A 51,152-nucleotide genomic window follows, 5' to 3' on the forward strand; every position below is an offset into this window, starting at 1 on the left:
GCACCGGGTCGCCGCGCCCGCCGTCGCCGCGCCCGCCGGCCGGCCGCGATCAGTCCACCGACGCGATGGGCGCGGTGGCGAGCGCGGACGGCGGCGGGCCCGCGGCGAGGGGGCTGCGGCCGGCCTGCCCGACCTCGCACTCGCCGGAGGCGACCACGCTGACCCGAATCGTCACCACCTGACCGGCACCGCCGGAGGGCCCGAGATTCCGGCCGTTGCAGGACACGTCGACCGCGCCCGCGTTGCCCATCCTGATGTTCAGCGCCCCCGGCGCCGTGAGAGTGCGGCTGTCGCCGGAGCGCAGGAGCTGCGCGAGCAGCACGTGGCGGTCGTCGTCACGCACCTCCAGCCAGCTCTGCGCGTCGCGCGCCGCCACCACGACGTTCACCCCCGACGGGGGGGAGGTAGTGGGAGCGGGGACGGGCGCGCTGCTCGGCGCCGCGGTCGGTGCCGGCGCGGTCGGCGGGGGCGCCGCGGCGTCGCCCTGCCGGGTGGACCCGGATGAGCCGGCCGACCCCGAGCCCGGCACCAGCAGGGCGATGACCGCGATCAGGCACACCGCGGCCAGCGACACGATCATCGCGGTGCCCCAGCGGAACCCGCCGCGCCGGCGCCGGGTTCCGCCTCGCAACGGGTCGAACTCGCCGGGCGGGGCGCCGAGCACCGGCCCGGTCAACGCCTCGTGCGAGGCGTCGTAGGCGGCGAGCACGGGGCCGGGGTCGAGGCCGAGGCTGGTGGCGATGCTGCGCAGGTGGCCGCGGGCGTAGACCGTGCCGCCGCAACGGGAGTAGTCGTCCCGTTCGATCTGGTCGATCAGGCTTGCCCGCACCCGAGTGCGCTCACTGACCTCGTCGATCGTCAGGTTGCGCTCGCGACGGGCCGCGGCGAGCAGCGAGCCGGCGCTGGCCGGCTGCGGATCGTCCACGGATTGCATGAGCGACCTCCGCAAGCGTGAATTTCTGCCTACCGTGGAGGCACCGGCTCAGTTTACGGTCCGTCACCCGGCCTCGAAAGCGCAGACCCGGCCACCGGCACTTCCTAGCCGCTACGCAGGGTCGTCAGCAGGCCTTCGAGTTCGTCGGGCATGACCAGCACGTCGCGCGCCTTGGAACCCTCACTGGCTCCGACGATGCCCCGGCTCTCCATCAGGTCCATCAGCCGGCCCGCCTTGGCGAACCCGACGCGCAGCTTGCGTTGCAGCATGGACGTGGAGCCGAACTGGGTGCTCACCACAAGCTCGACGGCCTGCAGGAACAGCGCCAGATCGTCGCCGATCTCCTCGTCTATCTCCTTCTTCGCCTCGCCGCCCCCGTCGAACACATCCTCCCGGAATGCCGGCGGCGCCTGTTCCTTGGTGTGGTCGACGATCGCGGCGATCTCGTCCTCGGAGACGAATGCCCCCTGGATACGCGCCGGTTTGCCCGCGCCCATGGGAAGAAACAGCGCATCGCCCAGTCCGACGAGCTTCTCCGCCCCGGCCTGGTCGAGAATCGTGCGGCTGTCGGCGAGCGACGCGGTGGCGAACGCGAGCCGGGACGGAACGTTGGCCTTGATCAGACCGGTCACCACGTCCACCGACGGGCGCTGGGTGGCGAGCACGAGGTGGATGCCGACCGCGCGGGCCATGGCGGTGATCCGGCAGATGGCGTCCTCGACGTCGCGCGGGGCGACCATCATCAGGTCGGCGAGCTCGTCGACGATCGTCAGGATGTACGGGTACGGCGTGTACACCCGTTCGGAGCCGGGCGGGGCGACGATCTCCCCGTTGCGGACCTTGCGGTTGAAGTCGTCGACGTGACGCACCCCGCAGGCGGCGAGATCCTCGTAACGGTTCTCCATCTCCTTGACAACCCACTGCAGCGCGTCGGCCGCCTTCTTCGGGTTCGTGATGATCGGCGTGATCAGGTGCGGGATGCCCTGGTAGTTCGTGAGCTCGACCCGCTTGGGGTCGACGAGGACCATGCGCACCTGGTCCGGCGTCGCCCGCGCCAGCACCGAGGTGATGAGCGTGTTGATGCACGTCGACTTCCCGGCGCCGGTGGCCCCGGCGATGAGGATGTGCGGCATCTTCGCCAGGTTCGCCAGCACGTAGCCGCCCTCGATGTCCTTGCCGAGGCCGACGACCAGCGGGTGGGCGTTGGCGAGCGCCTCACCGCTGCGCAGTACGTCGCCGAGCGACACCAGTTCCCGGTCGGTGTTGGGGATCTCGACGCCGACCGCGCTCTTGCCCGGGATCGGGCTGATGATCCGCACGTCCGGGCTCTTCACCGCGTACGCGATGTTCTTCGCAAGCTGGGTGATCCGCTCGACCTTCACCGCGGAACCCAGCTCGACCTCGTACCGGGTCACCGTCGGGCCGCGGGTGAAACCGGTGACCCGGGCATCGACCTTGAACTGGGCGAAGACATCGGTGAGCGAGGCGATCACGCCGTCGGTCGCGGCGGAACGGACCTTCGGCGGCGTGCCGGAACGCAGCAGCGTCGGCGACGGCAGGGTGTAGTCCCCGTCGGCCGGCGGGACCAGGTGCTCGATCTCGTCCGGGGCTCTCGGGGACCCCGGCCCGGGCACGCCGGTCGCCGTGTCCGCGGCGCCGCCGGTCACCTTCGCCGCCCGCGTCCGCCCGCGTCGGGCCGCGGCCGCCGAACGCGCCGCCGAGGCGGCCCCCGCGCCGGCCGGGCCGGCCGCCAGGTCCTCGTCGTCGGGGCCGCCGACGTAGCCGGTGTCGGCCTCGGGGCCGGCGAGCTCCCCGAACAGGTCGAGGCCGAGGTCGCCGGCCGCGGACACGCCGTCGACCGCCTCGGCGTCCGCGGCGACACCGCGCCGGGAGCGCGGCCGGGACCGGCCGCCACCCTGCCCGGCCTCGATGTCGAACACCTCGTGCGGACCCGGATCGTCCGGGCCCGCGCCGCCGACGCCGCCCGCACCGTCCAGACCCGCACCGACCGGGCTCGCCCCGTCCGATCCGGGGAGCGCGGCGCCCGCCCGGCTCCGGCGACGGCCCCGGGCCGGCCGGGCGCCACCCGCGGCGTCCGGGTCAAGCAGATCGTCGGCGAACGCCGGATCGTCAAGATCGTCGTCGTAGTCGGAGTCGTAGCCGTCGTCGAGGCGCGCCTCGGGATCGCGCACCCCGGCGGTGAGCCGCTCGACGAGCCCGGCGAGCCGCTCGGGCACCTGCCGGATCGGCGTCGCGGTGATCACCAGCACGCCGAACGCCGCGATCAGCAGCAGCAGCGGGACGGCGACGAACGGCGTCACGGCGCTCGCGAGGGGCCGCCCGCCGAGCAGGCCGACGAGGCCGCCGGCACCCCGGACCCGCCCGACGCCGTCGGAGAAGTCGGGCAGCCCGCGGGCGATGTGCACGACGCCGAGCAGGCCGACCCCGAGTGCGGCCCAGCCGATCACCACCCGACCGCGGCTGTCGGGATCGCTGGGCGCGCGCACGAGCCGCCAGGCGGCCCCCAGACCGAACAGGGGCAGCGCCCACGCCCCGGCGCCGACGAACAGTTCCAGGACGGCGGCGACGAAGGAGCCGACGGGCCCGCCCGCGGAGAACCAGACCGCGACGGCGGCCAGGATCGCCCCGCCGAAGGCCGCGAGCCCCAGCCCATCGCGCCGGTGGGCGGGATCGATGCGCAGGTCGCGAGCGCCCCGCCCGGTCCGGCGCAGCATGGTGCCGAGCAGCGTCGCCGCCGCCATCCACACCTGGTAGACGGTCCGGACGACGGCCTGGCCGACCATCAGGGTCAGCGGCGGGCGGCGCTGCCGGTCCTGCGCCTTCGCCCGGCCTGCGGGCGCGGACCGGGTGGGTCCCCCGGGCCGCGCCGTGCGGCCGCCCGCGGGTGCGCGGGCCTTGCCGCCGGAGGTCGGGCGGCTCTTGCCGCCCGCGCCACCGCGCGTTGCTGTCGGACGCCCATCGCCCCCCGGCGGGGACGTGGCCGTCCCCGTCTGCACACGCGTACGCGCGCCGCTGGTACGTGTGGCCACCGTCGAAACGGTACACAGGGAAGCGACCGAGTCCCTGCAACCCCGACGAACCGGGCGTGCCGTGCTGGGCACATCCACCCGCACGGGCGGGCGAGGACGGGCCACCCCGCCGGATCAGACCTCCAGAACCACCGGAACGATCATCGGCCGACGGCGGTAGTGCTCGTTGACCCAGCGGCCGACCGTGCGCCGCACGAGCTGCTGCAGGGCCGAGGTGTCGTTCATCCCGCCGCGCATCGCGTCCGCGAGCCCGTCACTGACCAGCCGGGCCACCGAGTCGAACGTGGCGGGCGAGTCGGTGAAGCCGCGGGCGGACAGGTCGGGACCGACGACGACCTTGCCGGCGGCGGCGTCCACCACGACGGTGATCGTGATGAACCCCTCCTCACCGAGGATCCGGCGGTCCTTCAGGCTCGGTTCACCGACGTCGCCGACCGCGGCACCGTCGACGTAGACGTAGCCGCAGGGCACCGCGCCGGTGATCCGCGCACGGCCGTCGATCAGGTCGATGACCATGCCGTCCTCGGCGAGAACCACGTGGTCCGGCGGCACGCCGGTGGCCTCGGCGAGCTTCGCGTGCGCCCGCAGATGACGCCATTCGCCGTGTACCGGCATGACGTTGGACGGCCTGGTGGCGTTGAGGACGTAGAGCAGCTCGCCCGCGGGGGCGTGGCCGGAGGTGTGCACCTTGGCGACACCCTTGTGGACGACCTTCGCGCCGTAGCGGGTCAGGCCGTTGATGACCCGGAAGACCGCGTTCTCGTTGCCGGGGATGAGGCTGGACGCCAGCACGACGGTGTCCCCGGCCTGGATGCGGATCTGGTGGTCGCGGTTGGCCATCCTGGACAGCGCCGACAGCGGTTCGCCCTGCGACCCGGTGGAGATCAGGCAGATGTTGCGGTCGGGAAGCGAGTCCACGTCCCGGGCCTCGACGATCAGACCCGGCGGCACCCGCAGCAGTCCGAGGTCACGCGCGACGCCCATGTTGCGCACCATCGAACGGCCGACGAAGCAGACCGAGCGGCCGTGCGCCTCGGCGGCGTCGAGGACCTGTTGCACCCGGTGCACGTGGCTGGCGAAGCAGGCGATGATGATCCGGCGGGTCGCGTCCCGGAACACCCCGTCGAGCACCGGGGCGATCTCCCGCTCCGAGGCGACGAACCCGGGCACCTCGGCGTTGGTCGAGTCGGACAGCAGCAGGTCCACGCCCTCGCGACCGAGCCGGGCGAAGCCACCGAGGTCGGTGAGCCGACCGTCGAGCGGGAGCTGGTCCATCTTGAAGTCGCCGGTGTGCAGGACGAGGCCGGCCTCGGTGCGGATGGCGACGGCCACCGCGTCCGGGATCGAGTGGTTGACCGCGAAGAACTCGCACTCGAACGGCCCGTAGGTGTGCCGCTCCTCCTCGCGGATCTCCTGCGTGACCGCCTTGATCCGGTGCTCGGCGAGCTTCGCGTTCAGCAGCGCCAACGTGAGGCGGGTGCCGATGATCGGGATGTCGCGGCGCTCCCGCAGCAGGTACGGCACCGCGCCGATGTGGTCCTCGTGCGCGTGGGTGAGGATCAGCGCGTCGATGTCGGCCAGCCGGTCCCGGATGGCGGTGAAGTCCGGCAGGATCAGGTCGATCCCGGGCTGGAAGTCCTCGGGGAACAGCACGCCGCAGTCGACGATGAGCAGCCGGCCGGAGTGCTCGAAGACGGTCATGTTGCGGCCGATCTCGCCGACTCCGCCGAGCGGGATGATGCGCAGGCCGTCCGCGCGCAGCGGCGGGGGCGGGCCGTAGTCGGGGTGCGGGCGGCTCATGAGACCTCACCCGCCGCCACGACCGCGAGCCCGGCCGGCGGACCGGACGGTAGCTGGCGTGCGCCAGCCCCACGCGGGTCGCCGACGTCGAGCGTCGCCTCGGCGAGGTCGGCACGCAGTCGTGCGACCTCGGCGGGGGTGGCATCGACCAGCGGCGGCCGAACCGGACCAGCCGGCAGCCCGGCGAGCCGCAGCGCGGCCTTGGCCAGGATCACCCCCTGGGTTCGGAAGATTCCCTCATACGCGGGCAGCAAGCCCTGATGCAGCGCGATCGCCCGACCCACCTCACCGGCCCCAATGGCCTCGATCATGGCACGGATCGCCGGGGTGGCCACGTGCGAGACGACGCTGACGACCCCACAGGCCCCGATGGACAGAAGCGGCAGGGTAAGCGCGTCCGTGCCGGAGTAATACGCCAGATCCGTCCGCGCCATCACCCAGGAGGAGGCGGCCAGGTCGTCCTTGGCGTCCTTGACCGCGACGATACGCGGGTGTTCGGCCAGCCGCACCAGGGTGTCGGTCGCCACCGGCACCCCCGTCCGGCCGGGAATATCATAGATCATAACGGGCAGGCCGGTCGCGTCGGCGACGGTGGTGAAGTGCAACGTGAGCCCGGCCTGCGGCGGCTTGCTGTAGTAAGGCGCGACGACGAGCAGCCCGTGGGCGCCCGCGGCCTCGGCCGCCCGGGCGAGCTCCACCGTGTGGGCGGTGTCGTTGGTCCCGACGCCGGCGACGACGCGGGCGCGCCCGGCCACGGCCTCGACGACGATCCGCACCAGGCGGGCCTTCTCCGCATCGGTCGTGGTCGGCGACTCCCCGGTGGTGCCGTTGACGACGAGCGCCTCGTTGCCCGCGTCCACCAGGCGGACCGCGAGCTGCGCCGCACCCGCCTCGTCGAGAGCGCCGTCCGCCAGGAACGGCGTGATCATCGCCGTGATCATGCGCCCGAACGGCGCCGGCGGCAACACTGACATACCGGTCACGCTAGAGCGCACCTCCGACATCATCTCTCCGGCCGGCGCGAAACCGCCGAACCTCCGGACAACCCACCCTTGCTGTACCCGTCCTTGTTGCGGCCGGTGCCGTACGGCACCCGGCGCGAACCCATCGTCCGCCCGAGCCGCCACCCCGGCCAGACCGGTGCGGCCCGCGCGGGCCACACCCGCCCGGACCGGACGGCCCCACCACACCGGCGGGCGGACAGGCCGCCTGCCCACGCTCAATCCCCGTCACCCGCACGCACCAAGCCACATCCGCGCAGCCGCACCCACACCCGACACGCCTCGTCCGCACCCATCCGCTTCGCTCGCGCGCACCACACCGCATCCGCGCACCCACCGCATCCGGCACCGACGCGCCGCGGCAGGGTAAGGACCGGCTGCGCCAGACCGAGCCGCCTTCCCGCCGGCCGCCACGCCCGCGGTCGCGATCTCGTCCGGCCTGGCCCGACAGCATGACCGACACCTCGGACACGCGCGCCCGGCCCGGTCCACCCGCTACCGCCACCGACGGCGGTGGCATCCGTCGGGGGCCGCGCGCCGCCGACGATCACCCCAGCCAGGCCCCGCTCGCGGCACCGGCCAGAACCGGGCGGGCCGACGAGAGGCGGGGAACAGGGGCGAGAACGACTAGTGCGTGCGAACGGACCCCCCGGACACCTGGCCGGGCGATCCCAGCCCCGGCACGCTCCCGCGGTCGCCCGCGCCCAGCATGTTGCGGTCCAGCCGGAACCACAGGTCCCGGCGACCCAGGCGCACCAGCGACCGCAGCCCACCGGAACGGAGCGGGCCGAGCGCCACACCCGGACCGTAGTTCTTCGGCATCCGCCACCGTCCCGTTCGCCGCTACAGAGCCTCCAGCGTACCGCCACCGGGCCGGTCGGGGACGGTCACGGCGGCTTGGGCGGGCCGCGCGGGCGGATCCGTCACCGCGGCGGCGGGGGCCGGCGGCGCCGGATCGGGCGGGGCGTGCCAGCCGGTGGCCCGCAGCCCGGCAAGGACCGCCAGCGCCACCAGCAGGGCCAGCAGGGTCGTCTTCGCCGGACCGAGGACCCAGGCGGCCAGGCTGCTGCGCTCCCGGGTGAGCAGCACCGTCGCCGCGAACGAGGAGGGCAGCGTGATCACGGCGACGGCATCCGGGGCCAGCTCGACGGGCAGGGCGGACAGGCCCACCGTGAGCAGCATCAGCACGCCGATCGCGCCGGTGATGCGGGAGACGTCCGCGGAGACGCTGAGCCCCACGACCAGCCGGGACCGCGGCGGCCGGCGCGCGTCGGTGGTGTAGAAGGCGTACACCTCCCGGTTGCGCTGGACGTCTTCGATGTAGGTGCGCGGCACCGGGTCGCCGAACAGGTCGATCATCATCGGGGTGTCGAGCTCGATGCTCGTGTCGTCCGTGCCGATGCTGACGTGGTAGCTGCCCGTGCCGCCCGAGTCGACGTCGACCAGCGCCGCGGGGTGGAGAAGCTGGCGCCACGGCGGTCCGGACCGGCCGAGCACCGGACGGCCGCGGACGAGCACGGTGCGCAGCTCCTCGCTCGTCTTGATCAGGAACGGCCGGTAGGGGTCGAGGGTGACGGCGGCGAGCGCCTCCCAGCGCCGCCCGTACTCGGCCACGGTCGTCAGCACCGGTTCGGCCGCCGCCCCGACGCCGACCAGCGCGTCGATCCAGGTGGTGAACCCGGTCAGGTACCGCTCGACGGCGGCCAGGTCGCGCCCGTCGGGGACGTCCGGGTCCCGCCAGAGCTCCCCGACGGCGAGCAGCAGCGTCTCGGCGCTGCTGAGGGGGTCGAACGGCTCGGCGAGGGCGGCGGCCAGCACCCGTTCGGCGTCGACGACCTGGTCCTGCCACCGGCGCAGCCGGGACGCCGGCACGGCGAGCTCGGCCTCGCGCTCCAGGTAGGTGCGGATCGCGTCGAGCCGCAGCGGGCGACCCCGCCCCGGCACCAGCCGTGGGTAGTTGCCGGACAGCCGGCCGGGGCGGAAGCGGGAGATGGCGTCGACCATGCGGCGGGCCGGCTCCTCCAGCGGCACCCCGAGTGGATCGGCGAGCCTGGCGATCAGGTTTCCCTGGAGGGCCACCGACGTGCCGTAGGGCATCAGGTGGGCGTCCGAACCCCCCGGGCCGGTCAGGTCGAAGGCCACCAGGGCCCGCTTGGACAGCGTCGAGACCGGCAGCAGCACCAGGACCTCGGGCGGCAGCCTGCCGACGGTGTTCACCCGGCCGGCCCCCGTCACCGGCACGACCTGGTTGAGCACATCGTCCAGCGGACCCCAGTTGACCGAGCGGGCCAGCCGGCACCGGTTGGCGCTGAGGATCGTGAACTGGTCGACCACCCGCCGGCGCAGTCCCTGGAAGGGCGGCGGCGGGGCGAGCAGGGTCATCGTGACCTCGTCGACGTCGGTGAGGTCGAGGACGGGGGCGTGCTCGGCGTCGTCGCGCCGGCTCCACCGCCGCAGCCGGCCGAACGCGCCGGGCCCGGCCCCGGCCGCACCGGCGGTCCCCGTCACGAATCAGGACATTACCGGTTCATCCGGTATCGCTCACCCAACGCCACCGGCGAGGACGCTCCGGACCCCGCGGGCGATCTCCAGATCCTCGCGGGCGGCGAGGACCAGCGTGCGCACCGCTGCCCCCGGTGCGCCGATCTCGCGGTCGACCGTGCCGTCGGCGGGCGCGGCGTTGCGCGCCGGGTCGACCGCCACCCCCAGGTACCCGAGTCCTGCCGCGGCGCCGGCCCGGACCGCCGCCGAGCCCTCCCCGNCCCCGCCGGTGAACACCAGGGCGTCCAGGCCGCCGAGCGCCGCGGTCATCGCGGCGATCTCCGCCCGCAGCCGGTGCAGGTAGACGTCCAGGGCGAGCACGCAGGCCGGGTCGCCACCGGCGGCGCCGGCCTCGACCGCGCGCAGGTCCGCGGTCCCGGCGAGCCCGAGCAGCCCGGCCGAGCGGAACAGACCGTCGGTGAGCTCCGCGGCGCTCACCCCGGCCTCGGTCTGCAGCCACAGCAGAGCACCCGGGTCGACGCTGCCCGAGCGGGTGCCCATCACCAGGCCCTCCAGCGGGGTGAAGCCCATCGTCGTGTCGACGCCGACCCCGTCGAGCACCGCGGCGAGCGAGGCACCCGAGCCCAGGTGGCAGGTCACGATGCGCCGGGCGCCGGTGAGCCGGGCCGCGTGGCGGGAGGCGTGGGCGTGGGAGAGCCCGTGAAAGCCGTAGCGACGGATGCCGTACCGTTCCCGCCACTTCGCCGGCAGGGCGTAGGTCACCGCCGCCGCGGGCAGCCGGCTGTGGAACGCCGTGTCGAAGCAGGCGACCTGGTCGACCTCGGGCAGCGCCGCCCGCACGGCGTCGAGCGCGTCGAGCGCCGCCGGCTGGTGCAGCGGGGCGAGCGCGGTCAGCGCGCGCAGCCGGTCGGCCACCGGCGCGTCGACGAGCACCGGCCGGGTGAACTCGGTGCCGCCGTGCACGATGCGGTGCCCGACCGCGGCCGGCTCGCCGTCCGCGGCGCCGACGAGCTCGCCCAGCGCCGCGGCGAGCTCGGCCGGGTCGGCGCGGCCGGCCGGGGTGTCGAGGTCCCGGGCGGCGAGCAGGGTGTCGTCCGGGCCGACCAGCCGCAGCTTGAGGCTGGCCGATCCGGCGTTGACCACCAGGACGTTCACCGTCGGGCCGATCACCGTCAGTACGGCCAGGTCCAGTCGCGGATCGCCGGGTCGTCCTCGCCGTGGTCACGGGTGTAGGCGCGGGCGGGCAGCGAGCCCGAGGCCTCACCCGAGTCCTCCCGCCGCGCGGCGTCAACGACACTGGTCATCCGCTGCTCCTCCTTCGGCCAGCCGGCGCCGGCGGCCTCAGCCCTCCCCGACCAACGGGCTGGAGGCGACTTCCGTGCCATCGTCCAGGGCGGAGATGCGGAAATCCGCGAAGACGTTGGGCGCCACCGCCTGCAGCTCGCGCAGGATCGTGACGGCGAGACCGCGGATCTCCACGTCGGCGTGCTCGCTGGCGCGCATCGCGATGAAATGCCGCCAGGCCCGGTAGTTCCCGGTGACGACGATGCGGGTCTCGGTCGCGTTCATCAGGACCGAGCGGGCGGCCTGCCGGGCCTGCTTGCGCCGCGAGGTGGGGGCGGCGATGTCGGCGAACCGCTTCTCCAACCCCTCCAGCAGCCGGCCGTACGCCTCCAGGGACGCCGCCGCCGCCTGCTCGAACAGGGCGTGCAGCTCCGGGTCGCCGGCCACGACCTCGGGCTCGACGATCGCCGCGTCGCGCTCGGGGACGTATCGCTGGGACAACTGGCTGTAGGAGAAGTGCCGGTGCCGGACCAGCTCGTGGGTGAGGCTGCGCGAGACGCCGGTGAGGTAGAGCGAGACGCTGCCGTGTTCGAGCACCGACAGGTGCCCCACGTCGAGGATATGGCGCAGGTAGCCGGCGTTGGTCGCGGTCGCCGGGTTGGGCTTGCTCCAGCTCTGGTAACAGGCCCGGCCGGCGAACTCCGCCAGCGCCTGGCCGCCGTCCGCGTCGGTGCTCCACGGCACGTCCGCCGGCGGGAGGAACTCGGTCTTCGCGATCACCTGGACCCGTAGCCGGGCGGTCGCCGGACCAGCGGGCGCCACCGCGGACACCGGCGTCGCCGCGCCGGGTGCCGCCTGGGACGCCGTCCCGGAAGTCGGTTCGGACGCCGGCTCAGACACTGCCACCTCCATCGCCACCGCGGCACCCGGGGCGACCCTTGCCCCGGCGCGGACTGCGACCACGGTAGACGCCTCGGGGCCCCCGGCGTACGCCGGACCTCGCGAACCCACCTCCGGCCACCAGGACCGGTGCGGTCCGCGGACAGGGCCGTCGCAGTCGGCCGCGGCGGGCCGGTCGGCCGATGCGCAATCAGTCGAGCCGGTCAGCAATCAGTCGAGCGGGCCAGCAATCGCCCAACGCGGCCGGTGTCGGCACCCACTTACCCGTCCGGTCACGCGACCGGAGCGCAGGGATTGGGGGTCGGCGCGGGCGTGGTACACCGGTTGTGGACGCCTCGTCAGTCCCCAACGACGAGGAGTCGCAGTACCCGCTCGCGCGACGTGGTCTGGCGCGGTCGGGGGTCTCCGCCCCCGTCAATCCCCGGCCGCCCAGCCACGTCGCGGCGGGCAGCCCTCCCCCGCGATGGCGCGGCGGCCCAACCGCCGCGCGCATCCCGGAACCCGCCGTGTCGAGGTCAGGGCGGGGTCAGGTCGGGGTCAGGTCGAGGTGGGGGTCCAGGCGGCGGGGTCGGCGGCGGCCTGGTCACCGGTCGCCATGTTCTTCACCTCGTGCTCCCGTCCCTCGTCGAAGGGCGGGAACCAGACGAAGCCGATGCCCTTGCGGGCGGCGTAGCGGACCTGCTTGGCCAGCTTGTCCGGCTGGTGGTAGGTCTCGACCTTCAGCCCGCGGGCGCGCAGCGCGGTCGCGGTGGCCAGCGCCGCCGCCCGGCGCTGCGCGGCGGGGATCACCACGAGCACGTCGGCGGGGCTCGCCGGGCCGCTCGGCAGCAGACCCTCGGCGAGGAGCTTGGCGAAGATGCGGGTCAGGCCGATGGAGATGCCGACCCCGGGCAGGTTGCGGCGGATGAACGAGCCGGCGAGGTTCTCGTACCGGCCGCCGGAGCAGATGCTGCCGAAGTCGGGCCAGTCGACGAACTTCGCCTCGTAGACCGTGCCGGTGTAGTAGTCGAGGCCGCGGGCGATCGACAGGTCCGCGACCACGCTGCCCGGGGGCAGGTCGCCCAGGTCCTCGAGGACCTGGGCGAGCTCGTCGAGGCCCTCGGTGAGCAGATCCGACTTCACGCCGAGGCGGCGCACCTCGTCGACGACCCCGGGGCCCGTCGCCCGGATCGCGGCGAGATCGAGACAGGCCCGAACCTGGTCCGCGTCGAGCCCGGCCTGGGCGCCGAGCAGGTTCGCGACGCCGTCGGGGCCGACCTTGTCCATCTTGTCCGCGATCCGGATGACCGCGAGCGGATCGCCGATCCCCAGCCCCTCGTAGAACCCCTGCAGCACCTTGCGGTTGTTGATGTTGATGGTCCAGGGCGGGACACCCAGGGTGCCGAGCACCTCGTGGACGATCCGGGGCAGCTCGGCGTCGAAGTGCAGGGGCACCCGGTCGACGTTGATGACGTCGATGTCGCACTGGGTGAACTCGCGGAAGCGGCCCTCCTGGGGCCGCTCACCGCGCCACACCCGCTGCATCTGGTAACGCTTGAACGGGAAGACGAGCTCGTTGAAGTGCGCGGCCACGTACCGGGCGAACGGCACGGTCAGGTCGAAGTGCAGGCCGAGCCGGGCGCTGTCGTCGTCCGCGTCGGCCTGCAGGCGGCGCAGCGTGTAGACCTCCTGGGAGGTCTCCCCCTTCGCGGTGAGCACGTCCAGCGCCTCGACCGACGGGGTCTCCACCGAGCAGAAACCGTAACGCTCGAAGGCCGCCCGGATCGTGTCGAGCCAGCGCTGCTCGACGATCCGGACCTCGGGCAGCCATTCCGGGAAACCGCTGACGGGCAGGGGGCGGACGATCGGCGCGTCACTCATCGCCGGGAGGTCTCCTCATCGATCTCGAACGGACGGGTACCTGCCGTCCCGGGCGCGGCCGACCGCGACGCCGGGCGGGGCTCACCGATGTCGAACGAGACGACGCATGCGTTGCACCCTACCTCGCGGATCACCCGGACCGTCCCGCCGGGACGGGGCCCCTTCTCCATCGAGCCCCGTGCCGGCGGGCGGCACACCCGCAGCGGTCAGGACCGGCGTCCCACGGGGGCGTCGATCTCCGCGTCGCGCGCGGCCGCGCCGTCCGGGCCGGTCGCGGCGGGCAGTCCGAATCGCGGCCGCTGCTCCGGCACGGGGCTGGGAATGACGCCCGTGGGCCGGCCGGGGGCCAGGTAGACCCAGCCGGCCTGGCGCCAGCGGTCGCCGTCGAGGGCGTGCCGGGCATCGATGATCAGCTTACGACGGACGAGCTGGCCCAACCGGGCCGGGTCGAGCTCGGCGAACTGGCGCCACTCGGTGAGCAGCACGACGGCGTCGGCGTCCGCGGCCACGTCCTCGACGGTCTCGCTGTAGGTGACGCCGGGCAGGGCGCGCCGCGCGTTGGGGGTCGCCACCGGGTCGACGACCGTCACGTCGGCGCCGGTGCGGGCCAGCAGGTCCGCGACCGCGAGCGCCGGCGAGTCGCGCACGTCGTCCGAGTTGGGCTTGAAGGCGGCGCCGAGCACGAGCAGCCGCCGACGCGCCAGCGTGCCGTCGAGCGCCGCGGCGACCAGGTCGACGACCCGATCCCGGCGCCGGTTGTTGATCTCGTCGATCTCGCGCAGGAACCGCAGCGCGACGCCGACGCCAAGCTCATCGGCACGCGCCTGGAAGGCGCGGATGTCCTTGGGCAGGCAGCCGCCGCCGAACCCGACGCCGGGGCGCAGGAAGTTGCCACCGATGCGGACGTCGTGGGACAGCGCCTCGGCCAGGGTGAGCACGTCGGCATCGACGGCCTCGCACACCTCGGCCATCGCGTTGATGAAGGAGATCTTCGTAGCGAGGAAGGAGTTCGCCGCGGTCTTGACGAGCTCGGCGGTCGCGTAGTCGGTCACGATCACCGGCACGCCCTGGGCGATCACCGGGGCGAAGGCCGCCCGCAGCGCCCCCTCGGCGGCGGGCGAGGCGACCCCGAACACGAGCCGGTCGGGATGCAGGGTGTCGGCGACGGCGAAGCCCTCGCGCAGGAACTCCGGGTTCCAGGCGAGCTGCACGCCGGCAAGGTCGGAGACGATGTCGGCATCGGCCCCGGCGTTCGCCGGGGCGAGCCGGGCGAGGGTCCGGGCGATCCCGGCGGCCGTGCCGGCCGGGACGGTGGACTTGCCGACCACCAGACACGGCCTGGTCAGCAGGGGCGCCAACCGCTCGATGGCCGCGTTGAGATGGCTCAGATCCGCCCCGTAGCCGTCGGGGCGCTGCGGCGTGCCGACGCACACGAAGTGCACGTCGCCAAATTCGGCGATCTCCTCGAAGGAGGTCGTGAAGCGAAGCCGGCCGGTCGCGAGGTTTGCCCGCAGCAGGTCGGCGAGATCGGGCTCGAAGAACGGGATCTCGCCCGCGGAGAGCCGCTCGATCTTCGAGTGGTCGACGTCGACGGCAAGCACCTCGAAGCCCAGTTCGGCCATGCAGACCGCGTGCGTGGCGCCGAGGTAGCCGGTTCCGATGACCGTCAGCCGCGGTCGGGGCCCGCTACCCGGCGCCGCCGCGTCCTCATGACTGTCCGACGTGCTCATCAGGCTCCTCTTCATCGTCGTACCCCCCTGGATTGAGGCGCTGGAACTGCCAGGCGTCCCGGCACATGTCCGCGACGCTGCGGCGAGCGGTCCAGCCGAGTGCCTCGCGGGCGAGCGTGGCGTCGGCGACGAGCGCGGCGACGTCCCCGGGCCGTCTGGCCACCACGCGGCAGGGAAGATCTCGGCCGCAGGCGGCGGAGAATGCCGCGTGCAGCTCCCGTACGGACGTCCCGGCGCCGGTCCCCAGGTTGATGACCCGGTGCCCCGGCTGGTCGGCGAGGTGGTCGAGGGCCAGGCGATGGCCCTCGGCGAGGTCGACCACGTGGATGTAGTCGCGCACCCCGGTGCCGTCGGGGGTGGGGTAGTCGTCGCCGAAGATGGACAGCTCGGCGCGGCGGCCCACCGCCACCTGGGCGAGGTAGGGCATGACGTTGTTCGGCACCCCACGGGGATCCTCGCCGAGCAGGCCCGACTCGTGCGCGCCGGTGGGGTTGAAGTACCGCAGGGAGATGACCTGCCAGGCCGGATCGCGGGCGCAGACGTCGGCGAGGATCTGCTCGCACATCCACTTGGTGCGCGAGTAGGGGTTGGTCGGCCGGGCCGGTGTGTCCTCGGTGATCGGCACCGTGTCGACCGTGCCGTAGATGGAGCAGGACGAGGAGAAGACCAGTCGGTGCACGCCGTGCTCGGCCATGACGCTGACCAGGCCAAGCGTGGCGTTGACATTGGTGTCGTAGTACTCCAGCGGGATCTCGACCGACTCGCCCACCGCCTTGCGGGCAGCAAAGTGGATCACGGCATCGATCGGCCGGCGGCGGAACACCTCGCCGAGAGCCGCCCGGTCGCGCACGTCGAGCCGGACGAACTCGAGGTCCCGGTCGGCGACCTTGCGCAGCCGGTCCAGAACCCGCGGCGAGCTGTTGACGAAGTTGTCCACACCGATGACTCGGTGCCCCGCCGCGAGGAGGTCGACACAGGTGTGCGAGCCGATGAATCCCGCGGCGCCGGTCACCAGGACGGTCCCGGTCCGGTCCGTCGACGTCATACCTCGACCATCCAGTTCCTCTTCGTCAACTCGCTCACCGTCAACTCGGCTCCGCAACGAACCCGGCTGTTCAGGCAACCCGGCTGTTCGTCACCCCGGACGACCCGGGTTCCCGGCGGACGGCTCGAGGGGCACCACCACGCAGGCGGCTCGGACAACAGGCACAGGAGAACATAACCCCCAGGTCGAACGGTCACCGCCCCCGCTTTTCCCGGTCGACCGGCCGCCGCTGGCCGCGCCGACACACGGGCTCCCGGGCCGGCCGGTTCTCCAGGTGTGCCAGCGCAACGGGGCCAGCCCGCCGCCACCGCGGCGGCACAGTGAACGCGTGGTTTTGGGAGTGTCACACCCGGAAACGCCGCGATCCTGAATCCCCGGTAACTTCATGTACGCACTCCGCGACCGAACAACACCGGTGAATGCGGGGCCGGAAAGCGGCCCCGCACCCGATCCGGTCGCGAGGCGGCCGGTGGCGCCGAGGGAGCGCGCCGTGTGCTCAGGCGACCTGGCAGCTCTCGGTGAGCTGGCCGGCAAACCAGGAGATCGTGCGGGTCAGGCCGTCGTGCAGGCTCGTCTTCGGCTCCCAGCCGAGCCGGGTGCGGGCGATGGTGATGTCCGGCTGCCGGACGGAGGGATCGTCCTCGGGTCGGGGGACGAAGGTGATCGGCGCCGTCGACCCGCACAGGTCGCGCACCAGCTTTGCCGTGTCGAGGATCGACATCTCGTGCGGGTTACCGATGTTGACCGGGCCGGGCAGGTCCGAGTGCAGCAGCCGGACGATCCCGTCGATCAGGTCGTCGACGTAGCAGATGGACCGGGTCTGGGAGCCGTCGCCAGCGACGGTGATGGGCTCCCCGCGCAGCGCCTGGGAGACGAAGGCGGGGATGGCCCGCCCGTCATCCACGCGCATCCGGGGACCGTAGGTGTTGAAGATCCGCACGATCGCCGTGTCGACGCCATGCTTGCGGTGGTAGGCCATCGTCACGGCCTCGGCGAAACGCTTCGCCTCGTCGTAGACGCTGCGCGGGCCGACCGGGTTCACGTTGCCCCAGTAGGTCTCCGGCTGCGGATTGACCTGGGGGTCCCCATAGGACTCCGAGGTGGATGCGAGCAGGAATCGGGCGCGCTTCTCCCGGGCGAGGCCCAGGGCGTGGAATGTGCCGAGCGACCCGACCTTGAGCGTCTCGATCGGCAGCTCATAGTAATCGAGTGGCGATGCCGGAGAGGCGAAGTGCAGCACGACGTCCACCGGGCCGGAAACATAGATGAAATCATTCACGTCCCGGTTGACCAGACGGAAACGGGGATCGACGAGCAGGTGCTCGACGTTGTCCGGCCGGCCGGTGAGGAAGTTGTCGAAGCAGATGACCTCGTAGCCGTCGCCGAGTAGACGCTCACAGAGGTGACTGCCGAGGAAACCGGCGCCGCCGGTCACTATCGCACGCACGTCGAGTGCTCCCGGATCTGAAACATCGAGGACCTTGGAAAGTGGCCACCGACCGCCGGTGGGACGGGCGGCGGCGCGGATGGACCGCATCCCGAGAGCCAGGCAGGAGTGCGGCGCAGCGGGTCGGACGGCGCCGCCTGAGCAGGTGAGACCGGACCTCAGATCACCCGGAATCGAAGGATCACCGTAGCCGCCGGTCCGCCCGAGTGGTCAGCACAGCCACTGCCGGATCGGCCAGGAAAGGCCGTGCGACACCACCACAGCACTACCCCCCAGTAGTCCAGACGACCGGCTACACCGACCTCTGGGGCATGGTACACAGGGCGTCGGCCGGTTAGTCCACCGCCCCTCCCCCAACGTCAGCCTGATACCAGGAAATCCGCGGCCGGGCACTGTACCTGATCACGTCGCGTGGATGGTCAATGCTCCGGCTGAACCGTTCGCATTCGGTGAGCAAACCGCCGCCGTCCGACCGGTGGACGCTGCGGAGCGTCGCAGGCCGAGTCGGCTGGCAATCGCACATCCACTTCCCGGCCGATTCCCGGGCCTGGGCCGGCCCGTCCGATCAGCGGGGGTCGCGCTCGAGGGCGATCGCGTGCCGCATCGCCGCGCGTCCCCGGCGGGTGTCGCCGGCGTCGCCGTAGGAGACCGCGAGCCGGTACCAGCGCCGCCAGTCGCCCGGGTCCGCCTCCACCTCGGCCCGCCGTCGCGCGAACACGGCGTCGGCGGAGGCCCGATCGATGCGCCCCGAAGGCCGGCGAACCAGGACTGGCTCGCCGGCCTCGGTACCGATCTCGCCGGCGATCCCGGGGCCGACTTCGGTGCCGACCGCCAGCAGGCGGGTGAGCCGGCCGCTTTCGCGGCCGAATTGCAGCTCGCGCGCGATGACGACGACCCCGACCACGGGCAGCAGCAGCACCCCGGCGCCGAGCCCGCGGGCGGCCCAGCGATCGTCGCCGAGCAGGACGACACCGCGCCAGCCGATCAGGCCGAGATAGAACAGGCAGGCAGCGACCAGAACGGCGACCGTCGCCCGGGCCCTCACCGGCCAGCTCCGTCGCCCACCGGCGCAAGCCGGAGCCGGGCCCCGGCCAAGGCCGCCACGGCCAGTCGCCCCGCCTGGCGCGTGCAGCAGAACAACGCGACGTGCAGGGGGCGGCCCGGCGGGAGGGGGACTCCGCCGTCGATCTCGTAGCGGGTGTTGGTCACCTTACGGGCCTGCGCGCGGGGATCGTCGGCGGCCGTCGGCGGCTCGTCCGGCCGGCAGACCACCATCATCTCCGTGCAGCCGGCCGGCCAGGTCCATCGCAGCCGTTCATCGACCCACCGTAGCCCGACGGGCGGGGGCAGGGTGTCGGCGGCGTTGACGGCAGGCGCGGCGGAGCCTGCCTCCGGCGACGGCACACCGGTCGGCGGCACCGGGTCTGCGGGTGGCACCGGGTCTGCGGACGGCACCAGGTCTGCGGGTGGTGGGCCGGGCTCGGCCGTCCCGACCGGTGCGGACCAGGCCCCGCCCACGCCCGCGGCAACCTCGTAACGCGGAATGGCACCGTCGGGCGGTGCGCCGCCGTCCTCGAGGCTGCTGCCCGCGGTCACGCCGACCGCCCGGCCGACGCCGTCGGCGGTGAACCGGGTGACCCGGTATCGCACCTCGCCGGCGGTCGTCGACGGTTGCCAGCTCACCAGGACCGAACGGCCGTCCCGCTGAGCCTGTACCGCCCCCGGCGGGGCGGGGCCGGGCCGGCTTCGCGCGAGCAGCGCCGAAGCCTCAGCATGGTCGGTGACCAGGGCGAGGGCCTCGCCGAGCAGGCGGTCGCGGTCGTGCGCACCGGCCGTTTGGGCGCGGGCGACGAGCGCGTCGGCGCCGCTGCAACGAGCCTCGGCCAGGGACAGCAGCTCCCCGGCGAGCTGGTTACCCGGGCCGGGTACGTCAGCGCCGGTCTCGGCGAGCCGCCGGGCCGTGGGAAGCACCGCCCGGTACCGGCCGGCCGCGATCAGCGGGGCGAGCTGCGCCCAGCGGTCGGCCGCTGCCCGGATCGCGGTCTCCACCTCGTCGTCCATCGCCCGGATGGGCGGCAGGGTCTCGCCCGCGAGCTCGCGGGCGGCCGCCACGTGCTCGCCGGCCTCCACCGGACGGCCGGCCCGCAGCGCCGCACGGGCGCGGGAGACCGCCGCGCGCCAGGCGTCCGCACGGGCAGGCGCCGGCCCTCCGGCGGGCGGGGCACCCCCGCGCGGTCCCCGTCCCGCTGCGGCCGTCGGATCGGGGAACGCGTCTGGACCCGACCGGGAGGAGCCCGGACCCGGAGGTCGGGAGGAGCCCGGCGGCGCGGCCGGGGGCAGTGGCGCGGCCGGGGGCGGCAGCGGCGGCACGGTGACCCCCTGCTCCCGAGCGAGGGAGCGGACCACGGCACGCGCGCGGTGCGGGTCGAGGCCGTCCGCCTGCGCCTCGGCGACGAGTTCGGCCGCCTCCGCCGGGAGCAGCGCGTCCTCGACGAGGACCGCCGCCGCCACCCGCGGCCGCAGCCGCTCGCTCGTCGCGGCGGCGAGTGCATCGAGATAGGCGTCCGCGTCCCCCTCGACCAGCAGCGCGCCGACGGCGGCCAACAGGTCGTCGAGAAGCGCGCGGCGGCGGTCCGGCCGACGAGCGCGATTGCGGACCAGCGCCTCGTCACGCAGGTCCCGGATCTGCTCGCGCGAGGTGCCGGGCGGCACGCCGAGCAGGTCGAACAGGCTGCGCGGCGGGCCGGACGCGGTGATCCGGCCCAGCTCGTCGAGATCCGCGCGAATCTGGCGGAGCACCTCGGCGGGAATCGGCTCGGGCCGCGGCTGGTCGGTCGGCCCGGTGGCCGGGCCCGCGGTGACGATCCGATGGCGGCGGGTCCGCAGCGCGAACGCGGACTCGTCGATGCCCTGGGTCGCCGCCCATGCCCGCAGGCCGGCGACCCGGTCGGCCGGGATGCCCCCGAACCGGGCGACGAGGCGGGCGACGGCGGCATCGAGGGCGGCGAACCGCTCGTCGTCCCGGGCGGCGCGGGCGGCGGCGACCCGATCGCGCAGGGCTAGGCGCGAGGTTCGGTCGGCGAGCGCCGCGGACAGCTCGGTGTGCAGGTCGAGCAGACCGATGATCACACCACGGTAGCGGGGATGGTCCCGGCTGCGCTGCCAGAAGGCCCAGACCTCGGCGATGCGGGCACGGATCGCCGCGTCGTCGAGCGTGTCCACCTCCGCCAACGGGATGTCGTAGATCTCGAACGGGTCGCTGTGTTCGGCGCCGCCGCGGCGGTGCACCACGGCGAGCACCCGGCGACGGTAGTCGTCGGATTCGAAAACCCGCATCGTCGTCCCCCCGTCAGACCCAGCCGTCCGGCATACCGCCCAGGCCGCCCTTCGGCCCGCCCGGCCCGGAAGATCCGCCAGGTCCCCCGGGGGGGCCGCCGAGACCCGGCCGGCCGTCGACGCCCGGGAGGCCACCGCGTTCCCGGCGGGCCCGGGCGACCTGCTCCCGCTCTCGGGCCACGTCGGCCTGGCTCAGCGCCGCCGACGTCTCGACCCGCACCGTCAGCGGTCGGTCGGCGAGACCCTCGTGGGTGGCCGTGACCTCGAGGATGCCGTCGAAGCCCATCCGAAAGACGATCTGGATCTGCGACCCGGCCGGGAAGCCGGGCGGGATGCCGGTGATCTCGGCTTCGGCTATCACCTTGTTGTCCTCGACCCGGGTCGACTCCAGGCCGCCGGCCTGTTCGACCACGTAGACGGTGACGGCGTCCTGGTCGTCGCGCACGGTCCCGAAGGACCGCCGGACCGCGATCGGCAGCCGGTCGTTGCGGTGCACCAGGAACACCGCGCCCTGCTCGCCGAGGCGGCTGAGTGCCAGCACGCCGAAGCCGCGGGAGACGACATTGACAACCTGTACCTCGACGGTCCGACGCACCCGCTGGGCGGGCAGGCCGAGCGCGTCGGCGAGCCGCCGGCAGGCCGCGTCCAGATCGGCCGGGGCGGCGGCGTCCACCCCGGCGCCGTCGACGAGCTGGCCGCGGGTGACCAGATCGGCGAGCACCAGCCGTTCCAGGGCCTTCTTCTCGCCGTAGACGGCGGCGCCGCGGGCGACCGCGAGATCCGGGTCGGACAGTTCGACGGGCACCCCGAACTCGGCGGCGAGCCGGCGGGCCACGGCGGGCATCCGGGAGGCACCGCCGACGAGCAGGATCCGGTCGATGCCGCGGACCCCGCGGGCGAGCGCCGCGTCGCGGGCGGCCCGGGTCAGGGCGACGGTCCGGTCGAGCAGCCCGGCGGTGAGCCGTTCCAGCTCGTCGCGGGTCAGCACCACCCCGGTGCGGCGGCCGGCGTGCTCGACGACGACGGTGGTGGTGGCGACGTCGGTGAGGTCCCGGCGGGCCCGCTCGGCGGCGAGCAGCAGCGCCTGGGAGCCCGCTCCCTCGTCGAGAGGGTCCGGGGCGCCCGGATGTTCGGTGAGGAACCGGTCGCACAGGTGCAGCACGATCTTCTCGTCCCAGTCGGCGCCGCCGAGCTGATGGTCGCCGTCGATGGCGACGACGGCGACCCGCCGGTCCGCGAGCTCGACGACGGTGACGTCGAACGTGCCGCCGCCCAGGTCGTAGACGAGGGCGACCTCCTCTGCCGCGGTGCCGGGTCCACCGAGGCTACGCCGGCTGCCGATCTCGAAGCGGGCGAACCCGTAGGACAGGGCCGCCGCGGTCGGCTCGTTGATGACATCGACGACGTTGAGCCCCGCGTACTCGCCGGCCAGCACCGTCGCCCGGCGCTCCTCGTCGCCGAAGTACGCCGGAACGGTGATCACGACGTCCTCCACCCGCTCGCCGGTGGCAAGCGCCGTGTCGGCGACCAGCGCCTTGAGGATCAGGCCGCTGACGGCCGGCGCGGACCAGGCCGCACCCTGGGTGATGAAGCGCCAGTCGCCATCGCCCATCCGCCTCTTGACCAGCGAACAGACGTCGTCGGGTCGGGCCCGGGCAAGCTCGCGGGCGGTCTGCCCGGTGAGGTAGTCGTCCGTGCCCACGAACAGCACGACGCTCGGCAGCGTCAACGCGCCGTCGGACAGCGGCACGATCTGCGGCTCCCCGGCGCCCGACACGCGGGCCAGGCAACTGAACGTCGTGCCCAGATCGATTCCGAAGACGCTGCGGGTACCCGCCGGCGGCCGGCGGTCGACATGTCCGACCACACCCGGAAACCTATCTTTCGCGGTGGAGCCGCCCCGCGCAGGACACCCGGCGACTGATCCAGCTCGAGCCGGTCAGTCCAGCTCGAGCCGGTCAGTCCAGCTCGAGCCGGTCAGTCCAGGTCGAGCAGGTGCTCCAGGCCGACGGTCAGGCCGGGACGGTCGGCGATGCGTCGCACGGCGAGCAGCACGCCCGGCATGAAGGAGGTGCGGTCGTAGGAGTCGTGCCGCAGGGTCAGGGTCTCCCCCGCGCCACCGAGCAGCACCTCCTGGTGGGCGACGAGGCCCGCGAGGCGCACGGCGTGCACGGGCACGCCCGCGACCCGGGCGCCGCGGGCGCCGTCGAGCGCCGTGGCCGTCGCGTCCGGCCCGCCCGGCGCGAGTCCGGCGGCCGTGCGCGCCTGCGCCACGAGCTCGGCCGTGCGCCGGGCGGTGCCGCTCGGCGCGTCGACCTTGTTGGGATGGTGCAGCTCGACGATCTCGACGGAGTCGAAGAAGCGGGCGGCGCGGGCGGCGAACATCATCATGAGCACGGCAGCCACCCCGAAGTTCGGGGCGACCAGCACTCCGACCTTCGGCGCGTCGCCGAGCCAGCCGCGCACCGTGGCCAGCCGCTGGTCGTCGAAGCCGGTGGTGCCGACGACGACGTGCCGGCCCGCCTCGACGCACCAGCGGACGTTGTCGAGCACCGCGTCCGGCGTGGTGAAGTCCACGACCACGTCGGCCGCCGCGAGCGCGTCCCGGTCGTCGCCGACATCGAGCGCGGCGACGAGCGCGAGGTCCGGGGCGGCCTCGACGGCGGCACACACCGTCGACCCCATGCGGCCACGTGCACCGAGAACCCCCACCGTGAGCTGCTCGCTCATGCCTCTCCCCTCCGTGGCGGACGCCGATCGCCGCCCTCCGCCGCCGCGGCCGAACCGGCCGTCCGTGGGCCCGGGCCGGGCCCACGACTCAACGGGCGACGGCCGCGCCGAAGTCGTGGTCGTCGAACGGCCCGATGACGCCGAGCGCCCAGGGCTGCTCGACGAGCGTCGCCGCCACCTGCGTGACGTCGTCCAGGGTGACCGCGTCCACCCGGGCGATGATCTCGTCGACGGACAGCAGCTCGCCGTGGACGAGCTCACTCTTGCCGAGACGGCTCATCCGCGAGCCGGTGTCCTCCAGGCCGAGGACGAGAGAGCCGTGGCTCTGTCCGCGGGCGCGGTCGAGCTCCTCGGCGCTGATCCCGTGCTCGGCGATGGACCGCACCTGGTCCCGGGCGATCGCCAGGACCTCGTCGGCACGCTTGGGGGCGCAGCCGGCGTAGACGCCGAACAGGCCGGCGTCGGCGAAGTGCGACGCGAACGAGTACACCGAGTACGCCAGGCCCCGCTTCTCGCGGACCTCCTGGAACAGCCGGGAACTCATCCCACCGCCCAACGCCGTCGAGAGCACCCCGAGCGCGAAGCGGCGCGGGTCGTGCCGGGACAGACCGACCGTGCCCAGCACGAGGTTCGCCTGCTCGGTGGGCCGCTCCGACACGACGATGCCGGGCGCCGGCGGGTAGTCGTAGCGGCCGGCGCGCACCGCCGACGGATCCCCGGCCGACGTCAGATGGTCGCCGAAGGCGTCCGCGACGAGCGCGAGCACACGATCGTGCTCCAGGTTCCCGGCGACCGAGACGACCATCGCCGGTGGGACGTACCGGGAACGGTAGTAGTCGGCGATCGTCTCGCGGCCGAGCCCCTCGATCGACTCGATCGTGCCGAGCACCGGCCGGCCGAGCGCCGACGCGCCGAGCATCGCCTCGGCGAAGACGTCATGGACGACGTCGCCAGGGTCGTCCTCGTGCATGGCGATCTCCTCGAGGATCACGCCACGCTCGGCCTCGACGTCGTCGGCGGTCACCAGCGAGTTGGTGACCATGTCGGCGACGACGCCGACGGCCATCGCGAGGTCGGAGTCCAGCACCCGCGCGTAGTAGCAGGTGTACTCCTTGCTCGTGAACGCGTTGAGGTCACCGCCGACCGCCTCGACCGACGCGCTGATCGTCAGGGCGTCCCGGGTCGGGGTGCCCTTGAACAGCAGGTGCTCGAGATAGTGGGAACAGCCGGCGGTCACCGGGGTCTCGTCCCGCGAGCCGACGCCCACCCAGACGCCGATCGCGGCCGAGCGGACCCCGGGGACGCGCTCGGTGATCACCCGCAACCCGCCGGGCAGCACGGTGCGCCGCACCGCGCCGCCCAGCAACGTCTCGCTACTGGAGCCCCCGGCGAGCAGGCGGGCCACCCGCTCACCGGCGTCCGCGGCGCCTCGGACCGAGGTGCCGGTGCCGTCGGTGGAGCGGGTCAGGTCAGGGGTGGGGGTGTCGGACACGGCGGGCCGTCAGGAAGCCGCCGCCGCGTCCGCGGCCTCGGCGCTCGGAGAAAGGCTGATCTTGCCGCGGGCGTCGATCTCGGTGATCTCCACCTGGAGCTTCTGTCCCACGGTCAGCACGTCCTCGACCTTCTCCACCCGCTTGCCGCCCGAGAGCGTCTTGAGCTTGGACACGTGCAGCAGGCCGTCCCGACCCGGGGTGAGCGAGACGAACGCCCCGAAGTTGGTGATCTTGACGATGGTACCGAGGTACCGCTCGCCGACCTCGGGCATCTGCGGGTTGGCGATCGCGTTGATGGCCGAGCGGGCGGACTCCGCCGAGGGGCCGTCCACCGCACCGATGTAGATCGTGCCGTCGTCCTCGACGGTGATCTCGGCACCGCTGTCCGCCTGGATCTGGTTGATCATCTTGCCCTTGGGCCCGATGACCTCGCCGATCTTGTCGACCGGGATCTTCACCGAGATGACCCGCGGGGCGTGCGCGGACATCTCGTCCGGGCTGCCGATCGCCTCCGCCATGACGTCGAGGATCGCCAGCCGCGCGCCGCGAGCCTGCTGCAGAGCCGAGGCCAGCACCGAGGCGGGGATGCCGTCGAGCTTGGTGTCGAGCTGCAGGGCGGTGACGAAGTCGCGGGTGCCGGCGACCTTGAAGTCCATGTCGCCGTACGCGTCCTCGGCGCCGAGGATGTCGGTCAGCGTGACGTAGGCGTCGTCGGCGTGCACGAGTCCCATCGCGATGCCGGCGACCGGCGCCTTGAGCGGCACACCGGCGTTGAGCAGGGACAGCGTGCTCGCGCAGACCGACCCCATCGACGTCGAACCGTTGGAGCCCAGCGCCTCGGAGACCTGCCGGATCGCGTAGGGGAACTCCTCGCGGCTGGGCAGCACCGGCAGCAGCGCCCGCTCGGCGAGCGCGCCGTGGCCGATCTCGCGCCGCTTCGGCGACCCGACCCGGCCGGTCTCGCCGGTGGAGTACGGCGGGAAGTTGTAGTTGTGCATGTAGCGCTTGGTCCGGTCGGGGTTGAGCGTGTCGACCGTCTGCTCCATGCGCAGCATCGCCAGCGTGGTGACGCCGAGGATCTGCGTCTCACCCCGCTCGAACAGCGCCGAGCCGTGCACGCGCGGGATGTAGTCGACCTCGGCCGACAGCTCCCGGATCTCCGTCGTCGACCGGCCGTCGATCCGCACGCCCTCGGTGACGATGCGGGAGCGGACGAGCTTCTTGGTCAGCGCCCGGTAGGCGGCGCCGATCTCCTTCTCCCGCCCCTCGAACTGGGCGGCGACCTTCTCCGCGGCCAACTGGCGGACCCGGTCGAGCTCGTTCTCCCGCTCGGCCTTGCCGGCGATGCGCAGCGCGGCGGACAGCTCGTCGNCCACGGCGGCGGACAGGGCCTCGAGCACGTCGTCGTGATGGTCGATGAAGACCGGGAACTCCCGCGTCGCCTTGCCGGCCAGCGAGGCCAGCTCGCTCTGGGCCCGACACAGCTCGCGGATGGCGGGCTTGGCGGCCTCCAGACCCGCGGCGACGACCTCCTCGGTCGGCGCGGGCGCGCCGCCGGCGATCAGCTCCACCGTGCCCGGAGTGGCCTCGGCCTCGACCATCATGATCGCCACATCCGAGCCGTCCTCGACGACGCGACCGGCCACGACCATGTCGAAGGTGGCCCGGGCCAGCTCCGAATGCGTCGGGAAGGCGATCCACTCGCCGTCGACGTACCCGACCCGGGTCGCGCCGATCGGGCCGGTGAAGGGCAGTCCGGACAGGGTCGTCGACGCGCTGGCCGCGTTGATCGCGACCACGTCGTAGAGCGTGTCCGGGTCGAGGGCCAGCACCGTGGCCACGACCTGGATCTCGTTGCGCAGCCCCTTGGCGAACGAGGGGCGCAGCGGCCGGTCGATGAGGCGGCAGGTGAGGATCGCGTCCTCACTCGGCCGGCCCTCGCGACGGAAGAACGAGCCGGGGATCCGCCCGGCGGCGTACATCCGCTCCTCGACGTCCACCGTCAGCGGGAAGAAGTCGAGCTGTTCCTTGGGCTGCTTGCTGACCGTCGTCGCCGAGAGCACCATCGTGTCGCCCAGGTAGGCGACGGCGGAACCGGCGGCCTGCCTGGCCAGCCGACCGGTCTCGAACCGCACCGTACGGTTTCCGGCCGGGGTCGCAATGACCGCCTCGGCCGCATGTGTCGAGTCGTCCACTCGAACCACTCCATCCTCTTCGTCGGCCGGGTCCACGCAGCCGATCTTGTTCTCCGGCCGTGTCCGCGTCTCGAGGATGCCGGTGCTCAGTCGAAGCCCCCGGGGAGGGCATTGCCCGCTCCCGGCGACCACGACCGAGGACCGGCGGCTCTCGCCACCACGGATCCCGGCCAGCTCCTCCGATCCGCCGGCGGAGACCTCCGCCGGCGGGCGACGCATCTGGTATCTACCCCCGATGCGTCAGAGGGAGCGTCCCCGAAGGGCCGCTCCCTCTTCGCGCTACCGCCGTAGCCCGAGTCGCTCGATCAGGGCCCGGTATCGGTTGATATCCGTCTTCGACAGGTAGTTCAGCAGCCGGCGGCGGCGCCCGACGAGCAGGAGCAGACCCCGGCGGCTGTGATGATCGTGCTTGTGCACCTTGAGGTGCTCGGTCAGGTCGCTGATCCGACGGGTCAGCATCGCGACCTGCACCTCGGGCGAGCCGGTGTCCCGCTCAACGGTGGCGTAATCGGACATGATCTTCTGTTTGACGTCGCTCGCGAGCGGCACGCTCCACCCTCTCCTTCTGCTTCGGGACGGCGCGCGCCCGGGGTCTTCCTCACCCGAACCGACCGCCGGACCACGGCCTCATCGCCGTGTGGTCCGGACACGCCGCACCCGCCTGGACCCGAAGCCTATCAACCCGAGGGGAACCGCTCGGGCACCGGTGACCCCCGTACCCGCGGACCTCCACCCGCGGCCGGGCTCCCCGACCGGGCCGACGCTCAGCCGGGGCCCACGCTCAGACGGGCAGCGTGACCGTTCTGGTCGCCTCGACGTCGACAGCCATCTGCGTGACGAGCTCATCCACCGACTCGAAACGCAGCGTCGGACGCAGGCGGCTGGTGAACTCGTAGGCCATGTACTCGCCGTAGAGATCCCCGTCGAAGTCCAGCAGAAAGGCCTCCACCCGCCGCTCCCGGCCGGCGAACGTCGGGTTCGTGCCGATCGAGATCGCGGCGGGCTGGCGGCGGCCGTCCCAGCAGGCGAACCCGGCGTACACCCCGTCGGCCGGCACCGCCGCCCACGGCGTCACCTCGACGTTTGCCGTCGGGTAGCCGATCGTCCGGCCGCGGGCGTCACCGTGCACCACCACGCCCTCGACCCGGTGTGGTCGGGCCAGGGCCACCGCGGCCGACTCCACGTCGCCCTCGGCGACGCGGCGGCGGATCTCGGTCGAGGACAGCACCCGGTCCCCCGAGCGGACCAGGCGGACCCCGTCGACCTCGAACCCCTCCCGAGCCCCGTCCGCCGCCAGCGTGGCCAGCGTGCCGGCGGCCCGGTGGCCGTAGGTGAAGTTCTCCCCCACCACGACCACGCTCGCGCCGAGCCGCTCGACCAGCATTCCGTGCACGAACTCGGCCGGGGGGAGCTGGCTGAAGTCCAGCGTGAACGGCTGCACGCACAGCGCGTCGACGCCGATCGCCGCAAGCAGCTCGGCCTTGTGGCGCAACGTCGTCAGCAGGGCCGGATGGCTGCCGGGGCGCAGTACCTCCCCCGGATGCGGATCGAAGGTGAGGACGACGGCCCGCTCGCCGCGGTCCCGGGCGCGACGCACCGCCTGCCCGATGATCTGCCGATGCCCGAGGTGCACCCCGTCGAAGAAACCGATCGTGACGACCCCGCCGCGCCACTCGGCCGGCGTGTTCTCCGCCCCTCGCCACGTTTGCACGTGGGAAGCCTAGGACATTCTCGCGCGGTACGGTCGAGCGCCGCCCGCCCCCTGCCGCGCACGGGGGTCAGGCCGGGGCGAACACGACCAGCGAGCGGACCGCCTCGGCGCTTTCCTCGACCAGTGCCAGCACGGACCCGTCCGGGCCGAACACGCCGTAGGTGCCCGGCCGCCCTACCGGCGCCAACCGGCGGCCGTGGCGCACGTCGACCGCCGCGTCCCCGGCCACGTCCCGGCGCGCGAAACCGGCCGAGACGGCCTCCGACAAGCCGATGACCGCCCCCGCGCCCAGCTCGGCGAACGTGTCGAGGCTCACCGCCCGGCCCAGCCCGAACGGCCCCACGACGGTGCGCCGCAGCGCCGTCAGGTGCCCTCCACAGCCCAACGCCGCCCCGAGGTCACGCGCGAGCGCCCGGATGTAGGTCCCGCTGGAGCAGCCGACCGTCACGTCGAGATCGCAGCCCCCCTGGTCCGCCGCGCCGTCGGCGGCGCGGCGGGCGAGCAGGTCGAAGCGGTGCACCGTGACCCGGCGGGCGGCGAGCTCGACCTGCTCACCGGCCCGCACCCGGGCGTAGGCGCGTACCCCGCCGACCTTGACCGCGCTGACGCTCGATGGCACCTGGTCGATCGACCCGGTCAGGGCCGCCATCGCCCGCGCGAGCCGCGCGGGGTCGACGTCGACGGGCCGGTCCTCGAGTGGCTCGCCCTCGGCGTCGTCGGTCGTCGTGGTGCGACCGAGTCGGATCGTCGCGTCATACACCTTGTCCGTGAGCGCGAGGTGACCCAGCAGCCTCGTGGCCCGGCCGGCGCCAAGCAGGAGCACGCCGGTCGCCATCGGGTCGAGGGTGCCGGCATGACCGACGCGGCGTTGACCCAGGATGCGCCGGGCACGGGCGACCACGTCGTGCGAGGTGAGCCCGGGCGGCTTGTCGACGACGACCAGCCCGTCGACCTGCGGCCCCCCCGCCGGGCGGGATCCCCGCGGGCTCACCGGACGCTCACGGCCGGCCCCCGCCCGGCCCGACCCTGGGCGGGGGCGACTGCGGAGGTGCGCCCAGCGGCAGCGTCGGGGCCGGTCAGGGCCCCGCCCGCGGGGTCGGCCAGCCGCGGCGCCAGAGCCAGCGCCGCCCGCACCGTGTCCATGAGCTCCGGCAGCTCCGCGCTCGTCACGAAGCCTGCGGCCAGCCGGTGGCCGCCGCCCCCAAGACCGGCACACAGCGCGCCGACGTCAACGCTCCCCTTGGACCGTACGGAGACCTTCCAGACGCCGTCGTCCTGCTTGCAGATCACGGCGACCTCGGCCTCGGACGCCGTACGCAACGTGTCGATGAAGCCCTCGATCTCGTCGTAGTCCAGCCCCGAGGCCCGCAGGTCGGCCTGGGCGCACCAGGTCCAGGTCAGGTCGTGCTCGGGTTCCAGCCGGGCCCGGCCCAGCACCTCGCCGAGGAGCTTGAGGTAGCCGAACGGGTGGGTGTCCCACAACGCCCGACTGATCAGATCGTGCCGGATGCCGGTGGCCAGCAGGCGCGCGGCCAGGCGGTGCACCGCGGGCGTCGTCGCCGCGAACCGGAAGGAGCCGGTGTCCGTGACCAGGCCGGTGTAGATCGCCGCGGCCAGGTCCGCGTCCAGCGCCACCCCGAGGGCGTCGATCAGGCCGACGACCATCGCGCTGGTCGACGCGGCCTCGCTGTCGACGAGGTTGAGGTCGCCGAAACGGGTGTTGGAGGCGTGATGATCGACGACGACCATCCGGCTGCCGGCGGTGATCTGGGCGAGTCGGCCGAGCCGGGACCGGCTGGCCGCGTCCAGGCAGACCACGAGACCCGGCCGGGCGGTGATCGCCACCGGATCGACGAGCAGCTCCTGGCCGGCAAGGAAGCGCAGGGTCCGGGGAACGGCGAAGGGCTCGGCGTCGAAGGACACCCTCGGCCGCGCCCCGAGCGTCCGCAGCGCCAACGCGAGGGCCAGCGCCGAACCGAGGCTGTCACCGTCGGGATTGACGTGCGCGACGAGCAGGATGTCGCCACCGGCGTCGGCGGCCGCCGCCAGCGCGGCCACCACGGCCGCCCGGTCGGCCGCCACGAGATCGCTCGCGTCGCTCATCGCCCGTCCCATCGCCGTGTCCGTGGCCCACCGGCGCGCCGGCGGTTCGTCCCCTTGGAGCGGCTTATCACTCTCAGCGCCCGACGGTCGGCTCGCCGCCGGGTGATGCCGGATACACCTGGTGACCGCCGACCGCGCCGGCCTCCCGAGCCCTGGCATCTCCGCCCAGGGCATCGTCCGCGTCGAACTCCTCGACATCGTCGAACTCGTCGACGATGTCGGTGTCCACGTCGTCCTCGACGTCGTCGTCGGCGGTCCGCGGACGGCGGTAGGGATCGTCGTCGCCCGCCGGCCGGGCGTCGCGGCGCACCTCGGCGAGCCGGGCATCCCGCTCCCGGGCGACGCTGATCAGCTCCTCCAGGTGCTTGGCGTCGTCGGGCAGCCGGTCGTGCACGAAGGTGAGGGTCGGGGTGACCTTCACGCCGGTGGCGCGGCCGACCTGGCTGCGCAGCAGCCCGCGAGCGGACTCGAGGGCCTCCGCCGACGCACGGCGTGCGGCCTCATCGCCGTACACGGTGTAGAACACGGTCGCGTCGACCAGGTCGGGTGTGACCCGCACTTCCGTGACCGTCACCATGCCGAGGCGGGGATCCTTCACGCCTCGTTCCAGCGCGGACGCGACCACCTCACGAATTCGCACGGCCAGCTTCCGTGCCCGGGCCGGATCAGCCACCGTAGACCTCCTCGCTCCGTGTTACCTCGGCGTCGTTCCCGCCGCGATCCCGCCCACTCGGAGACGCCACCGTGACCGATACCGCGCGGGGATCGCTTCCGCACGGGAGACAGCTACCGCGCGGGAGTTCCCGCCGCCCGCCGGATGCCCGATCGCCTGGGCGACGCCCGGGGCAGGCGCCTGGCGCCCTCCGGCGAGCGGCTCAGTCGAGGGTGCCCGCCGACAGGTGGGACTGCCCGTCAGCGTCGTCCTCGGCCAGGCAGCGCTCGCGCGCGGCGAGGATCTCGACCTCGGGGCGCCCTGCCACCAACTGTTCACAGGCGTGCAGGACCTCGATGCAGTGCGCACGGTCGGCGGCGACGACCGCCATCCCGATCTCGGCCCGCCGGTGCAGGTCGAGATGCCCCGTCTCGGCGACGCTGAGGGCGAACCGACGGCGCAGTTCGGCCACGATCGGCCGGACCACCGAGCGCTTCTCCTTCAGCGAGTGCACATCGCCGAGCAGCAGGTCAAGGCTGAGAGTCCCGATCCACATGATCGCCTCCCGCGGTGCGACACGGACCGCCGGTGCCGGCCGGACGCGCAGGCGCCCGACCGGCCGGCACCGACCGGCAACGTGCCTCAGACGCGGGGAACCTCCCGCTGCTCGAAGGTCTCGATGACGTCGTCGACCTTGATGTCGTTGAACGACCCGAGACCGATACCGCACTCGTAGCCCTCACGGACCTCGGTCGCGTCGTCCTTGAACCGCTTGAGCGACTCGACCGTGAGGTTGTCCGCCACGACCACGCCGTCGCGGATGAGACGGGCCTTGGTGTTGCGGCGGATGATGCCGGAGCGGACGAGCGAACCCGCGACATTGCCGATCCGCGGCACCCGGAAGACCTCGCGCACCTCGGCGGTACCGAGCTGCGCCTCCTCGTAGACCGGCTTGAGCATGCCCTTGAGGGCGTTCTCGATGTCCTCGATGGCCTGGTAGATCACCGAGTAGTACCGGACCTCGACACCCTCGCGATCGGCCAGCTCCGTCGCCTTGCCCTGCGGGCGGACGTTGAAGCCGATGATGACCGCGTCCGACGCCGACGCCAGCATGACGTTGGTCTCGGTGATCGCACCGACGCCCCGGTCGATGATCCGCAGGCCGACCTCGTCGCCGACATCGATCTTGAGCAGGGCGTCCTCGAGAGCCTCGACCGAACCGGAGACGTCGCCCTTGAGGATGAGGTTGAGCTGGGTCTTCTCGCCCTCCTTCATCCGCTCGAGGATCGTCTCCAGCGTCGGGCGGCCACGGCTGAGGGCGAGCTCGGCATTGCGCTCCCGCGCCTGCCGGCGCTCGGCGATCTGGCGGGCGACCCGGTCCTCGGGCACCACCAGGAAGTTGTCACCCGCGTCGGGAACGCTGGTGAAGCCGAGCACCTGCACCGGGCGGGCCGGACCCGCCTCGGTCACCTGACCGCCGTGCTCGTCGAGCATCGCCCGAACCCGGCCGAACGCCTCACCGGCGACCACCGAGTCGCCGACCCGCAGCGTGCCGCGCTGGACCAGCACGGTCGCCACCGGGCCACGGCCGCGGTCGAGCCGGCCTTCGATCGCGACGCCCTGCGCCTCCGTACCCGTCGGGGCCCGCAGGTCCAGCGAGGCGTCGGCCGTCAGGATGATCGCCTCGAGCAGCCCGTCGATGTTCGTCTTGTTGCGGGCGGAGACGTCGACGAACATCGTGTCGCCGCCGTACTCCTCGGCGACCAGGCCGTACTCGGTGAGCTGACCGCGCACCTTCGCCGGGTCGGCGCCCTCCTTGTCGACCTTGTTGACGGCCACGACGACCGGCACCCCGGCCGCCTGGGCGTGGTTGAGCGCCTCGATGGTCTGCGGCTTCACCCCGTCGTCGGCCGCGACCACGAGGACCACGATGTCGGTGACCTGGGCACCTCGGGCACGCATGGCGGTGAACGTCTCGTGACCCGGGGTGTCGATGAAGGTGATCGGCCGCTCGTCGCCGTCGACCGTGGCCCGCACCTGGTAGGCGCCGATGTGCTGGGTGATGCCGCCGGCCTCGCCCGCGACCACGTCGGTGAAGCGGATGGCGTCGAGCAGTTTCGTCTTGCCGTGGTCGACGTGACCCATGACGGTCACGACCGGCGGCCGGATGCTGAGCTCGACGTCGTCGCCGTACTCGCCGCCGAAGGACAGGTCGAAGCTCTCCAGCAGCTCCTTGTCCTCGTCCTCCGGGCTGACGATCTGCACTTCGTACCCGAGGGTCACGCCAAGCAGTTGCAGCGTCTCGTCGGTGCAGGACTGCGTCGCGGTCACCATCTCACCGAGCTGGGTGAAGACGACCTGGACCAGCGCACCGGGATTCGCGTCGATCTTGTCCGCGAAGTCGGCCAGCGAGGCGCCACGCGGAAGTCGGATGGCCTGCCCGTTGCCACGGGGGACCATCGCGCCCATCCGCGGCGCCTCCAGGCCGCTCTCCCACTCCTGCCGCTTCGCGCGCTTGGACTTGCGCTGACGGCCCGGACGGCCGCGGCCACCGGGGCCGAACGCGCCCGCCGTGGTACCGCCACGCCCGCGGCCACCCGCCGCGGGACGACCGCCACCGCCGCCACCGGGACGACCGGGGGCACCGGCACCGCCGCCGCCACCGCCACCACCGGGACGACCGGGAGCGCCGCCGCGACCGGCGAAACCGCCGGGACGCGGGCCGCCACTGCCGCCGCCACCACCGGGACGACCCGGTGCGCCGCCACCGGGACGACCGGGAGCGCCGCCCGCGGGACGGGGCTGGAACATGTTCGCGTTGGGCCGCGGACCGCCGCTACCACCCGGCCGCGGCGGCATCCCGCCGGCACCACCAGGGCGTGAGCCGGGACGCGGCGGCATCGAGCCGGGCGAGGGGCGAGGACCACCGGCGCCGGGAGCACCGGGGCGAGGGCCACCCGGGCGAGGACCCGGGCGCGGCGCACCCGGGCGCGGCGGAGAGGCCGGGCCGGAGCCGGACTGACCGGCCGACTGGCGGGGCCCGGTGGACGGCGTCGTGTACGGGTTGTTGCCGGGCGCGGACGGCCGGGGGCCGGGGCGCGGACCGGGACGAGGGCCACCGGCGGACGGACCGCTGGGAGCGCTGCCGCCGGGCGGCGGAACCGGGGCGCCGGGACGCCCGCGGCCGGGGGCCGCGGGGCCGGCGGGACGCGGGCCGGGCCGGGGGCCCGACGGAGCGGCCGGGGAGGACACCGGAGGAGCCGACGCCGCGGCGGGCGGCGGCGCGGCCGCGCTCGCCGCGGCGGGCCGCGGCGGGGATGCCTGCACGCTCGGCGCCGGAGCGCCAGGTGCCGGCGCACTCGGTGCCGGCGGTGCGGCCGGGCCGGGACGACCGGCCGGGCCGGGACGACCGGGGACGGGACGAGGGCCGGGACGAGGCGCGAGGCCCGGGCGCGGCGGCGCTGGGCGGGCGCCGTTACCGGGCGCCGGCCGACCGCCAGGACGCCCGCCCGAGGCGGGCCCGCCCTCGGTGGGGAAGGCTTCCTTCAGCTTGCGGACGACGGGGGCTTCGACGGTAGACGAAGCGGACTTCACGAACTCGCCCAGATCCTTGAGCTTGGCGAGCACGGTCTTGCTGTCGACACCAAGCTCCTTGGCGAGCTCGTGTACGCGGGCCTTTCCTGCCACGGTGCTCCTTCGTTCGGCCCGCGGTCCGTGCCCGCGTGACCTCGTTACCTGCCGGTCGTGATCATGGCTGGGTGCTCATTGAGCGATCATCACTGTCTCGACCTGCTTCCCTGTCGACGTCATCTGGCGCCGCCTCCCGGACCGGGCGCCGTCGCTGGCGGCGTCCGTCCCGTCTGATCCGGGCGCTCCGCTGCCGCGGACCACCCCCGTACCACCTACCTTTACCCGACTTTCGTCCCGTCCGGAGCCCTTACGGCGACCGGATCCCGCGGACGGGATCCGGCTGCCGCGGGGCGGAACCGCTCCAGGTACAGCCTGACCTGCACCGACCCGAGCGGGCCTGACACCCGCAGCGCTCGCGGAAACGCCTTACGACGCTCCGCGAGATCGAGACAGGCCAGATCCGGATGCACGTGCGCACCCCGACCATGCATACGGCGACGAGCATCCGGCAGGAGCTCGCCGCTGTCCACGACGATACGCAAGAGGTCGGAACTCGGCGCACGGCTTCGACATCCGATACAGGTACGGACGGGCTCCGCACGACACGCCATCATAAGTCTATCCCGTCCGACCCCGGGAGTGGCCACCCGCGGTGGGAGAGCGGCGCGGAACCCCGGGTGGCCCGGACCTCCGCGGCGCACCCGCCGGCGGCGGCTCGGCGGCGGCCGGCGGCCCGCCGGCCCGGTCCTCGGTGTCGGAGTGGATGTCGATGCGCCATCCGGTCAGCCGCGCCGCCAACCGCGCGTTCTGTCCCTCCCGACCGATCGCCAGCGACAGCTGGTAGTCGGGGACGACGACCCGCGCCGACCGACTCGCCAGATCCGTCACCTCGACCCGGGCCACCCGAGCCGGCGACAGGGCGCTGCCGACGAAGGTTGCCGGGTCGGCCGACCAGTCGACAATGTCGATCTTCTCCCCGTGCAGCTCGGCCATGACGGCACGCACCCGGCTACCCATCGGCCCGATGCAGGCGCCCTTGGGATTGACCCCGGCCACCTTGGAGCGGACGGCGATCTTGCTGCGGTGACCGGCCTCACGGGCGATCGCGGCGAGCTCGACCGTGCCATCGGCGACCTCGGGGACCTCCAGTCGGAACAGGCCCTTGACCAGCTCAGGGTGGGTTCGCGAGAGGGTCACGGTGGGACCGTGCGGCCCGCGGGCGACGTGCACCACGTAGCACTTGATCCGGTCGCCGTGCTCGAGCCGCTCGCCGGGGACCTGCTCGGCCGGCGGCAGAACACCCTCGATCGTGCCGAGATCGACCAGCACCACCTTGGAGCCGGCACGCTGCTCGTGATGTTGCACCACGCCGGAGACGACCTCGTGCTCACGGTCGGCGTACTGCCCGTAGGTGACCTCCTGCTGCGCCTCCCGGAGGCGCTGCATGATCACCTGCTTCGCCGTCATGGTCGCGATCCGGCCGAAGTCGGCCGGCGTGTCGTCGTACTCGCGACTGGTCCCGTCGGGACCCTGCTCGCGGGCGAGAACGGACACCTCCCCCGTCGTCCGGTCGATGACCACCCGGGCGTCGGGAGCCGACCCGGCCGTGTGGTGATACGCCGTCAGCAGGGCCGTCTCCATCGCCTGCACCAAGGTGTCGAAGGCGATGTCCTTCTCCCGCTCGATACCGCGCAACGCGGCCACGTCGAGCTTCACCGGGTCATCTCCTCACCGGCCGCGCCCTGGGCGTCGGCCTGGCGGCCCTCGTCGTTGGATACCGGCCCCGGCGACGCCGGGTGATCGTCCTGATCGTCCCGCGTCGCACCATCACGGGCGGCGTGCGCCTGCGGCGCCTCGGCGCTCACGCCGGAGTCCGGCGCGTCCGGCGTGTCCCCCGACGGTTGTGCCGGCGACTCACCGGAAAGATCATCATACCCCTCGGCCGCGAACTCGATCTCCACCGTCGCCCGCTCGACCTGCGCATAGGTCACCCGCGCGACACGACGCCGCTGCGGTCGCCCGCGCCGGGCCGGGCCGGTGGCAACGGCCAGATCCGCCCCGGCCTCGTCGGCGGACAGCACCCGACCGGACAGGACGTCCCCGGCGCTGTCCCGCACGGTCACAAGCCGCCCGACGGCGCGGCGCCAGTGCCGGGGCGCGGTCAGCGGCCGGTCGACCCCCGGGGAGGTGACCTCCAGGACGTAGGGCCCGGCGCTGAGGCCCTCGCCCGCCGCCTCCGCCGCGTCGAGCAGGTCCGAGACCACCCGGCTGGCCTCGGCCACCGCGTCCAGGTCGATGCCGCCGTCGCGGTCCACCGCCACCCTGACCAGGCTGCGCGAACCGGCCCGGCTCACCGTCACATCCTCAAGATCGAAACCCGCCCCGGCCAGGCCGGACGTCAACCGGTCGCGCAACGCCGGCCGGACGGTCCCCGCCCGCCGAGCCGCTCCGGATGAGCCTCGGCCCCGTCCGTGACCGGACTCCCCCGCCCCTGACACCTGGTCCGTCCCTTCTCGTGTTCACGCCTGCCCTGATCGTCTCGCCGCCCCCTGCCGGCCGGCCACCCCCCGACCGTCCGGGCCCCGGGCGGCCACGCCGCCGGCCACCGGCGACCGGCCACCAGGGGCGATACCCAGGTTCGGCCGGACACCACGGATGCACCGCCGGGTTGCCCGGCGACGACGCACAGAGGTCCCCGCCGACGGGGGACCTCTGCCCACGAACCCACCGGGCCACGGCGACGGCGAACAGGATGAGATCCATAGCCTACGTCCGCCGCCGCGCCGGCCGGCCGCGGCCCGCGCGCCGCGGTACCGCCGGCAGGCGGACGGATCGCCCGGGCGGGTCGCACGGCGGTCAGCCCGGCCGGCGGAATGTGCGAAGCTCGGAACCGTGGACCCGGCGTTGCGCATTCCCGTCTCGCGGCGGCGGATCCTGCTGGGACTCGGCGGGCTCGTCCTCGCCGACGCCGTCGGGGTGGCCGGCTGCACGACCACGGTCTCGCCCTCGACCGCGTCGAACGGCGGGCTCAGCGCGCCGGACACGGCCGCGGCGCGGGGCGCGATCGACCGCGCCATGACGTTGGCGGCGGCCTACCGGACCGCGGCCGAACGCCATCCGTCCCTGCGTCCCCTGTTCGACCCGCTGCGCGCCCATCACGAGGTCGCCGTGTCGACGCTGGGCGCGCAGGTCCCCGCCGCGGTCGCGACGATCCCGGCGGCCGGAGTGACCGGCTCGACCCCGGCGGCGTCCGCACCCGCCGGGCCCACGCCGGCCGGGGCGGCGGCCACCCCCGTCGTCGACGACTCGCCCCCGGCCCGCGCGGCGACGCTGGCCTCGCTGCGCGCCTCCGAGAGCGGCGCGACGGCCGCGGCGCGCACCGACAGCCTGCGCGTGAGCGGCGTGCTCGCGCCGTTGCTGGCCAGCCTGCACGCGGCCGGGGTCGCGCAGGTGGAGCTGCTCGACCTCTACAGCGCGCAGGTCGGCGCAGGCCAGCCGGCCGCGACCGCCGGCAGTGTCGGCGGTGTCGGGAGTGTCGGGTGACCCCTGGTGGGCGGGACGGGCGGGTCGTCGCGGCCGTCCCCGCCGCGACGGGGACGGCCCGGGAGAGCCCTGCGGCTGCCGGGCCGGCGACCGCCGTGGCCGCCCTGAACACGATGCTCACCGCCACCCACGCCGCGATCTACGCCGCCGCGACGGCGGGCGGTGCGCTCGCGCCGCTGGGCCCCACGGCCGCCGGCGCCCGGGAGCTGGCCCGGCTGAGCTGGGTCGCCCATCAGGCGCTTCGCGACGACCTCATCGCCGCGATCGGCGCCCGCGGCGGTCAGCCCTCCCCGGCCCTGCCGGCCTACCGGATCCCCACGACGCCGGTCAGCGTCACCGCCTCGCTGACCCTGCTGGCCCAGATCGAGGACGCCTGCGCCGCGGCGGCCCACGACGCCACAGCCGTCCTCGTCGCCGACGCCCGGGCGCTGGCCGTCGACGCTCTGGGCGGGGCGGCCGTACGGGCCCAGCGGGCGCGCCTCGCGGCAGGCCTGCCGCCCGCCACGGCCACCCGCGCGCTGCCGGGCGCGTCGTGAGCGCGCGGCGATCCGCTAGCGAGTGGTCCAGGCGTCGGGATCATTGCCAAGAGTGGTGACGATCTCCGGAAGGCGGCCGCCGGCGACGTCGGCAAGGGTCACGTTCTCCAGGACACGGCGCAGGTTGACCCGCACGGCGATCCAGACGTCCTGCAGATTCTTGGCCGCACCCTCGTAGCAGGCGTCCTCGGGGCGGCGCCCGCGCACGCTCGCGAGCGGGCCGTCGGTCACCCGGATCACCGTGGCGACCGTGATCTGGTCGGCGGGGCGGCCCAACTGGTAACCCCCGTCGGCACCCCGGCGGCTCTGGACCAGTCCGGCCCGGCGCAGATCGGTCAGGATGTTCTCGAGGAAGCGCAGCGGCAGATCCTGCGCCAGAGCCAGCGACTCGCCCTTGACGAGCTGACCGTCACTCGCCGCCAACGTCAGGAGTGCGCGCAGCGCATAGTCGGCGCGAGCGGAGATCTGCATGCACCCATATTGCCGCCCGGCAGCGCCGAGCGCGCCCGACGGGTTGGCCTGGCGTGCCGCGGGTGCACGTGCCGGCACTCACCGTCCGCGCTGGCGCCCCGCCCACCCAAGGAAAACGGGCCGCCGCTCGCTCACCCCGCACCGCCGGAATGCCCACCGTCCCCGCCGCCGGCGCCCGGGTCCGCCGGCGGCGGCATCGTGCCGTCCCCGGAGCTTCCCACCGGGTCGACCGCGCCGCCGGCCACGCCGAGTCCCCGGCTACCGCGGGCCGCCCGCACCGCGGACGTCCCCTCGGCGACGAGACCGCGGCGGACGCGCATCCGCTGGTCGGCGGTGTTGAACGCAGCGTCGACAACGACTCCGACGACGAAGATTGTGATCATCGACGCCATCACCCCGACCGTGTCGAGCAGTTCCCGGGAGTTCTGTAGGTCGGCCCCGACCGAGGGATGGCCGGGAACGATGACCAGCAGCTCACCGGCCATCAGGCTGCGCCAGGCGAACGCCCAGCCCTGCTTGAGCCCAGCGAGTACCGAGGGCAGGGCCGCGGGCGCGACGACGTACCGGTACAGGGAGAAGCCGCTCGCACCCATACTGCGACCCACGCGCACGAGTAGCGGCGGCACGTAGTCGACGCCGTAGATCACCCCGTTGGCGACCGAGGGCGCGGCCCCGAGCACCACGACAAACATGATCGCCGACTCGCTGAGCTTGAACAGCAGGATCGCCAGGGGGAACCAGACGATGGACGGCATCGTCTGCAGCGCGGTGATGAAGGAGCCCACCGCGGTACGCAGGATCGTGGAGCGGGAGACCGCGACCCCCACCACGACCCCGATCACGACCGCGAGGGCGTAACCCTCCACCGCCCGGACCAGGGTGCGTGCCAAGGCGTCCCAGAAGTGACTGGTGCCGAGGCGGCTGCCGAACTCGGACAGGGCCTTACCCGGTCCGGGCAGCACATAGGAGGGCTTCCAGCCACTCCAGACGACGAGCTGCCACAGCAGCAGGAACAGGGCGAGAGCGCCGATCTTCGGCCAGGTAGCGGCCCACGCCCGGGATGCGAGCGGCCGCCGCTGCGTGGTCGGGATGTCGAGCGCATCCAGGCCGGCGAGCGCGGCGTCCACCGCGAGCCCGGTCTCGGCGTCGAAGTCCGCCGTCTGGCTACGGAACCGGGTCGAGGTGCCGCTTTCAGTGGCCATGCCGGCCGACCTCCTCGCGTAGTCGCGTGGTCACGACGGTGGCCAGTTCCGCGACCCGGGCGGAGTCGATCCGCCGCGGCCGCTCGATGTCGACGTCGAAGACCTCCGCGACCCGGCCGGGCCGCGAGGACAGCAGCACGATGCGGTCGCCGAGCCGCACGGCCTCGCGGACGTCATGCGTGACGAAGATGACCGTGACGCCGGTCTCCCGCCAGATCCGCTCCAGCTCGTCGTGGAGCAGGTCTCTGGTCATCGCGTCGAGGGCACCGAAGGGCTCGTCCATGCAGAGGATGTCGGCCTCCTGCGCGAACGCCCGGGCGAGACTCACCCGCTGGCGCATGCCTCCGGACAGCTCGTGGGGACGCTTGTCGGCCAGCCCGGCGAGGCGAACCATCGCGAGCAGGCGCTCCACCCGCTCCCGTCGCTCGCCGCGGCGGATACCCCGCAGCCGCAGCGGCACCTCGATGTTGCCGCCCGCGGTGAGCCACGGCAGCAACGCCGAGTCCTGGAACATCATCCCGGCGCGGCGATTGGTCGTGTCCACGGTGCCGGTGGTCGGCGCGTCGAGCCCGGTGATCAACCCGAGCAGGGTCGATTTACCGCAGCCCGACGCCCCGAGCAGACAGAGGAACTCGCCGGACCGGACGTCCAGGGAGACGTTGTCCAACGCCTGCACACGTGCGGCGCCGGAGCCGAAGAAGCGGCTGACGCCGTCGATGCGCACAGCGGTGTCGGAGCGGACAGCGGTCACGGATCATTCCCCCGTTGCGGTGGAGACGCACGCCCGGCCAGGCGACCTGCGGGTGGATCAGGAGTCGGAGACGGTCGGCTTACCCTGCTTCGCCAGGATGTCGTTGAGGATCGTCAGGTCGAAGATGCCGTCGAGCTTCGGATTCTTGATCAACCCGAGCTCCTCCTGATGCTTGGCCGAGGTGAGCAGGGAGGCGGCGATCGGGTCGGGCGTGAACGTCAGCGACTTCCACGCCGAGGTCAGGACCTTGTCCGACAGCGGCTTGCCGGCAAGCTTGCCCAGGGCCGTGTTGGTGACCGTCGCGCCGGCGTCCCGGTCGGCGTTGAGACCGTTGATCGACGCCACGTTGGCGCTGACGAGCCGGCGGACGATCTCCGGGTTCTTCTTCAGGTAGGCGGTACGCACCAGCAGCACCGTCGTGACGAACTGGCCCTTGGTCTCGGGCCACTCGTCGGCCTCGTTCACGAGCACCTTGCCGCCCGCGGCGACCAGCCGGGACGCCGTCGGCTCGGGCACCCACGCGCCGTCGATCGCCTTGTTGGTGAAGGCGTCGACCGTGACGGAGTTGTCCTGCGGCTTGATCGAGACGTCGCCGCCGCCCTGGGTGTCCGTCTTCAGGCCGTTCTTCTTCAGGTAGTAGCGCAGCGCCACGTCCTGGGTGTTGCCGAGGCTCGGCGTCGCGAGCGTGGTGCCCTTGAGCTGCGCCACCGAGGTGATGTCCGGCCGGACCACGAGCGCCGCGCCACCCGACGTCGCGCCGGAGACGATCCGTACCGCCTCGCCGTTCGACTTGATGAAGCTGTTCACCGCGGGGTTCGGCCCGATGTACCCGGCGTCGAGCGCCCCGGACAGCACGGCCTCGGCTTCCTGCACCCCGGAGTTGAACGTCGAGGTCTTCAGCGTGACGCCGGTGCCGAGCTCCTTGGCGAAGATCCCCTTCTCGACGCCGTAGAGCGCGGGCGCGTGGGTGAGGTTCGGGAAGTACCCGAGGCGGAGCGTCCCGCTCACCTGGCCGGGCGTCGCGCTCGCCGAGGCCTTGGCGTCATCGCCCGAGCTCGAGCAGCCCACCACCGCCAGCGCCAGCGCCCCAGCGGTGATCAGTGGCGTCATGGCCCGCCACAGTCTGCTCGGCCTCATGAAAACCCCCTTCGCGCAGGCTGACGCCCGCGCCATGCAAGTCAATCGACGTCATCGGGATGGTAAGCATGCCAGATGCCCCGCATCCTGGCCATGTGCCTTCATCGTCCGGACATCGTTCGGTAACAAATACGGTCGATTTGGGAGCAATTCGGCAAGACGGACAGGATCCGATCATGAAGGACTGATCCCCGCGGACCATCCAGGAACAGGCTGCGGACCAGGTCACAGGCCTGTTCGGCAGGCGCGGCGCGGACGGCGCGGCGCGGACGGCGCGGCGGCGCGGACGGCGCGGCGGGCTCAGCGTCCAAGCTCAGCGCGCGGCGGCGCGGCGCCCCCACGCGCCACCAAGGACGAACAAACGCCAACCGACCGGACCCCCGGCCAGCCCGGCCCTCCGCGCCGCGCCTGGCCCGAGGCGACCGCGCCTGGCCTGCGGCGACCACACCTGGCCTGCGGCGGAGAGGAAGCGAGCTAGAAGAGGATCGAAGCGAAGGTGTCCACGCGCTGGAATCCGACCCGCTCGTAGGCTCGGCGGGCGGCGTGGTTGAAGTCGTTGACGTACAGGCTCACCCGCGGGGCGAACGCCGCCCGCGCCAGCGCGACGACGCTGGCAGTGCCGGCCGCACCCAGCCCGCGCCCACGCAGCGCCGGGTCCACCCAGACGCCCTGGATCTGGCAGACGTCCCCGGCCACCGCGCCGATCTCGGCCTTGAACAGCACGCGGCCGTCGACGATGTGCGCGAACGAGCGCCGCTGCCCGATGAACTCCGCGACGCGGGCCCGGTAAAGGGCCCCGCCGTCAGCGAGGACCGGGGACACCCCGATCTCCTCGGTGAACATGGCGATGCAGGCCGGCAGCAGGACGTCGAGTTCATCGGGCCGGACGGGACGGACGGCCGGGTCGGGCGCGATGAGTGGCGGCCGGTCGATCACGAGCAACGGCTGGTCGGACCGGACCTCGCGGGCCCGTCCCCAGGTCGGCTCGAGGTGCCGCCACATCGCCATGACCGACGAGGAGACACCGACGACGGAGGAGCAGCGGCGGCCCTGCCGGCGGGCCCGCTCGGCGAACAGCTTCGCCGAGGCGGGACCCGCCGCCACGGGCCAGAGATTGGCGCCGGAGTAACACACCGCGGCCAGGCGGCCGTCGACCGTGTGACCCCACATCTCCGCGCCGAGCCGCCACGGATCAAGCCCGGCGGCCTCGACGCGGGACGCGACGAACACGTCGGCGACCGNATTACGGGCCAGCAGCTCGCGCACGGCGGGGAGATCCCGATCGTCGAGCAGTCGCGTCGGCGCGGAGCGCAGCGGCAGGCCCATCCGGTCGCGCCGCCTAGCTGACGGTGACCGAAGGCTCGCCGGACGGGGTACCGCCCGCCGTCATCTCCTCGGCCAGCCGCATGGCTTCCTCGATGAGGGTCTCCACGATCTGCGCCTCGGGCACGGTCTTCACGACCTCGCCCTTGACGAAGATCTGGCCCTTGCCGTTACCGGACGCGACGCCGAGGTCGGCCTCCCGCGCCTCACCCGGCCCGTTGACCACGCAGCCCATCACGGCGACGCGCAACGGGACCTCCATGCCTTCGAGACCGGCGCTGACCTGGTTGGCGAGGGTGTAGACATCGACCTGGGCCCGACCACAGGAAGGGCAGGACACGATCTCGAGCTTACGCTGCCGGAGTCCCAGGGACTCCAGGATCGCGGTGCCGACCTTGACCTCCTCGACCGGCGGCGCGGACAGCGAGACCCGGATGGTGTCGCCGATGCCCTCGGCGAGCAGCGCGCCGAAGGCGACCGAGGACTTCACGGTGCCCTGGAAGGCGGGGCCCGCCTCGGTCACGCCGAGGTGCAGGGGGTAGTCGCAGGACTGGGCGAGCAATCGGTAGGCCTGGATCATGACGACCGGGTCGTGGTGCTTGACCGAGATCTTGATGTCGCGGAAGTCGTGCTCCTCGAACAGCGAGCACTCCCACAGCGCCGACTCGGTGAGCGCCTCCGGCGTGGCCTTGCCGTACTTGGCGAGCAGCCGCTTGTCGAGGGAGCCGGCGTTCACCCCGATCCGGATCGGGATACCGGCGCCCTTCGCCGCGCGGGCGATCTCGCCGACCTTGTCGTCGAACGCCTTGATGTTGCCGGGGTTGACGCGGACCGCCGCGCAGCCGGCGTCGATCGCGGCGAAGACGTACTTGGGCTGGAAGTGGATGTCCGCGATCACCGGAATCGGCGACTTGCGGGCGATGGCCGCAAGCGCGTCGGCGTCGTCCTGGCTGGGGACGGCCACCCGGACGATCTGGCATCCAGACGCGGTGAGCTGGGCGATCTGCTGCAGTGTCGCGTTGACGTCCGAGGTCAACGTGGTGCACATCGACTGCACGGAGACCGGAGCGTCACCCCCGACCGGGACGTTGCCCACGTTGATCTGCCGGCTGTGCCGCCGAGTGCCGAGCGGTCGGGCCGGAGCGGCTGGCATGCCCAGAGTAACGGTCACGTTGTCCTCACTGGCGAATCGGAAAAATTGATCGATGTGCGACTGATTCGGCCTGTCGGCTGCGGGACGCAGGGCAGTAGGGCGCACGGTCTCGCGCAACCGTGCGGAATCACTGGTTCAGGCGGATCGGATTGAAGATGTCGGCGGACAGGAGGAGCAGGCTGAACCCGAGCAGGACGACAACCGTGGCGTACGTGGCCGGTAAGAGCTTGGCGAAATCCACCTTCTGTACCGGACCACGGTAGCCCCGAAGCCTGCGCAGACCGTGTCTGGCCTGTTCAAAGCCCAGCACGGCGATGTGGCCGCCATCCAACGGGAGCAGGGGCAACAGGTTGAAGATGCCGACCGCGAGATTGATCGCGGCCACCAGGATGAGGAACTGGCCGACCCGGTCGAGCACCGAGCTGTCCGGGGCCGAGACGACGTCACCACCGATGCGCGCCGCACCCACGACGCTGATGAAGCCCTCGGGATCGCGATCGTTACTGAAGATCTTACCGACGTCGCCGATCCGATGGGTCAACGTGTCGTACATGCCGGTGAAGCCGGAGCCGATCACCACGAAGGTGTGCGGAACGGCCTCGATCGGGTTGTAGTGCACCGTCTCGAGCCCCGGCCGGACGCCCAGCGCGCCGACCCGGTCGTTGCCCGCCTCGCCGGTGGAGCGGTTGCGGCGGACCTCGACGAGGTCCGGGCTGAGGGTCAGCGAGCGTCCGTCCCGCTCCACCACGAGCGAGGCGGGGCCGGCGCCGTGCTCGCGCACCCGGCGGGTGAAGTCCTTCCAGGTGTGCACCGCGACCCCGTCGAAGCTGACGACCCGGTCGCCGGGTCGCAGCCCCGCCGCGGCGGCGGGGCCGGGCCCAGAGCAGCTCGCGGTTGTCGCCACGCAGCTCGTCGAACCGATCTTCGACTCGCTGACCTGCGTGGTGCCGAGCGCGACCAGCACCCCATAGATCAACACAATGGCGATGACGAAATGCACGAAGGAACCGGCGGACATGACCACCAGCCGGGCCCGGGCCCGGGCGTTGTAGAACGCCCGAGGCTCGTCGGCCGGATCGATCTCCTCCAGCGGCGTCATCCCCTCGATCTTGACGAAGCCGCCGGCGGGGATGGCCTTGATGCCGTACTCGGTCTCGCCGCGTTGGCGGGACCAGATCGTCGGGCCGAAGCCCACGAAGAACTTCGAGGCCTTCATGCCGTAGTGCCGGGCGGTCACGAAGTGACCGCCCTCGTGCAGCACCACGGACACGAGCAGCGCCGCGGCGAACGCCACGATGCCGAGAATCGCCATCAGGCCGGCCTCCGCCCGACGGGACACCGGCCGGGGGCGCCCGGATGGACCCAGGCACCCCACGAACCGCCGCGCCCGGCCCGGCCCAGGCGGATCACACCGACCCCGGAACGGAAGCCGGCCGGGTGGGATCCACCGCCCACCCCGGGCAGCGCGTGGTTCACACCGATTCCCGTTCGCTCTCGCGCCGGATCAACCGCTGCGCCGCGTCGCGCGCGGCCCGCTCGGTGGCGAACACCTCGTCGAGCGAAGGGTGATCGACGACCTCGTGTTCGGCGATGACCTCGGCCACCAGATCGACGATACGGACGAAGGGCAGGCGTCCGGCCAGGAAGGCGGCCACCGCCTCCTCGTTGGCCGCATTGAACACCGCCGGAGCGGTGCCACCCCGGCGACCGGCCGTGCGCGCGAGCTCCACGGCCGGGAAGGCCACCTCGTCGAGCGGCTCGAAGGTGAGCGCCTGGGCGCGGGTCCAGTCCATCGGCGGCTGCGCCTCGGCCACCCGCTCCGGCCAGCCCAGGGCCAGCGCGATGGGCAGGCGCATGTCGGGCGGCGAGACCTGGGCCAGGGTGGACCCGTCGGTGAACTCGACCATCGAGTGCACCAGCGACTGGGGGTGCACGACGACGTCGATGTCGTCGTAGGGCACCCCGAAGAACAGGTGCGCCTCGATCAGCTCCAGACCCTTGTTCATCAGGGTGGCGGAGTTGATCGTGACAAACGGGCCCATGTCCCAGGTGGGATGAGCCAGCGCCTGCTGCGGGGTGACGGCGGCGAGTTCGTCGCGGCGACGCCCACGGAACGGGCCGCCGCTGGCCGTGAGGACCAGTTTGCGTACCTCGTCCCGGCGGCCGCCGCGCAGGCACTGCGCCAACGCGGAGTGTTCGGAGTCCACCGGGACGAGCCGGTCCGGGTCGCCGCCGAGCGCGTCCAGGACCAGGGGTCCCCCGGCGACCAGCGACTCCTTGTTCGCCAGCGCCACCGTCCGGCCGGCGGCCAGCGCGGCGAGCGTCGGCGCGAGACCGACCGATCCGGTGATGCCGTTGAGAACAATGTCACAGGGCCACTCAGCGATCTCGCTCGCCGCATCGGGCCCGGCCAGGATCTTCGGCACGGCGAACTCGCCCCGGCGGTAGCCCCGCCGCGTCGCCTCCGCAAAGAAGGCGAGCTGCAGGTCCTGGGCCGCCGATGCCGCCGCCACGCCGACCGCCTGGACACCGAGATCGAGTGCCTGGGCTGCGAGCAGGTCCACCCGGGACCCGCCGCCCATCAGCGCAACCACCCGGAAGCGCTGCGGATTGCGGCGTACGACGTCTATGGCCTGGGTTCCGATCGAGCCCGTGGACCCGAGCAGAACAACTTCACGCAGGTTCGAAGCCTCCACCACACCTCCATTCTCTCAGGCCCGTCGACGCCTCGGCGCCGCCCTGTTCGGTTCATGACAGGTGCCACCCGTAGATGTGCAATGGGTCTGACGGCCACTACCTTTTGTGACCTCATCCTCTCCCCGTCGAAGCGACGTCGACCCCAACCCGGCGGGGTCGCCGGTCTCGCACCCAACCGGGGGAGCTCATCCGTCCGCAGCCGCCGACGAGGGGGTCCCGGTCGCCGAGGGTGATGTCGACGGCACGGGAGTCCCCGACCCGCCCGTGCCGGCGCCCGGGCTTGCACCCGCCGAAGGCGATGCGTTCGCCGCCGACGACGGTGCGGCCGGCGTGGCCGAGGCGGCGGGCGATCCGCTCGGAGCGAGCGGGCCCGGCAGCGGGAGCGCCCCGCCCGAACCCGGCGTCCCCGCGCCGCCGCCGGCGACGTCCCCGGAGGTGGGGGTGTAACCAAAATAGGTCAGCGCCACGACGGTGGCGCTGAAGGCGTCCGAGGTCGGCCCGAGCGCCGGACGGGCCTGCGCGCCGGGCCAGGTGTGTCCGGCGCCCTGCATGGCCAGCAACCCGACGTCGCGCCCGTTCGGGCAGCCCGTCCACACGGTGCGCTGCCAGGCCGCGGTGTCCCGGGAGGCCTGGCTGGCGCCGCTGCACCGGAGTGCGGAGGCATAGCGGGCGAGCCGGTCGGGCGTCGACTGCGCGACCACGCCGGCGAACGGCGCCGGACGGGGAGCGCCCCCGCCGTCGAGCGGCGCGATCTGGTCGGCCGTCCCGTGGATCTCGAGCACGTTCGTGGTAGGCGCCGCGCAGGAGGTGGGCAGCACGCTCGAGCCGACCGTGACCGCCGCCGCGATCCTGCCCGGCAACGCGCAGGCCACGGTGAACACCATGTTCGCGCCGTCCGCGTAACCTACGGCGAAGATGCGCTTCGCGTCGAGGCACATCCGGCCCGTGAGCTCGTTGAGCAGCGTTCCCGCGAACAGCACGTCGTCGGGGCCGATGGCGGCGGAACGCGGAAAGTTCCACCGATCCTGTGCCCCGATCGGCGCCGCGACCGCGAAACCGGCCTTGGTGCCCTGGTCGGCGAGCCGGGTGTAGGCCTCCAGATCGTCGGTGCTCTGCCCGAGATCGTGGAAGTTGAGGATCAGCGGGAGCGCCCGGGCCTGCGATCCCGCGGTGGGAACGGCCAGGACGTACGTGCGGTCGATGCCGCCGACCCGCAAGGTGCGGGTACTCACCCCGGACGGCAGGGTCTTCCCGGTGACGCACCCGCTGGGTGGCGGGGCGGGGACGGTGGGCGTCGGCGACGCCGACACGGCCGCCGCGCGCGGCTCGCGCCCGCCGGCGGGACCTATCGCAGAGGATGGCCCCGAGGCGTGCTCCGAGCCGGGATCCCGCGAGATGGCGTACCACAACAGAAGCAGAAGCACGCCGACTGCGGCCGTGATCGGCAACCAGACCGTGTTCGTCGTCCGCGCGCGATGCCGAAGAGAACCGCGCCGTCGGCTCGCCGGACTACCGAAGGACACGGCTGCCGTGCGCAGACGAGCCGCTCGCCGCGCCGGCGGCCTCGACGGGCTTCGCAGACTCGACAGGCTTCGCGGCCTCGACAGGCTTCGCGGCCTCGACAGGCTTCGCGGCCTCGAGGCGCCTGGCACGTCCGGCGGGCTCGGCGGCGAGCTGACCGCAGGCCGCCGCTATCTCCCGACCGCGGGTGTCGCGCACGGTGGTGGCGATCCCCCGCTCCCGCAGCCGGCGGACGAACGCGCGCTGGCCGGCGGGTGCACTGGCCTGCCAGGACGAGCCCTCCGTCGGGTTCAACGGAATGAGATTGACATGCGCCAGGCGACCGGAGAGCAGGGTCGCGAGCGCGTCGGCGCGGGCCACGTCGTCGTTGACCCCGTCGATCAGCGCGTACTCGATGCTCACCCGCCGGCCGGTGACCTCGGCATATTCCCAGGCGGCGGCGAGCACCTCGGCCACCGGCCACCGCGTGTTGATCGGCACCAGCTCGTCGCGCAGCTCGTCGTCCGGGGCATGCAGCGACACCGCCAGGGTCACCGGCAGGCCCTCGCCGGCCAGCCGACGCATCGCCGGCACGAGTCCGACGGTGCTGACCGTCAGCCCACGCGCGGACAGCCCCAGCCCCTCCGGCGGCGGCGCGATCAGGCGGCGCAGCGCAGCGGTCACCGCGGTGTAGTTGGCCAGCGGCTCGCCCATGCCCATGAAGACCACATTGGACAGGCGGCCCTCGCCGCCGGCCAACTCCCGGCGGCGCAGCACGCGAGCGGCGTGCACGACCTGTTCGACGATCTCCGCCGTCGACAGATTACGGGTCAGGCCCCCCTGACCGGTAGCACAGAACGGGCAGCCCATGCCGCAGCCCGCCTGGCTGGACACGCAGACCGTCGCCCGATCCGGATACCTCATGATCACAGATTCGAGCAGCGCGCCGTCCGCGGTCCGCCATGCCGTCTTGCGGGTCAGGCCGTCGTCGCAGCTCAGCGTTCGGGCAGGCACGAGCAACCGCGGGAGCAGCGCCTCGAGGAGCGGTCCGCGGGCGTCCTCGGGCAGGTCGGTCATCGCGTCGGTCTCGTCGGCATCGACCAGCCGGGCGAAGTAGTGGCGCGACACCTGATCGGCGCGGAAGGCGGGCTGGCCCAACGAGACCGCGACCTGGCGGCGTTCGTCCCGGGAAAGATCTGCCAGGTGCCGCGCAGGCCGCGCGGCACGCCGGGTCAGGGACAGGCGGACCGGCCGGCCGGTCCCGGCGGACACCGGGCCGTCCGGGGATTCGGATTCGGCGGTCATGGGAGTCATCGCGGCTCCAGTGTGCCAGGAGGCCGCCGCCTAGAAGATCACTGAAAATCTTGCGGGGTGCTGGTGGGGGTGGATGGCCGTGGTTTAAGGGGGTGCGGCGGTCAGGGTCCAGCCGTTGGTGC

At 73.1% G+C, this 51,152-nt stretch carries 40 protein-coding genes and 3 pseudogenes; 2 read left to right on the plus strand and 41 right to left on the minus strand.

Going from position 1 to position 51,152, the window contains the following annotated elements; genetic code table 11:
• Window positions 1-49: 49 nt before the first annotated feature.
• From FF36_RS05160 to rimP, 31 genes and pseudogenes are all read right to left on the minus strand, one after another.
• A complete protein-coding gene (locus FF36_RS05160) occupies window positions 50-934 on the minus strand; it encodes a helix-turn-helix domain-containing protein (RefSeq protein WP_044883793.1) in 885 nt (294 codons plus the stop codon).
• Window positions 935-1,038: 104 nt separating this feature from the next.
• Window positions 1,039-3,738, minus strand: coding sequence for an FtsK/SpoIIIE family DNA translocase (locus tag FF36_RS05165; protein ID WP_242422306.1), 2,700 nt, complete (start codon window positions 3,736-3,738; stop codon window positions 1,039-1,041).
• A gap of 360 nt (window positions 3,739-4,098) precedes the next feature.
• On the minus strand, window positions 4,099-5,784 hold the full coding sequence (locus tag FF36_RS05170) for a ribonuclease J (RefSeq protein ID WP_044883795.1): 1,686 nt from the start codon (window positions 5,782-5,784) through the stop codon (window positions 4,099-4,101).
• Window positions 5,781-6,788 carry a 4-hydroxy-tetrahydrodipicolinate synthase gene (gene dapA / locus FF36_RS05175; RefSeq protein ID WP_044883862.1) on the minus strand — a complete coding sequence of 336 codons (1,008 nt, stop codon included), beginning with the start codon at window positions 6,786-6,788 and terminating at the stop codon, window positions 5,781-5,783. The genes FF36_RS05170 and dapA overlap by 4 nt, the downstream gene beginning before the upstream one ends.
• Before the next feature lie 624 nt (window positions 6,789-7,412).
• Window positions 7,413-7,607: a hypothetical protein gene (locus FF36_RS05180; RefSeq protein WP_044883796.1), complete on the minus strand. Its 195-nt coding sequence runs from the start codon at window positions 7,605-7,607 to the stop codon at window positions 7,413-7,415.
• Window positions 7,608-7,628: 21 nt separating this feature from the next.
• On the minus strand, window positions 7,629-9,293 hold the full coding sequence (locus FF36_RS05185) for a hypothetical protein (RefSeq protein WP_044883797.1): 1,665 nt from the start codon (window positions 9,291-9,293) through the stop codon (window positions 7,629-7,631).
• Between the two features lie 33 nt (window positions 9,294-9,326).
• Window positions 9,327-9,546: pseudogene (locus FF36_RS37155) on the minus strand (acetate/propionate family kinase); the annotation flags it as partial.
• 1 nt (window position 9,547) lies between these two features.
• Window positions 9,548-10,442 (minus strand): annotated as a pseudogene (locus FF36_RS05190) (acetate/propionate family kinase); the annotation flags it as partial.
• A gap of 17 nt (window positions 10,443-10,459) precedes the next feature.
• The gene (locus tag FF36_RS39880; RefSeq protein WP_255354294.1) at window positions 10,460-10,591 is read right to left on the minus strand and encodes a hypothetical protein; all 132 of its coding nucleotides are present in this window, start codon (window positions 10,589-10,591) and stop codon (window positions 10,460-10,462) included.
• A 37-nt stretch (window positions 10,592-10,628) separates the two neighbouring features.
• Entirely contained in the window at window positions 10,629-11,471 is an 843-nt protein-coding gene (gene thyX, locus FF36_RS05195) for an FAD-dependent thymidylate synthase (RefSeq protein WP_236705955.1), read from the minus strand.
• A 537-nt stretch (window positions 11,472-12,008) separates the two neighbouring features.
• On the minus strand, window positions 12,009-13,331 hold the full coding sequence (gene hisS, locus FF36_RS05200; protein WP_044883798.1) for a histidine--tRNA ligase: 1,323 nt from the start codon (window positions 13,329-13,331) through the stop codon (window positions 12,009-12,011).
• A 206-nt stretch (window positions 13,332-13,537) separates the two neighbouring features.
• On the minus strand, window positions 13,538-15,061 hold the full coding sequence (locus FF36_RS05205; protein ID WP_044883799.1) for a UDP-glucose dehydrogenase family protein: 1,524 nt from the start codon (window positions 15,059-15,061) through the stop codon (window positions 13,538-13,540).
• The gene (gene galE, locus FF36_RS05210) at window positions 15,039-16,106 is read right to left on the minus strand and encodes a UDP-glucose 4-epimerase GalE (RefSeq protein ID WP_044883800.1); all 1,068 of its coding nucleotides are present in this window, start codon (window positions 16,104-16,106) and stop codon (window positions 15,039-15,041) included. The genes FF36_RS05205 and galE overlap by 23 nt, the downstream gene beginning before the upstream one ends.
• A gap of 496 nt (window positions 16,107-16,602) precedes the next feature.
• Entirely contained in the window at window positions 16,603-17,553 is a 951-nt protein-coding gene (locus FF36_RS05215; protein ID WP_044883801.1) for a UDP-glucuronic acid decarboxylase family protein, read from the minus strand.
• 565 nt (window positions 17,554-18,118) lie between these two features.
• Entirely contained in the window at window positions 18,119-18,598 is a 480-nt protein-coding gene (locus tag FF36_RS05220) for a tetratricopeptide repeat protein (protein WP_044883802.1), read from the minus strand.
• Complete coding sequence (locus FF36_RS05225) at window positions 18,595-20,889, minus strand: hypothetical protein (protein ID WP_044883865.1); 2,295 nt, start codon at window positions 20,887-20,889, stop codon at window positions 18,595-18,597. Before FF36_RS05225 ends, FF36_RS05220 begins: the two co-directional genes overlap by 4 nt.
• Window positions 20,890-20,902: 13 nt before the next feature.
• Window positions 20,903-22,756: an Hsp70 family protein gene (locus FF36_RS05230; RefSeq protein WP_052680961.1), complete on the minus strand. Its 1,854-nt coding sequence runs from the start codon at window positions 22,754-22,756 to the stop codon at window positions 20,903-20,905.
• A 110-nt stretch (window positions 22,757-22,866) separates the two neighbouring features.
• Window positions 22,867-23,619, minus strand: coding sequence for a 4-hydroxy-tetrahydrodipicolinate reductase (gene dapB / locus FF36_RS05235; RefSeq protein WP_044883803.1), 753 nt, complete (start codon window positions 23,617-23,619; stop codon window positions 22,867-22,869).
• A gap of 88 nt (window positions 23,620-23,707) precedes the next feature.
• Entirely contained in the window at window positions 23,708-25,111 is a 1,404-nt protein-coding gene (locus FF36_RS05240; protein WP_095211956.1) for a M16 family metallopeptidase, read from the minus strand.
• A 9-nt stretch (window positions 25,112-25,120) separates the two neighbouring features.
• Window positions 25,121-26,483 (minus strand): polyribonucleotide nucleotidyltransferase (locus FF36_RS37160; RefSeq protein ID WP_242422307.1); only part of this gene is annotated, 1,363 nt, incomplete at its 5' end.
• Between the two features lies 1 nt (window position 26,484).
• Window positions 26,485-27,307: pseudogene (locus tag FF36_RS37165) on the minus strand (polyribonucleotide nucleotidyltransferase); the annotation flags it as partial.
• 279 nt (window positions 27,308-27,586) lie between these two features.
• Entirely contained in the window at window positions 27,587-27,856 is a 270-nt protein-coding gene (gene rpsO, locus FF36_RS05250) for a 30S ribosomal protein S15 (RefSeq protein WP_009742365.1), read from the minus strand.
• Window positions 27,857-28,088: 232 nt separating this feature from the next.
• Entirely contained in the window at window positions 28,089-29,018 is a 930-nt protein-coding gene (locus tag FF36_RS05255; protein ID WP_044883804.1) for a bifunctional riboflavin kinase/FAD synthetase, read from the minus strand.
• A gap of 67 nt (window positions 29,019-29,085) precedes the next feature.
• On the minus strand, window positions 29,086-30,009 hold the full coding sequence (truB, locus tag FF36_RS05260) for a tRNA pseudouridine(55) synthase TruB (protein WP_044883805.1): 924 nt from the start codon (window positions 30,007-30,009) through the stop codon (window positions 29,086-29,088).
• Window positions 30,006-31,133 (minus strand): DHH family phosphoesterase, encoded by a 1,128-nt coding sequence (locus FF36_RS05265; protein ID WP_044883806.1) that lies wholly within the window; start codon window positions 31,131-31,133, stop codon window positions 30,006-30,008. The genes truB and FF36_RS05265 overlap by 4 nt, the downstream gene beginning before the upstream one ends.
• A 61-nt stretch (window positions 31,134-31,194) precedes the next feature.
• Window positions 31,195-31,794 (minus strand): 30S ribosome-binding factor RbfA, encoded by a 600-nt coding sequence (gene rbfA / locus FF36_RS05270; RefSeq protein WP_044883807.1) that lies wholly within the window; start codon window positions 31,792-31,794, stop codon window positions 31,195-31,197.
• A gap of 202 nt (window positions 31,795-31,996) precedes the next feature.
• Window positions 31,997-32,329 (minus strand): DUF503 domain-containing protein, encoded by a 333-nt coding sequence (locus FF36_RS05275; RefSeq protein WP_044883808.1) that lies wholly within the window; start codon window positions 32,327-32,329, stop codon window positions 31,997-31,999.
• A gap of 86 nt (window positions 32,330-32,415) precedes the next feature.
• Window positions 32,416-35,460, minus strand: a complete 3,045-nt coding sequence (gene infB / locus FF36_RS05280) for a translation initiation factor IF-2 (RefSeq protein WP_044883809.1) — start codon at window positions 35,458-35,460, stop codon at window positions 32,416-32,418.
• A gap of 221 nt (window positions 35,461-35,681) precedes the next feature.
• The gene (locus tag FF36_RS32390) at window positions 35,682-36,017 is read right to left on the minus strand and encodes a YlxR family protein (RefSeq protein WP_339325592.1); all 336 of its coding nucleotides are present in this window, start codon (window positions 36,015-36,017) and stop codon (window positions 35,682-35,684) included.
• 4 nt (window positions 36,018-36,021) lie between these two features.
• A complete protein-coding gene (gene nusA / locus FF36_RS05285) occupies window positions 36,022-37,119 on the minus strand; it encodes a transcription termination factor NusA (protein WP_044883810.1) in 1,098 nt (365 codons plus the stop codon).
• Complete coding sequence (gene rimP, locus FF36_RS05290) at window positions 37,116-37,901, minus strand: ribosome maturation factor RimP (RefSeq protein WP_044883811.1); 786 nt, start codon at window positions 37,899-37,901, stop codon at window positions 37,116-37,118. The genes nusA and rimP overlap by 4 nt, the downstream gene beginning before the upstream one ends.
• 406 nt (window positions 37,902-38,307) lie before the next feature.
• Between rimP and FF36_RS05295 the strand changes: the two genes are divergently transcribed.
• Both FF36_RS05295 and FF36_RS05300 read left to right on the plus strand, forming a co-directional pair.
• Window positions 38,308-38,946: a hypothetical protein gene (locus FF36_RS05295; protein ID WP_236705927.1), complete on the plus strand. Its 639-nt coding sequence runs from the start codon at window positions 38,308-38,310 to the stop codon at window positions 38,944-38,946.
• Window positions 38,943-39,482 carry a DUF4439 domain-containing protein gene (locus tag FF36_RS05300; RefSeq protein WP_082121682.1) on the plus strand — a complete coding sequence of 180 codons (540 nt, stop codon included), beginning with the start codon at window positions 38,943-38,945 and terminating at the stop codon, window positions 39,480-39,482. Before FF36_RS05295 ends, FF36_RS05300 begins: the two co-directional genes overlap by 4 nt.
• Before the next feature lie 15 nt (window positions 39,483-39,497).
• Here the strand turns inward: FF36_RS05300 and FF36_RS05305 are convergent, their stop codons facing one another.
• The 10 genes from FF36_RS05305 to rlmN form a co-directional block, all read right to left on the minus strand.
• Window positions 39,498-39,953 (minus strand): RrF2 family transcriptional regulator, encoded by a 456-nt coding sequence (locus FF36_RS05305; RefSeq protein ID WP_044883813.1) that lies wholly within the window; start codon window positions 39,951-39,953, stop codon window positions 39,498-39,500.
• Between the two features lie 131 nt (window positions 39,954-40,084).
• Complete coding sequence (locus FF36_RS05310; protein WP_052680962.1) at window positions 40,085-41,155, minus strand: ABC transporter permease; 1,071 nt, start codon at window positions 41,153-41,155, stop codon at window positions 40,085-40,087.
• Window positions 41,145-41,906 carry an ABC transporter ATP-binding protein gene (locus tag FF36_RS05315; RefSeq protein ID WP_044883814.1) on the minus strand — a complete coding sequence of 254 codons (762 nt, stop codon included), beginning with the start codon at window positions 41,904-41,906 and terminating at the stop codon, window positions 41,145-41,147. The genes FF36_RS05310 and FF36_RS05315 overlap by 11 nt, the downstream gene beginning before the upstream one ends.
• A gap of 57 nt (window positions 41,907-41,963) precedes the next feature.
• A complete protein-coding gene (locus tag FF36_RS05320) occupies window positions 41,964-43,043 on the minus strand; it encodes an ABC transporter substrate-binding protein (protein WP_044883815.1) in 1,080 nt (359 codons plus the stop codon).
• A gap of 474 nt (window positions 43,044-43,517) precedes the next feature.
• On the minus strand, window positions 43,518-44,284 hold a 767-nt coding region (locus FF36_RS05325), incomplete at its 5' end, for a GNAT family N-acetyltransferase (protein ID WP_339325593.1).
• A 98-nt stretch (window positions 44,285-44,382) separates the two neighbouring features.
• Entirely contained in the window at window positions 44,383-45,537 is a 1,155-nt protein-coding gene (ispG, locus tag FF36_RS05330) for a flavodoxin-dependent (E)-4-hydroxy-3-methylbut-2-enyl-diphosphate synthase (RefSeq protein ID WP_044883817.1), read from the minus strand.
• Between the two features lie 109 nt (window positions 45,538-45,646).
• Window positions 45,647-46,831, minus strand: coding sequence for a M50 family metallopeptidase (locus FF36_RS05335; protein ID WP_044883871.1), 1,185 nt, complete (start codon window positions 46,829-46,831; stop codon window positions 45,647-45,649).
• 160 nt (window positions 46,832-46,991) lie between these two features.
• A complete protein-coding gene (dxr, locus tag FF36_RS05340) occupies window positions 46,992-48,215 on the minus strand; it encodes a 1-deoxy-D-xylulose-5-phosphate reductoisomerase (protein WP_044883872.1) in 1,224 nt (407 codons plus the stop codon).
• A 186-nt stretch (window positions 48,216-48,401) separates the two neighbouring features.
• The gene (locus FF36_RS05345) at window positions 48,402-49,448 is read right to left on the minus strand and encodes a CE1 family esterase (RefSeq protein WP_242418008.1); all 1,047 of its coding nucleotides are present in this window, start codon (window positions 49,446-49,448) and stop codon (window positions 48,402-48,404) included.
• Between the two features lie 277 nt (window positions 49,449-49,725).
• Window positions 49,726-51,030: a dual-specificity RNA methyltransferase RlmN gene (gene rlmN / locus FF36_RS05350; RefSeq protein ID WP_052680963.1), complete on the minus strand. Its 1,305-nt coding sequence runs from the start codon at window positions 51,028-51,030 to the stop codon at window positions 49,726-49,728.
• Window positions 51,031-51,152 lie beyond the last annotated feature (122 nt).

It is taken from the genome of Frankia torreyi (assembly GCF_000948395.1).
Lineage (GTDB): Bacteria > Actinomycetota > Actinomycetes > Frankiales > Frankiaceae > Frankia > Frankia torreyi.

Excerpts from the sequence above, each read along its gene's own strand:
- FF36_RS05160 (WP_044883793.1), bottom strand. The coding sequence starts at position 934 with ATGCAATCCGTGGACGATCCGCAGCCGGCCAGCGCCGGCTCGCTGCTC.
- FF36_RS05165 (WP_242422306.1), bottom strand. The coding sequence starts at position 3,738 with ATGGTCGGCCAGGCCGTCGTCCGGACCGTCTACCAGGTGTGGATGGCG.
- FF36_RS05170 (WP_044883795.1), bottom strand. The coding sequence starts at position 5,784 with ATGAGCCGCCCGCACCCCGACTACGGCCCGCCCCCGCCGCTGCGCGCG.
- dapA (WP_044883862.1), bottom strand. The coding sequence starts at position 6,788 with ATGTCGGAGGTGCGCTCTAGCGTGACCGGTATGTCAGTGTTGCCGCCG.
- FF36_RS05180 (WP_044883796.1), bottom strand. The coding sequence starts at position 7,607 with ATGCCGAAGAACTACGGTCCGGGTGTGGCGCTCGGCCCGCTCCGTTCC.
- FF36_RS39880 (WP_255354294.1), bottom strand. The coding sequence starts at position 10,591 with ATGACCAGTGTCGTTGACGCCGCGCGGCGGGAGGACTCGGGTGAGGCC.
- hisS (WP_044883798.1), bottom strand. The coding sequence starts at position 13,331 with ATGAGTGACGCGCCGATCGTCCGCCCCCTGCCCGTCAGCGGTTTCCCG.
- FF36_RS05205 (WP_044883799.1), bottom strand. The coding sequence starts at position 15,061 with ATGAGCACGTCGGACAGTCATGAGGACGCGGCGGCGCCGGGTAGCGGG.
- galE (WP_044883800.1), bottom strand. The coding sequence starts at position 16,106 with ATGACGTCGACGGACCGGACCGGGACCGTCCTGGTGACCGGCGCCGCG.
- FF36_RS05225 (WP_044883865.1), bottom strand. The coding sequence starts at position 20,889 with ATGCGGGTTTTCGAATCCGACGACTACCGTCGCCGGGTGCTCGCCGTG.
- dapB (WP_044883803.1), bottom strand. The coding sequence starts at position 23,619 with ATGAGCGAGCAGCTCACGGTGGGGGTTCTCGGTGCACGTGGCCGCATG.
- FF36_RS05265 (WP_044883806.1), bottom strand. The coding sequence starts at position 31,133 with ATGGGACGGGCGATGAGCGACGCGAGCGATCTCGTGGCGGCCGACCGG.
- FF36_RS05275 (WP_044883808.1), bottom strand. The coding sequence starts at position 32,329 with ATGTGGATCGGGACTCTCAGCCTTGACCTGCTGCTCGGCGATGTGCAC.
- FF36_RS32390 (WP_339325592.1), bottom strand. The coding sequence starts at position 36,017 with ATGATGGCGTGTCGTGCGGAGCCCGTCCGTACCTGTATCGGATGTCGA.
- FF36_RS05305 (WP_044883813.1), bottom strand. The coding sequence starts at position 39,953 with ATGCAGATCTCCGCTCGCGCCGACTATGCGCTGCGCGCACTCCTGACG.
- FF36_RS05310 (WP_052680962.1), bottom strand. The coding sequence starts at position 41,155 with ATGGCCACTGAAAGCGGCACCTCGACCCGGTTCCGTAGCCAGACGGCG.
- FF36_RS05320 (WP_044883815.1), bottom strand. The coding sequence starts at position 43,043 with ATGAGGCCGAGCAGACTGTGGCGGGCCATGACGCCACTGATCACCGCT.
- FF36_RS05335 (WP_044883871.1), bottom strand. The coding sequence starts at position 46,831 with ATGGCGATTCTCGGCATCGTGGCGTTCGCCGCGGCGCTGCTCGTGTCC.
- rlmN (WP_052680963.1), bottom strand. The coding sequence starts at position 51,030 with ATGACTCCCATGACCGCCGAATCCGAATCCCCGGACGGCCCGGTGTCC.